General features: G+C 45.4%; 53 protein-coding genes, 1 tRNA gene and 1 riboswitch (2 of these 55 cut by a window edge). Of the genes, 23 read left to right on the forward strand and 31 right to left on the reverse strand.

All coding sequences use genetic code 11. The features are described 5' to 3' along the window. Both cbiB and pyrR read left to right on the forward strand, forming a co-directional pair. Positions 1-931: the 3' portion of an adenosylcobinamide-phosphate synthase CbiB gene (gene cbiB / locus QUA74_RS06890; protein ID WP_333326586.1), read on the forward strand. 149 nt of this gene lie to the left of the window's left edge; the window shows 931 of its 1,080 coding nt (coding positions 150-1,080); its start codon lies beyond the left edge, outside the window; the stop codon is at positions 929-931. A 267-nt stretch (positions 932-1,198) separates the two neighbouring features. Continuing rightward, positions 1,199-1,732 carry a bifunctional pyr operon transcriptional regulator/uracil phosphoribosyltransferase PyrR gene (gene pyrR / locus QUA74_RS06895; protein ID WP_242722682.1) on the forward strand — a complete coding sequence of 178 codons (534 nt, stop codon included), beginning with the start codon at positions 1,199-1,201 and terminating at the stop codon, positions 1,730-1,732. Between the two features lie 365 nt (positions 1,733-2,097). On the opposite strand, the gene QUA74_RS06900 is transcribed toward pyrR, so the two are convergent. After that, positions 2,098-2,170 (reverse strand) — tRNA-Ile (locus tag QUA74_RS06900). Positions 2,171-2,354: 184 nt separating this feature from the next. Between QUA74_RS06900 and QUA74_RS06905 the strand changes: the two genes are divergently transcribed. Next, complete coding sequence (locus tag QUA74_RS06905) at positions 2,355-3,044, forward strand: hypothetical protein (protein ID WP_333326394.1); 690 nt, start codon at positions 2,355-2,357, stop codon at positions 3,042-3,044. 68 nt (positions 3,045-3,112) lie between these two features. Beyond that, positions 3,113-4,591: a hemolysin family protein gene (locus QUA74_RS06910; RefSeq protein ID WP_333326396.1), complete on the forward strand. Its 1,479-nt coding sequence runs from the start codon at positions 3,113-3,115 to the stop codon at positions 4,589-4,591. 7 nt (positions 4,592-4,598) lie between these two features. Here the strand turns inward: QUA74_RS06910 and QUA74_RS06915 are convergent, their stop codons facing one another. The 4 genes from QUA74_RS06915 to QUA74_RS06930 form a co-directional block, all read right to left on the reverse strand. Then, the gene (locus QUA74_RS06915) at positions 4,599-4,766 is read right to left on the reverse strand and encodes a hypothetical protein (RefSeq protein WP_333326398.1); all 168 of its coding nucleotides are present in this window, start codon (positions 4,764-4,766) and stop codon (positions 4,599-4,601) included. Between the two features lie 51 nt (positions 4,767-4,817). Beyond that, positions 4,818-5,411: a GGDEF domain-containing protein gene (locus QUA74_RS06920; protein WP_333326400.1), complete on the reverse strand. Its 594-nt coding sequence runs from the start codon at positions 5,409-5,411 to the stop codon at positions 4,818-4,820. A gap of 164 nt (positions 5,412-5,575) precedes the next feature. Then, entirely contained in the window at positions 5,576-6,250 is a 675-nt protein-coding gene (gene queC, locus QUA74_RS06925) for a 7-cyano-7-deazaguanine synthase QueC (protein ID WP_333326402.1), read from the reverse strand. Positions 6,251-6,586: 336 nt separating this feature from the next. Continuing rightward, the gene (locus tag QUA74_RS06930; RefSeq protein ID WP_333326404.1) at positions 6,587-7,921 is read right to left on the reverse strand and encodes a cytosine deaminase; all 1,335 of its coding nucleotides are present in this window, start codon (positions 7,919-7,921) and stop codon (positions 6,587-6,589) included. 318 nt (positions 7,922-8,239) lie between these two features. On the opposite strand from QUA74_RS06930, the gene QUA74_RS06935 reads away from it, so the two are divergent. The 5 genes from QUA74_RS06935 (at position 8,240) to QUA74_RS06955 (ending at position 14,340) form a co-directional block, all read left to right on the forward strand. Beyond that, entirely contained in the window at positions 8,240-9,148 is a 909-nt protein-coding gene (locus QUA74_RS06935) for a class I SAM-dependent methyltransferase (RefSeq protein WP_333326406.1), read from the forward strand. Positions 9,149-9,404: 256 nt separating this feature from the next. After that, on the forward strand, positions 9,405-10,313 hold the full coding sequence (locus tag QUA74_RS06940; RefSeq protein WP_333326408.1) for a class I SAM-dependent methyltransferase: 909 nt from the start codon (positions 9,405-9,407) through the stop codon (positions 10,311-10,313). Between the two features lie 363 nt (positions 10,314-10,676). Next, on the forward strand, positions 10,677-11,924 hold the full coding sequence (locus QUA74_RS06945) for a GTP cyclohydrolase II (RefSeq protein ID WP_333326410.1): 1,248 nt from the start codon (positions 10,677-10,679) through the stop codon (positions 11,922-11,924). 89 nt (positions 11,925-12,013) lie between these two features. Then, positions 12,014-13,096, forward strand: coding sequence for an adenylate/guanylate cyclase domain-containing protein (locus QUA74_RS06950; protein WP_333326413.1), 1,083 nt, complete (start codon positions 12,014-12,016; stop codon positions 13,094-13,096). Then, on the forward strand, positions 13,093-14,340 hold the full coding sequence (locus QUA74_RS06955; RefSeq protein ID WP_333326415.1) for a URC4/urg3 family protein: 1,248 nt from the start codon (positions 13,093-13,095) through the stop codon (positions 14,338-14,340). The genes QUA74_RS06950 and QUA74_RS06955 overlap by 4 nt, the downstream gene beginning before the upstream one ends. Positions 14,341-14,599: 259 nt before the next feature. On the opposite strand, the gene QUA74_RS06960 is transcribed toward QUA74_RS06955, so the two are convergent. After that, on the reverse strand, positions 14,600-15,172 hold the full coding sequence (locus QUA74_RS06960) for a DUF4360 domain-containing protein (RefSeq protein ID WP_333326417.1): 573 nt from the start codon (positions 15,170-15,172) through the stop codon (positions 14,600-14,602). 1,332 nt (positions 15,173-16,504) lie between these two features. On the opposite strand from QUA74_RS06960, the gene QUA74_RS06965 reads away from it, so the two are divergent. Together QUA74_RS06965 and QUA74_RS06970 are read left to right on the forward strand one after the other, a co-directional pair. Continuing rightward, positions 16,505-16,873 (forward strand): hypothetical protein, encoded by a 369-nt coding sequence (locus QUA74_RS06965; RefSeq protein ID WP_333326419.1) that lies wholly within the window; start codon positions 16,505-16,507, stop codon positions 16,871-16,873. A gap of 134 nt (positions 16,874-17,007) precedes the next feature. After that, complete coding sequence (locus QUA74_RS06970) at positions 17,008-17,856, forward strand: DUF1350 family protein (RefSeq protein ID WP_333326421.1); 849 nt, start codon at positions 17,008-17,010, stop codon at positions 17,854-17,856. Positions 17,857-18,129: 273 nt separating this feature from the next. Here QUA74_RS06970 and QUA74_RS06975 read toward each other — a convergent pair whose 3' ends face one another. Both QUA74_RS06975 and QUA74_RS06980 read right to left on the reverse strand, forming a co-directional pair. After that, positions 18,130-19,482 (reverse strand): AAA-like domain-containing protein, encoded by a 1,353-nt coding sequence (locus tag QUA74_RS06975; RefSeq protein ID WP_333326423.1) that lies wholly within the window; start codon positions 19,480-19,482, stop codon positions 18,130-18,132. Between the two features lie 116 nt (positions 19,483-19,598). Beyond that, positions 19,599-19,832 carry a transposase gene (locus QUA74_RS06980; RefSeq protein WP_333326425.1) on the reverse strand — a complete coding sequence of 78 codons (234 nt, stop codon included), beginning with the start codon at positions 19,830-19,832 and terminating at the stop codon, positions 19,599-19,601. 776 nt (positions 19,833-20,608) lie between these two features. On the opposite strand from QUA74_RS06980, the gene upp reads away from it, so the two are divergent. Together upp and QUA74_RS06990 are read left to right on the forward strand one after the other, a co-directional pair. After that, positions 20,609-21,244: a uracil phosphoribosyltransferase gene (upp, locus tag QUA74_RS06985; protein ID WP_333326427.1), complete on the forward strand. Its 636-nt coding sequence runs from the start codon at positions 20,609-20,611 to the stop codon at positions 21,242-21,244. A gap of 322 nt (positions 21,245-21,566) precedes the next feature. Then, a complete protein-coding gene (locus tag QUA74_RS06990; protein WP_333326430.1) occupies positions 21,567-21,713 on the forward strand; it encodes a hypothetical protein in 147 nt (48 codons plus the stop codon). A gap of 304 nt (positions 21,714-22,017) precedes the next feature. Here QUA74_RS06990 and QUA74_RS06995 read toward each other — a convergent pair whose 3' ends face one another. Together QUA74_RS06995 and QUA74_RS07000 are read right to left on the reverse strand one after the other, a co-directional pair. After that, on the reverse strand, positions 22,018-23,940 hold the full coding sequence (locus tag QUA74_RS06995; protein WP_333326432.1) for a hypothetical protein: 1,923 nt from the start codon (positions 23,938-23,940) through the stop codon (positions 22,018-22,020). 34 nt (positions 23,941-23,974) lie between these two features. Then, on the reverse strand, positions 23,975-25,318 hold the full coding sequence (locus tag QUA74_RS07000) for a glycosyltransferase family 4 protein (protein WP_333326434.1): 1,344 nt from the start codon (positions 25,316-25,318) through the stop codon (positions 23,975-23,977). 76 nt (positions 25,319-25,394) lie between these two features. Between QUA74_RS07000 and QUA74_RS07005 the strand changes: the two genes are divergently transcribed. The 3 genes from QUA74_RS07005 to bicA all read left to right on the forward strand — a co-directional run bounded on the left by QUA74_RS07005 (position 25,395) and on the right by bicA (position 28,955). Then, the gene (locus QUA74_RS07005) at positions 25,395-25,865 is read left to right on the forward strand and encodes a tetratricopeptide repeat protein (protein ID WP_333158331.1); all 471 of its coding nucleotides are present in this window, start codon (positions 25,395-25,397) and stop codon (positions 25,863-25,865) included. Between the two features lie 91 nt (positions 25,866-25,956). Beyond that, on the forward strand, positions 25,957-26,904 hold the full coding sequence (locus QUA74_RS07010; RefSeq protein ID WP_333326436.1) for a glycosyltransferase: 948 nt from the start codon (positions 25,957-25,959) through the stop codon (positions 26,902-26,904). A 377-nt stretch (positions 26,905-27,281) separates the two neighbouring features. Continuing rightward, complete coding sequence (gene bicA / locus QUA74_RS07015) at positions 27,282-28,955, forward strand: bicarbonate transporter BicA (RefSeq protein WP_333326438.1); 1,674 nt, start codon at positions 27,282-27,284, stop codon at positions 28,953-28,955. Between the two features lie 315 nt (positions 28,956-29,270). Here bicA and QUA74_RS07020 read toward each other — a convergent pair whose 3' ends face one another. The 4 genes from QUA74_RS07020 to QUA74_RS07035 form a co-directional block, all read right to left on the reverse strand. Continuing rightward, positions 29,271-29,750, reverse strand: coding sequence for a DinB family protein (locus QUA74_RS07020; protein ID WP_333326440.1), 480 nt, complete (start codon positions 29,748-29,750; stop codon positions 29,271-29,273). A gap of 80 nt (positions 29,751-29,830) precedes the next feature. Beyond that, a complete protein-coding gene (locus QUA74_RS07025) occupies positions 29,831-30,112 on the reverse strand; it encodes an antibiotic biosynthesis monooxygenase (RefSeq protein WP_333326442.1) in 282 nt (93 codons plus the stop codon). A 44-nt stretch (positions 30,113-30,156) separates the two neighbouring features. Next, entirely contained in the window at positions 30,157-30,501 is a 345-nt protein-coding gene (locus tag QUA74_RS07030) for a type II toxin-antitoxin system PemK/MazF family toxin (RefSeq protein WP_333326444.1), read from the reverse strand. Continuing rightward, on the reverse strand, positions 30,494-30,685 hold the full coding sequence (locus QUA74_RS07035) for a hypothetical protein (protein ID WP_333144515.1): 192 nt from the start codon (positions 30,683-30,685) through the stop codon (positions 30,494-30,496). The genes QUA74_RS07030 and QUA74_RS07035 overlap by 8 nt, the downstream gene beginning before the upstream one ends. 171 nt (positions 30,686-30,856) lie before the next feature. Here QUA74_RS07035 and QUA74_RS07040 point away from each other — a divergent pair, with 171 nt between their 5' ends. Continuing rightward, positions 30,857-31,558, forward strand: a complete 702-nt coding sequence (locus QUA74_RS07040; RefSeq protein WP_445302127.1) for a diacylglycerol/polyprenol kinase family protein — start codon at positions 30,857-30,859, stop codon at positions 31,556-31,558. A 158-nt stretch (positions 31,559-31,716) separates the two neighbouring features. Here the strand turns inward: QUA74_RS07040 and QUA74_RS07045 are convergent, their stop codons facing one another. From QUA74_RS07045 to QUA74_RS07095, 11 genes are all read right to left on the reverse strand, one after another. Then, a complete protein-coding gene (locus QUA74_RS07045) occupies positions 31,717-32,565 on the reverse strand; it encodes an ABC transporter ATP-binding protein (protein ID WP_333326447.1) in 849 nt (282 codons plus the stop codon). A gap of 237 nt (positions 32,566-32,802) precedes the next feature. Continuing rightward, positions 32,803-33,669 carry a methyltransferase domain-containing protein gene (locus QUA74_RS07050; protein ID WP_333326449.1) on the reverse strand — a complete coding sequence of 289 codons (867 nt, stop codon included), beginning with the start codon at positions 33,667-33,669 and terminating at the stop codon, positions 32,803-32,805. Positions 33,670-33,688: 19 nt separating this feature from the next. Continuing rightward, positions 33,689-34,129: a hypothetical protein gene (locus QUA74_RS07055; RefSeq protein WP_333326451.1), complete on the reverse strand. Its 441-nt coding sequence runs from the start codon at positions 34,127-34,129 to the stop codon at positions 33,689-33,691. A gap of 156 nt (positions 34,130-34,285) precedes the next feature. Beyond that, positions 34,286-34,430: riboswitch (cobalamin riboswitch) on the reverse strand. 38 nt (positions 34,431-34,468) lie between these two features. Further along, positions 34,469-35,047 (reverse strand): Uma2 family endonuclease, encoded by a 579-nt coding sequence (locus tag QUA74_RS07060; RefSeq protein ID WP_333326453.1) that lies wholly within the window; start codon positions 35,045-35,047, stop codon positions 34,469-34,471. Positions 35,048-35,295: 248 nt separating this feature from the next. After that, a complete protein-coding gene (locus QUA74_RS07065; protein WP_333326455.1) occupies positions 35,296-36,741 on the reverse strand; it encodes an ABC transporter substrate-binding protein in 1,446 nt (481 codons plus the stop codon). 282 nt (positions 36,742-37,023) lie between these two features. Beyond that, positions 37,024-37,410: a DUF1523 family protein gene (locus QUA74_RS07070; protein WP_333326457.1), complete on the reverse strand. Its 387-nt coding sequence runs from the start codon at positions 37,408-37,410 to the stop codon at positions 37,024-37,026. Between the two features lie 105 nt (positions 37,411-37,515). Then, on the reverse strand, positions 37,516-38,361 hold the full coding sequence (locus tag QUA74_RS07075; RefSeq protein WP_333326459.1) for a M48 family metalloprotease: 846 nt from the start codon (positions 38,359-38,361) through the stop codon (positions 37,516-37,518). A gap of 430 nt (positions 38,362-38,791) precedes the next feature. Beyond that, a complete protein-coding gene (locus QUA74_RS07080) occupies positions 38,792-40,816 on the reverse strand; it encodes an SPFH domain-containing protein (RefSeq protein ID WP_333326461.1) in 2,025 nt (674 codons plus the stop codon). 261 nt (positions 40,817-41,077) lie between these two features. Further along, on the reverse strand, positions 41,078-41,473 hold the full coding sequence (locus tag QUA74_RS07085; RefSeq protein ID WP_333326463.1) for a XisI protein: 396 nt from the start codon (positions 41,471-41,473) through the stop codon (positions 41,078-41,080). A 169-nt stretch (positions 41,474-41,642) separates the two neighbouring features. Continuing rightward, on the reverse strand, positions 41,643-42,050 hold the full coding sequence (locus QUA74_RS07090) for a nucleotidyltransferase domain-containing protein (RefSeq protein ID WP_333326465.1): 408 nt from the start codon (positions 42,048-42,050) through the stop codon (positions 41,643-41,645). A 105-nt stretch (positions 42,051-42,155) separates the two neighbouring features. Further along, positions 42,156-45,092, reverse strand: a complete 2,937-nt coding sequence (locus tag QUA74_RS07095) for a HEAT repeat domain-containing protein (protein WP_333326467.1) — start codon at positions 45,090-45,092, stop codon at positions 42,156-42,158. A gap of 636 nt (positions 45,093-45,728) precedes the next feature. On the opposite strand from QUA74_RS07095, the gene trpC reads away from it, so the two are divergent. The 3 genes from trpC to QUA74_RS07110 all read left to right on the forward strand — a co-directional run bounded on the left by trpC (position 45,729) and on the right by QUA74_RS07110 (position 48,460). Further along, positions 45,729-46,628, forward strand: coding sequence for an indole-3-glycerol phosphate synthase TrpC (trpC, locus tag QUA74_RS07100; RefSeq protein WP_333326469.1), 900 nt, complete (start codon positions 45,729-45,731; stop codon positions 46,626-46,628). Positions 46,629-46,978: 350 nt separating this feature from the next. Next, positions 46,979-47,224 (forward strand): DUF5340 domain-containing protein, encoded by a 246-nt coding sequence (locus QUA74_RS07105; RefSeq protein ID WP_041623669.1) that lies wholly within the window; start codon positions 46,979-46,981, stop codon positions 47,222-47,224. A 78-nt stretch (positions 47,225-47,302) separates the two neighbouring features. Then, positions 47,303-48,460: an alanine--glyoxylate aminotransferase family protein gene (locus QUA74_RS07110; RefSeq protein ID WP_333055068.1), complete on the forward strand. Its 1,158-nt coding sequence runs from the start codon at positions 47,303-47,305 to the stop codon at positions 48,458-48,460. Positions 48,461-48,515: 55 nt separating this feature from the next. Here the strand turns inward: QUA74_RS07110 and QUA74_RS07115 are convergent, their stop codons facing one another. The 4 genes from QUA74_RS07115 to nblR all read right to left on the reverse strand — a co-directional run bounded on the left by QUA74_RS07115 (position 48,516) and on the right by nblR (position 50,892). Then, a complete protein-coding gene (locus tag QUA74_RS07115; protein ID WP_333326471.1) occupies positions 48,516-48,731 on the reverse strand; it encodes a DUF2949 domain-containing protein in 216 nt (71 codons plus the stop codon). A 115-nt stretch (positions 48,732-48,846) separates the two neighbouring features. Beyond that, entirely contained in the window at positions 48,847-49,059 is a 213-nt protein-coding gene (locus QUA74_RS07120) for a hypothetical protein (RefSeq protein ID WP_333048950.1), read from the reverse strand. 489 nt (positions 49,060-49,548) lie between these two features. Beyond that, entirely contained in the window at positions 49,549-50,079 is a 531-nt protein-coding gene (locus tag QUA74_RS07125; protein ID WP_333326473.1) for a DUF192 domain-containing protein, read from the reverse strand. A 117-nt stretch (positions 50,080-50,196) separates the two neighbouring features. Then, positions 50,197-50,892, reverse strand: a complete 696-nt coding sequence (gene nblR / locus QUA74_RS07130) for a response regulator transcription factor NblR (protein ID WP_333326475.1) — start codon at positions 50,890-50,892, stop codon at positions 50,197-50,199. 258 nt (positions 50,893-51,150) lie between these two features. Between nblR and rbsK the strand changes: the two genes are divergently transcribed. Beyond that, positions 51,151-52,071, forward strand: coding sequence for a ribokinase (gene rbsK / locus QUA74_RS07135; protein ID WP_333326477.1), 921 nt, complete (start codon positions 51,151-51,153; stop codon positions 52,069-52,071). A gap of 132 nt (positions 52,072-52,203) precedes the next feature. On the opposite strand, the gene QUA74_RS07140 is transcribed toward rbsK, so the two are convergent. Further along, entirely contained in the window at positions 52,204-52,518 is a 315-nt protein-coding gene (locus tag QUA74_RS07140) for a TRADD-N-associated membrane domain-containing protein (protein ID WP_333326479.1), read from the reverse strand. Between the two features lie 154 nt (positions 52,519-52,672). Here QUA74_RS07140 and QUA74_RS07145 point away from each other — a divergent pair, with 154 nt between their 5' ends. Continuing rightward, positions 52,673-53,782 (forward strand): ATP-binding protein, encoded by a 1,110-nt coding sequence (locus QUA74_RS07145; RefSeq protein WP_333326481.1) that lies wholly within the window; start codon positions 52,673-52,675, stop codon positions 53,780-53,782. Positions 53,783-53,905: 123 nt separating this feature from the next. Beyond that, positions 53,906-56,587, forward strand: coding sequence for an AAA family ATPase (locus tag QUA74_RS07150; protein ID WP_333326483.1), 2,682 nt, complete (start codon positions 53,906-53,908; stop codon positions 56,585-56,587). A gap of 78 nt (positions 56,588-56,665) precedes the next feature. Here the strand turns inward: QUA74_RS07150 and QUA74_RS07155 are convergent, their stop codons facing one another. Then, positions 56,666-57,671, reverse strand: partial view of a ribulose bisphosphate carboxylase small subunit gene (locus tag QUA74_RS07155; protein ID WP_333326485.1) — the 3' portion only. Its footprint extends 272 nt past the window's final position; only the last 1,006 of its 1,278 coding nucleotides appear in the window; its start codon lies beyond the right edge, outside the window — the gene reads right to left on this strand; its stop codon occupies positions 56,666-56,668.

Consider the following 57,671-nt stretch of genomic DNA (forward strand, 5'->3'; position numbering starts at 1 on the left):
CGCAGGCAAAATGCCTGAAGCAGCGGATCGTCCCGCTGGCGAGCAGCACAAACTGCTGCTACGATGTGCTGGTACAATACTAGCGATCGGGCTGATTCTAGGCACTTATACTGTCAGTTGGTCGATCGTCCAAGCTGCTAGTTGGGTGCATCCTCTTTTAGGTATTGCCCTACAGACCATTTTGCTGGCAAGTTGTTTTGCAGGTCGCAGTTTGAGGGCGGCTGCGGAGGATGTGCTAGCACCTTTAAATGTTGGAGATTTAGTCAAGGCGCGAGAACGGTTGAGCCTTTACGTCGGCCGGGATACCGAAAACTTATCCGAGCCAGAAATTCTGCGAGCATTGTTAGAAACTGTAACAGAGAATGCAGTCGATGGTGTGACAGCACCGCTATTTTATGCCTTACTTGGGTTCGGTCTGCCGCATCTATTATTAAGTGTTACCGATTCGCCGATCGATCCTAACTCGATGTGGGCGAGTGCTATAGTCCCCTTGGCGATCGCTTACAAAGCAGCCAGCACATTAGACTCTACGATCGGCTACAAAGAACCGCCATACACAGATTTAGGATGGTTTAGCGCCAAACTAGAAGACGTGCTGACGTGGATTCCTTGCCGGCTAACAGTGATTACTTTAGCCGTTATATCTGGCAAACCGATTTACATTTGGCAGATTTGTCAGAGAGATGCTGTTAAAGATGCCAGTCCCAATTCCGGTTGGAGCGAGTGCGTTTACGCCGCCATCTTGGGAGTGCAACTAGGAGGTACCAATTCCTATCGCGGAGTTCTCAAACACAAACCCCTGTTAGGCGAGCCGGTTTACCCTATCACAGCGCAGCTAATTTGCCAAGCATTGCAATTAACTCGGTATTGCTTTCTGATTTGGTTGGGACTATCATTGCTTTTTTATACCTTATTAGGTTTGAGCCACTAACTGATGACCTCAGCCGAACAGTCCAGGAGGCATAAATAACGTATTTCTGTCATTGTTCGCCCTCAGCCAAGCAATCGCAGCATCTGCTTTTCATCGGTTCGAGGTAAGTCCTGCAGCAGACAGAGATCGGCCACCGACAAAAGCAAAAAAAAGTTTTGACCTTTGTTCAAACCCCCAAATTCATCTGTAAAGTAAATCTAAAATCTAAAATCTAAAATCTAAAATTGTTCTATCCGCCAACAGCCAACAATTAGCTCGCAGCAAACAATGACTAAAATTATCCAAATTTTATCCCCTAATGAAGTGAGGCGCACTCTCACCCGCGTCGCTTCCCAGATTGTCGAAAAATCAGGGAACCCCTCGGAGTTAGTGCTGTTGGGCATTCATAGTAGAGGAGTGCCTTTAGCTCAAATTTTGGCCGATCAAATTGAAGTCCTCGAACAAGTCAAAGTACCCGTGGGCGCTTTGGATATTACCTTTTACCGAGATGACTTGGATCGAGTTGCAATGCGGACACCGGCTAAAACAGAAATTCCTTTCGATTTGACGGGCAAAACTGTGGTTTTGGTAGATGACGTTATATATAAAGGCAGAACGAGTCGAGCGGCTTTGAATGCGGTAAATGATTACGGCCGGCCGGAGAAAATTTGGTTGGCGGTATTAGTCGATCGTGGCCACCGAGAAGTACCGATTCAGCCAGATTTTACGGGTAAAAAGTTGCCGACTGCAAAGGAAGAACAAGTTAAGGTTTACGTTCAAGAACTCGACGGGCGCGACGGAGTGGAGTTAATTAAGGGTTGATATCCTTGACCTTGGCATCGGAATAATAATTTTTGGAGTGCAGTACGATCGTCCCCGCGTAGCGCCCCCCATCTCAGGAGCGAGCGGATATAATGTGGAATTGATTAAGCCTTGATATCGTTGACCTTGGCATCAGAATAATAATTTTCCGACTGCAGTGCGAGCTTAACAGATCGCGATCGACCATATTTCTAGTTTACGATCGCACTTGCGACCTCACAAACCAGGTTTATTCGGATATTTTTCATTACTTGGCGCAAATTTTTCGTAGAAACCGGGTTTCTAGCCCCCATCCGTCCAGGACTGGTATCTGGGAAGAAACCTGGTTTTTAGCCAGAGCGCGGAGCGTCATGATTAATTTTAAATCGGCAGTGCAGGAGTTGAACCTGCCTGGGGCGAATTATGAGTTCGCTGCCTAAACCGCTCGGCCAACTGCCGTTAAATCGATTTCTTCGACCTAACTCAAAATGAATTATAACATAATTTCTCAGTCCGTGCTAGAACTAGAGAACAAAAATCAAAATCTTTAGATCTGCTGAGTCCCGATCGCCTGTTAGCCAATGTGCTGGAGCCGATCGACCGGACAAAGCAGTTTCTACGACTCGGCATAAACTTATAGGCAATGGCAGTGAATTCGACAGTAGTGCTGACTCTAATTCTGCTCGCTCTAATGTTTGGAGCAGGCGTGACGAGTTCTGTTTGGGGATTTACTATAGGCCGCGAAGCCTTGCAAGGAACGACTCAACCCGATGTTCGTCCCAGCAACAATGCGGGCAGCGGCAAGCCGGGAACGACGGCTAGCAAAGACCAAGTGAGCATTTTGAAAGAAAAAGACATTCTCACAACCGTCAAAGCACGGGTAGAAGGTCGCGATCCAGAAAAAACGGCCGGGGCAAATACTAAAACAGACAAGGCAAGCTCTAAACCAGCCGCAGCAAAAAAACCGGCTGCCCAAAATGCCAGCGCCAAGTTTCCCCTGAACAGTCGCGACGGGGGAATAACCCTGGAGGTAAGCGCGGCCAGTCAGCGCAACAATTCCATGCTGCTAGACGTGAGCATGAAAAATGAAGGCTCCCAAGCTGTGAGGTTTCTCTACAGTTTCTTGAACGTCACTGACGATCGTGGCCGGGCCCTGAGCGCGACTGCCGAGGATTTGCCGGCGGAATTGCCCCCCAACGGGCAGGTGTATTACGGTACGGTAAGTATTCCCACAGCTTTGCTGGAAAATGCTAAGGAAGTTTCGTTGACGCTGACAGATTATCCAGGTCAAAAACTTCAGTTGCAAATATCTGGCATTCCAGTGGCGAAGTAAAATAAAAGAAGACCAAACCTGGAGACGGCTTCTCAGGTTTGATCGAGAAAGTTTTTTTAGGGAGCATTGTGTCACTTTTAGGGGCGAGAGTGCAGGAGATATCTGATTTACCCGCGATGAGTTTGACAGAGGTGCTGTCGCGGTTGCTGTCAGTGCTGTTGCTGATTGCGATTAATGCTTTTTTTGTGGCGGCTGAGTTTTCGATGGTGACGGTACGCCGATCGCGCATCAATCAGTTAGTGGATGCTGGCGACGTTGCAGCTTTAACTGTGCAATCTTTGCAGCAAAGTATTGAGCGATTGCTATCGACAATGCAGTTGGGAATCACTCTTTCTAGTTTAGCTCTCGGCTGGATTGGGGAAAGTACGATCGCCGTGCTAGTGAGAATGTCGATCGGCTATTTGCCGCTGCCAATTTACATCAAGTCGGCGATCGCCCATTCTTTTAGCATATCAATAGTAACTTTTTTGTTGCTAGCTTACCTGCAAATCGTACTGGGCGAACTCTTTCCCAAATCTGTAGCGTTGCTGTATTCCGAACAGCTAGCCAGAACTTTAGGGCCTCCGAGTTTATTGATTGCCCGTTTGTTCAATCCCTTTGTGTCGTTTCTCAATCAATCTACTCGATCGCTTTTGCGGTTTGCGGGCATCGAATACGATCTAAGGCACCGGCCGGTTACTCCGGAAGAACTGCAATTAATTATAGCTACTTCCAGCGAATCCAGTGGCTTGGAAGCAGAAAAGCGAGAATTGCTCAACAACGTGTTTGAATTTGGCGAAGTTTGGGTAGAAGAAGTAATGGTGCCGAGGCCTAGCATTGTCGCACTTCCCAAGACGGCAACCTTTCAAACTTTGCTCGACGAAATGGCGATTTCTAACCATTCCCTCTATCCCGTGACGGGAGATTCTTTAGACGACATTATCGGCATTATTGGCTTCAAACAACTTGCGAAACCCCTAGCTGAAGGTTTGCTATCTCCCGACACGCCAATTGTAACTTGGATGGGTTCCGTGAGGTTTGTGCCGGAGATGATGCTGCTGGGGGAACTGCTGCCTTTGATGCAGAGTTCGTCGGAAGAAATTGCGATCGTAGTTGATGAATTTGGCGGCATTTCCGGGTTAGTAACGCTGAGGGATTTGATTGCGGAAATTATCGGCCGCAGCTACGAGTCACCCGACAGCAAAGAAATTGCTTTGCAAGTATTGGACGATCGCACTTATTTAGTTCAAGCGCAGTTAAATTTAGATGATGTGAATCAAATATTGAATTTGGATTTGCCAGTAACTGACGAATATCAGACAATCGGAGGTTTTCTGAGCTATCAGTTGCAAAGAATGCCGGCTGTGGGGGAAGTTTGGTGCGGCGAAAATGTGGAACTTACTGTTGTTTCTGTGTCCGGGCCGCGGTTGGATCAACTTCAAATTCACTTGTTGGAAGGGGCTGCGGACGATCGAGCTTTGAGTGCAGTTGCAGCAGCGGATGAGGAAGTTGTGGGAAAAGGGCGAAAGAATAGCGGGTTGAGAAGTGTGGCGAAATTTTCGAGTTGAGAATATTTTAGCTAATGCCTACATAATCTACTCGCTCGAAGTCGCTGCGTACTAAATCATCTAACGTCGGGCCTTTGGGGCGCAAATTAACGCTATCGCCAACCTTCACATTTTCGTAATGTGCGTTGGTAATAGCGAAATTAGTATCCCCAAACGGCTGTATTTCCTCAAGCAAGAAGTCAAGGAAATATCTGCGAACTGTTTAAGTCGATTATTCTCGATTTTGTTAGATTTGGGAATCGTTAGTTTTGTTCTCCGTCGAAGGCAAAAAACAAGAACTGTATAAATTCATCGCTACACCCACAACACCACCATATAAGCGTTTGCCGCCTCTTATTGCTGCTACCTCTGCTGACCGATACAGAGTGGAATAATCTACACCATGTTCCGGATAGAAAGCTACCCCACAAGATACTGTCAAGGGAAAATAAACTTCTACATAACTGTTATCGCTCATACTAAAAAATCGTCGCAATGGAGGAAGATGAGAAAACTCCTGATTAACTGCTTTACAAATTCGCATTGCTAGTAAGACAACTCCTGCCATCTTCAAGTTAGTTAGAATAATAATAAATTCCTCTACCCCAGCTCTAAAGACATCAATACCATCCGGTAAATTTTGACAAATCAACTTAGCAATCTGTTTCAGTTTTTCATCACCTTCAGCATGACCGAACCGATCGTTGAAATATATAAGTCCATCTACATCTATCCAGATCATCCCAAATTCAGTTTGCTCGCCAACACATTGAGCAAAGCGAGCTTGCATCAATCTGGTATTACCCAATCCAGTAAAGCTATCAAAATCCGAATAATTCATATATAAATTCTCCTTTTTAAATCAAACAATTCATATACCAAGTCTCAATTAATTCTAGCTGGATGCGCTGCGATGCTTAGAAACCGGATTTTTTACGGTTGCGGCTGGCGAAGCGAAGAGACTCGAAAAAACCCGGTTTCTGGGCAGTGGTGCGTCAGTCATATTTAAGCATAAGACACCGGATCTTTTAATCCCAATTCCTCAAAAGCAGCCAACCGCAGCCGACAAGAATCGCAAACGCCGCAGGCATTTTCGCCGCCTGCGTAGCAAGACCAAGTTTGCTCCCAAGGTACTCCTAATTTGTTGCCTAATTGAATAATTTCTGTTTTTTTAAGTTCGATCAAAGGTGTTACAATCTTAAGAGAATTTCCTTCCCTTCCCTGCTTGGTTCCCAACCGAAATACTTCCTGCATTGCTTGGATGTAATCGAGGCGACAGTCGGGATATCCCGAATAATCTAAAGCGTTGACACCGATATAAATACGATCGGCTTCTAGAGTTTCTGCGTAGGCGAGGGCAAAACTGAGAAAGATTGTATTTCTAGCTGGAACGTAGGTAATTGGGATGTTTTGAGACATTTCTGCAAGATTGCGATCGATCGGCAATTCCATCTCATTATCAGTCAAAGCCGAACCGCCCCAAAGAGTCAAGTCAAAGTTTACTATCTGATGTGCCTTAACACCTGCCGCAAGTGCGATCGCCCGCGCTGATTCCAACTCCCGCCGATGTCTTTGCTTGTAGTCAAAGGAAATAGCGTAACACTCGCAGCCGTCGGCTTTGGCTTGATACAAAACCGTTGAGGAATCCAGCCCTCCCGACAATAAAATAACTGCTTTCACTTAAAATCACCTCCATTAAATTAGCCTTTACATTTATATCAAATCTTTGGTCAAGGGACAAGATAGGAATGCTAACTGCTTTTTGAAACCTACATATTACACGATTGTCAATAACGAATTCTCCGGCCGGTTCCACAAAACTCAATTAACTGGTTCCTAGGCAGAGCCTGGGAACCATATCTAGAGGCTCTGCCTCGCATTGCGATCGAGAAAATTGGAGGCAGAGCCTCCGAATCTACGTTACCAGGAAGAGCCTAGTAACGAGTAGAAAGAAAATTCATCTTTTCTGAAACAGGCCGGAGAGCCTGTTCTTGAGATCGGTGCAGGATGTCAGATTTAAATGGCTAATAAATCATCGAGTTCGCGGTAATCGGGCAAAGTTGTATCAATTTTAATGCCCTGTCGCAAAACTGTGCGATCGCCCTGCGCTCTCGATAACAATTCGCTGAAATTCCGCGCTTTAAACAAAATCAAATCTGCTGGTAAACCAACTCCTATTCGTCCCAAATTCGGCAATCCCATTAAATCTGCTGGAGTCTGTGTCACTGCGCGCGGCCAATCCTCCCAAGGCATATCTAAATGAGCGATGCGGACTGCCATATTAAAGACTTCCAAAACATCATGGTCGCCAAATCCGTAAAACGGATCGCGACAATTGTCGCTAGCAACTGCAACGGGAATTCCGGCTGCTTTGAGTTCGTGCAGCAGTGTCACTCCCCGCCAGCGCGGTGTACGCTGAGATTGTCGGTCTTGCAAGTAAAGGTTGCACATCGGCAAGCTGACAATGCCAATATTTGCGGTCTTGACTAAAGCAAGAGTTTCTGTTACTAAATCTGGCGGTTGTACGGCTAAACTACAGCAGTGCCCGCAGATAATTTGACCGGAAAATTCATGGCGGATGGCGGTTTTTGCGACTTCCCGCAGTGTTACTGAATCTGGATCGTCGTTTTCGTCGGTGTGGAAGTCGAGGTTTAAATTTCTTTCTTTGGCTAAGGCAAAAACTCGATCGAGTTGTTTGTCTAAGTCGGGGTTGATATAGGCGACTCCGCCGAGAATGCCGCCGGTTTGGGCTATGCGATCGGCTAATTTTTCGCCGGCGGGTGTGAGGAAATAGTCGAGGGAAACCAGGGAAACTGCTTGCAAGATTAGCCGATCGCCCCATTCGGCTTGCAGCGCTTCAAATACTCCCAAACTAACGGTTCCCTGTTCGCCCGCGCTGTCAATGTGAGTGCGGATAGCCTTGGTTCCGTGGGCGTAGCTGCACTTGAGGCCAAACTCCATTCGCTGGTAAACATCCTCTGCATTCCAGTTTTTTTTCGCATCAGCGCCCACTGCTTCGATCGCGCTGGCAAAAGTTCCATCGGGATTGGGCGATCGTTCCCAAATGTGTCCTTTGTCTAAATGGGTGTGCATATCCACAAAACAAGGCCAGATTAAGCCGCCCTGCAAATCTACAACTGAGATATCTCCAGAGGAGGATACAGGTTTTGTACCTGCTGGGATAATTTGGGCGATCGTACCCGCTGCAATTTCCATATCCACCGCACATAAATTGTTCTCACTCCCCGTTGTTGCGACAGTAGAAGCTGACGAGGCGATGGATTGCATCTCTAGAAGAGATGCGGGTACGCGACCATCTTTGAGCAAATAATTAAATGTACTTGGCAACATTAATTTTGTGAGTTAGTATTTTCCTAAGAATTTAGCGCTACCGCAAAAACGCTACCGAAAATCATTGTCGGTTGAGCGTCGATTCTCTTATCGGTAACAAATGCTACCTTCTCAGTCTAACCATTTAGACATAAAATTGTACAGCGCCGATTGATCGGGGGTCGAGCGCCAACAAACCGAGCATCTACAAATACTGATTTGCAAATAAACCTAGTTTTCGATCTGTTTGCAGTGGTGCACTCTACCAGCCCAGCTAATGGTAATAAATTGTGGTCGTTCCACTGCCATTAGCAACTGTACAAATCGTGAAACTGAACCATGCAAAAATTTACAAATTGCCCAGTTTGCAGCTCCCAAAAAATCAGCTTTTTGTACACAGCGGGGACAGCCCGCCAACCAAAAGAGGCTCCTAAATGGTCAGTTTACGGATGCGAAGATTGTGGCTTAGTATTCGTAAATCCACGCCCGACATGGGATGAACTGAGCGATTATTACCCAGAGGGCTGGCAGTGCTACAACACTTACGTACCAGACGAAGAAGATGTAGTAAAACAAGCCAAAAAACTTAATGAATTCCGACACATTCCTATCCCTGTAGGCAAGCGGCTGTTAGACGTGGGATGCGGCGGAGGTTCCATTATCCAAGTCTTCAAAAAACTCGGAGTTGAGGTAGCAGGAGTTGAACCTAGCTCCTCAGCAGCAGCAGCGGCCCGCGAATGCGGTGTCGATGTTTTCACCGGCACTGTAGAAGAATACGTTGCAGAAAAAGGTACTGACGAAAAGTTTGATGTCATACTCTGTTCCCACGTTTTGGGAGCAACGCCTTTGCCTGCAGAAACACTCGATTGCATGAGGCAATTGCTGGCTCCAAACGGTTACATTTGGGTGGCTGTACCGAACGCGGACAGCCCATACGCGCGGCAACTGGGCTGGCGCTGGCACAGCACCGATTATCCTTACAATCTGATCGGTTACACTCCAAAAACATTGGCTCTAGCCGGCAAAAAGGCAGGTTTGGCAATTCAGCGCAATTACACCTACTCTTTGCCGGATGCCCTTCGTTACTCTATCTGTTTGTGGCAGCGCTATCGGTGGTTTGTACCGCACAAAGTTAGCCGCTTGTTCCTTTCTGACGAACGTGTTGAGCGCATGGCGAAGGAATTGGACTCGCGCGGCGAAGGTGAGGGAATTTTAATGGAATTCTGTCACCCTCAAAGCCTGGATTAAGGGGTTTTGAGCAACAATATTCCATTTCAGAATATTCGATTTGAGATGAGATCAAACTTCAAAACTCCGGTTTTCTTGATATCAGTGCGTAATTTTTATCAGGAGGGAAACCTTGGCCACCAGGTTTTTGAGCAGAAAATTTAGTGACTTTTCACGCAATTTTTCGGAGAAACCGGGTTTCTGAGCGTAAGTCCTGCTTGTATGTGTCTGTCTGCATATACTTCATGAGAGTGCCCAACAACTAGAAAGAGTTACCATGCAAGAACTGACAAATTGCTCTGTTTGCAATTCACAAAATATCCATTTCCGCAACAAAGCTGGCACTTCCGATGCCCCTAAAGAACCACTGAAATGGTCGCTTTTCGGCTGTGACGATTGCGGCCTAGGATTTCTCAATCCCCAACCTACATGGGAGGAATTGATTCCATATTATCCCCCAGATTATCTGTGCTACAACACTCGCGTTGAGGATGAGGAACAAGTAGTTGAAGAAGCAAAGCGACGGGGCGAGTACCGGCACATTCCTATCCCTGTAGGCAAGCGGTTGTTGGACGTGGGATGCGGTGGCGGTTCTTTTCTTCAAGTCTTAAAAAAGCTGGGAGTTGAAGTTAAAGGCGTCGATCCTGGGGTATCGGCTACGGCGGCCGCCCGTGATAGCGGACTCGATGTTTTTACAGGCACTTTGGAAGAATATATCGCACAACATGGTACGGACGAAAAGTTTGATGTCATCACCTGTTCTCATGTTTTGATGGCAACACCTTCGCCCACGCAAACACTCAACTGCATGAGGCAGTTGCTGGCACCAAACGGTTATATTTGGGTGGCTGTACCGAATGCTGATTGCGAATCGGCGCGGGAGCTCGGCTGGCGCTGGCACAGCACTTATTTTCCTCGCAACATCATACAATTCAGTCCCAAAACTCTGAGTAAAGCTGGAGAAGTTGCTGGTTTGGAAATTCGGCGACAGTCCACTTATTCTTCCCCCGAAGCTGTGGGTGTTTCGCTTTGTATGCGGTGGCGCCATCGCTGGTTCATACCGCACAAAATTTCCAGGCGCTTGCTGTCAGAAAACTATCTCAAGCGGGCAGCGCAGGAATTGGACTCGCGCGACGAAGGCGAGGCAATTTTAATGGAATTCTGTCACCCTCAACGCCTGGATTAAGGCGTTTTGAGCAAAAATATTCGATTTGAGATTTGAGATTTGAGATTTGAGATTGACTGCACCTCGGCTGCTGAGAATCTCAAATCTTTTTTTTTCTCATCTGTTAAAACTTCAACATTGGCCTTTGACTGTTGTGCTGTCTTTGGTGTTGGCTATACTGGAAAAGATTGAACTTTGGACTTATATCAAATCCGAGTCAAACCTCCTGTTATCCTGAAACCCAAGCCTAGAAAGGGTTGTATGTGGGTAGCGCGATTGTTTCAACCAGGGAGGTTTGTACTGTTGGTATGATAAATCACTGTTTCAGATGGCGATTCGGCTTACAACCAACAGCAGCATCCATAGCAAGAGCCAAAAACAACTGTGTCAAAACCCAAGCATATAGTTTTAACATCCCATCCCGACAGATCTGGCACAAAACCTCATCCCATTTACTGGGGAGAAATCGATCCGCTGAAACGGGGGCCTGTGATTGGCAGCCTCATTAAATCGTCTCACCGGAATGCGATCGGCACTCATTCGGGTTCCTACTCTGTTTATCGCGCGCTAGCAGTTGCTTCCGGCGCACTCCAAGCAGATCACCGCCCCGATTTTACCAACACCTCTCCGGCCGCACACATCGGGCCTCACCCGAGTTGGGGCGATCGCAATTTGATTGTTTCTCTCGATCCCTTTGGGGGTTTGGTTAGCGAAGTTTATACTTCATTTCTCCAGCAAGGATATGATATTCGACCGACAATTGCTGTCACTAAAGCTCACATTAATATGCCGGAATTGCAAGATGCCATCGCTAAGGGGCGAGTGCAAATTGATGGCAAAATAGTCAAAGAAGGTGGCAATTTAGCAGTAACTAAAATTGCGATCGATCCGGTGTGGTATTTGCCTGGAATTGCTCGGCGAATCGGCGTCCAAGAAAGCGTTCTCCGCCGTGTCTTATTCGAGCAAACAGGCGGAATGTTCTCGGACTTAGTGACGCGGCCGGATTTGCACGTTTTCTTGCCACCAATTGGCGGAACAACGGTTTATATTATTGGCGATGTCGCGAATATTTCTGACCCGGATAAGCAGTTGGCGGTACGGGTACACGATGAATGCAACGGTTCTGATGTCTTCAGTTCCGATATCTGCACTTGTCGCCCTTATTTGGTACACGGGATGGAAATTTGCATCCAAACGGCACAATCAGGCGGTTCTGGGGTAATAGTTTACTTCCGCAAGGAGGGGAGAGCTTTGGGGGAAGTGACTAAGTTTTTGGTGTACAATGCCAGAAAACGGCAGGAAGGCGGCGATCGCGCTGATGCCTATTTTACGCGCACTGAATGTGTTGCGGGAGTTCAAGATATGCGGTTTCAAGAACTAATGCCAGACGTGCTGCACTGGTTGGGTATCTCTCGAATTGACAGTTTAGTTTCTATGAGCGATATGAAATACAATGCGATTATCAATTCTGGCATTCAGGTGGTCGATCGCATCCCCATTCCTGAAGATTGGATTCCCGCAGATGCACAAGTCGAAATTGTCGCCAAAAAAGCCGCGGGCTACTACACGCCAGACCCGATGCCAGATGCTACAATTCTTGCAGAAGCGATCGGACGCGATTTAGGAGATTGAGAGGGCAAAGACGCGAGCGATCGGACGCGAACAATCGCGTCTTTACTAAATAAAATTTATTGCTGGTTTTTGATCAGTCAGGGTTGGTTATGGCTAATTTGCGTTCTACTGTGATCGTAAAAACAGATATTTGCGGATATACCGTCAGAGTTAAAAAATTATCTCAGTCGGACTTAAGTAGTTTGTTAAATGAGCATAAAAATTTTATTTCAGATATTAGCACCAGAAATGAAGGCAGTGTGATTAAAGGGGAAGGTGATTCATTTTGGATAATTTTTCCCAGCGTCACAGCAGCGGCTGTAGCAGCCATAGAAATGCAGCAAGAATTGAGATCGCAACAATCTAGCAAGGCGAACGACGAACGATTGGCTATTCGCGTCTCGATTACTTTAGGAGATGTCTTGCATCAAGATAAAGATATCTTTGGCGATACGGTGAATTTAACAGCGCGCATAGAATCAGTAACTCCGCCGGATGAAATATATTTGTCCCAAGCAGCATGGCTGGCGCTCAACAAAGCAGAAGTGCAAACGTCTTTTGTCAACGAGTTTTCTTTGAAAGGGATGAGCGAACCTGAAAAAGTCTACAAAGTTGACCAAAGTTACAAAACGCGAATCATAAAAAATCAAGCAATAATTAAAGCAGATTTGAGAGGTTTTATTCCTTATCAAGAATCTAATTCTATCAAAGATGTTGAATATTTGCTCACCAACTTTGATACTTTTGAAAAAACAATTTGCGAAGAATATGGCGGCACAATTCGGAGTATTGTTGGCGATTCGCATTTGTTGACTTTCCCAGAATCTCACTCAGCCTTAGCTGCAATGGAAAGTCTGTGCGAGAATTGGAAACTTTTTATTGACGCTAATCAAATACCTTGTGGCTTGTCGGTGGGAGTTGCTAAGGGAAATTTATATATATTTCGGTCTTGCACTTACGGAAAAGATATTCACATAGCCGACAGGCTGGAAGATTTAAGTAAAATAATATCTCCGGGTAGAGAAAGGAATTCGGTCATAGTTTCCGATCAAATAAAACGCGAAGTCAGCGGGTCGAAGTGGGAATATAAGCTGATAAAAATCGATAAAAATGCGATTTTAGATAATCTTTTAGATTACAGTCAGTTTGACTTTTTTCAAGAAAACGATGTTTACCGGTGTTTGGTTGCATGAAGTTGCCCAATATTGAATTTGAGACTGTAGAATATCTGAGAACGCCGGCTGCTATTCGCCAAAAGTGCGATCGGCTTTTTGATTTAGCCCGCCGGGACAAACTCCGCTACTTCCGCGTCGATTTATCCCAACTCGACAAAGCAGCAAATTATGTAATTGACACAACGCGGGAACAGTATCCCGATTTTAACATTCCCTTTCACAGTCGCTGGCGACATTTTGAAGCCGGCAACCTGCCGCGACTCGCCCAATTGGATGCAGCTTTAGCAGAATTTGCACTCATAGAGCAAGCTAAGATCAAATTTGATTTAGCAATTGTCAGCGTTTTGCTTGATGCCGGTGCTGGTGCAGATTGGCAGTATTGCGAACCTGAAACTAGACAGGTTTACCGCCGTTCTGAAGGGTTAGCAATAGCCAGCTTGCGGATGTTTTGTCAAGGTGTTTTTTCCAGCAATCCCGATTTTCCTTGGCAAGCTGATTCTCGCGGACTTTCTCAATTAAAACTAGAAACCTTAGCGGCAGGATTTCAGGTAAGTCAAGACAATCCGCTAGTTGGTTTAAGAGGCCGATTAGAATTATTGCAGCGTGTGGGAAATGGGATTTGCCAGCATCCATTATTATTTGGCAGCGAAAACCCGCGTCCCGGCAATTTAGCAAAATACTTGCTAGACAATCGGGTTTGTGGAGTCAACACTGTGAATGCTACTGAAGTATTGAAAGCTGTTTTGACAGGTTTTGGGGAAATTTGGCCGGGAAGATATGCAATTGGTGGCGTTAATTTAGGCGATGTTTGGCGGCATCCGGCTTTAACAGGAGAAAATCTGGGAGATGAATTTGTGCCGTTTCACAAACTCTCGCAGTGGTTGACTTATTCGCTGTTGGAACCGCTGCAAAAACTTGGTTTAGAAGTCGCCGGATTGGATGAGTTAACGGGATTGCCGGAGTACCGCAACGGTGGTTTGTGTTTGGATATGGGGCTGCTGCGGGCAAAAGATTCGGCTATTTTTGAGCGGAGTTACTTGCCGGGTTCGGAAGTTATAGTAGAATGGCGATCGCTCACTGTCAATCTTTTAGATAAAATTGCCGCAGCTATTCGAGAAAAGCTGCATTTGAGTGCGGATCAATTGCCGCTGGTGAAGATTTTGCAAGGAGGAACTTGGGCGGCGGGGCGGAAAATTGCGGGCGAATTGAGGCCTGGTGGAGTGCCGCCAATTCTGATTGAAAGTGACGGGACGGTGTTTTAGAGGGAAGAAGGAAAAAGGAAGTTCGGCAACGGATTCTCTAACGGATGTAACGGATGTCAGAAAGAAGGAAGGAGGAAGAGGGAAGTTCGGCAACGGATTCTATAACGGATGTAACGGATGTCAGGAAGAAGGAAGAAGCAAGAGGGAATAAGCAAAAGGGAATAAGCAAGAAGGAAGAGGGAAAATTCTTCCCTCTTCCAACTTAAAATTCAAAATTCACACCTGAAAACTATTCCTCACACTACACTCCCCAAGCTGCTTAGCGACAAGTGCGATATTTGACGTGATAAATTAAACCGCGATGAGCCAAATCGAAGGAGTCAACGGTGGCCATGCCGGCACCGCGGGCTGTCATTGAAGCATTTACTCGCATATTTACACTGTCGCCGCAGCGAGACCAAACATTAGCTACAGTGGCTAAGCTATCTCGAACATTGTAGTTAGTTTCGCCGCTGAGATTCCGATTATAAACAGGGCCGCGAGCTCCAGCGAAAAAGTATTCTGCTCGCAGGTTGCCTGTGGTTTTGGGAGCAACGTAGCCGCGATAATCAGCATCGTAGATAGAAATTTGGTAGCCTTGGGGTACTTTGATGGGAATGCTCAGATTGCAGCTTTTCCGGCTTTCTGTTGAGACATTTCCCAAGGCTGCAAACTTGTCAAATAGGATGGTGAGTTCTTGACCGTCGGGGCTGACGCTGACGCTGGCAGACCGATCTGGGCAACCGCTACCGCCGTAGCTTGCACCTAAAATTTGAACGGTAGGATTAGCCAAGGCGGGGCTGATAGAAGCAGTCATTAATGCCGTAGCTAGCAATAGTTTTACAAACTTCATGGATGTTCTCCTTAATAAGTTTAGTTGTGTGTTAGGAGCACCCTAAAAAAATGGAACTGAATTTAGGTAATGTGTTTTAAACTTCGATATTGCCGCCTTCATGTGGAAAGATGAAAAGCCAGTCAAGCCAAGCTTATGACCTCATGTGCAGCTCCTCTTCAGGTTTTTTCGATTAGTGAGTTAACCGAAAGAATAGGTTTTCTGCTGATACTTTCTAAGATTCGTGTCTTTTGGTGAAAGTTCTGGAAGATTTCGGTGCGAAACTCCGAATCTGTGTTAATTGGCTTGGACTGAGCGCGAGACAGCGAACCCGACCAGTCGGGAGGCTTTTGGGCCCGGATCTGCGTTCCCCGGAAGAGCGCGGGAAGAAGAAGAAACGAGAGAATGACATATTTGTGTATTTTCAAACCTCGCATACTTAGTGTCGCCCAGCGCGGAAGAAAGGCAAGTGTAGAAGCAATTTTATTGGCGCGGTATTGGTGTTTTCAATATGGGTTTGATATAAGTAGTTTTGGATGCAGGGGTGGCTATAAATTAATACGGTTCAGTTAAGGAAAATTGTAGCGAAAATGTTGGGCGGAGTGAAACGGAGGGTTCGTTCCTCAACCCAACCTACGCACGATCGGTTTTTTTAGCACTAACTGAACCGTATTGGGCTATAAATCGGTCTTTTTTTGTGTAAAGAGTGCATCAGCGACTGATAAGTTAGAATAAACTGAGATGTGGCACCCTTGTCAATAAGCCTTTTATGAACAGGCAAGATGCCTGTTCCGCAAGTAGATGCACTATGTCTTCGACAGTATACCAATTGCCGCAGTTTTGCTGAAATTTAGCCTGAGATTTGGCTGTCTGTAACTTCTGAAATCCCTGTGGTGTCAGGTTTACACTGCGCCTGTGCTTAGGTCGATGAAGAGGTATCATCGTCTGATTGCGATCGCAATCACAGCGCTCGCTCTGATTGCGATCGATGGAATTAACCCAGATTGATTACACTCAAGAACCGTCGCCTTCCTTAAAAAGATAAGGAAAAATTTCCCAAGTTAGGCGAGGGCTGCTTTGACGAATGGGAAAACTTTACAATGACTCAAACCCAAGATATTACTGAGCTTGGTCAATTGAAGAGGTGAAATTCTTAAGTTGAGATCTTAAAAAGCAAAACTTGAGTGGTTTAGTCAGATTGGATGATATATAAAATGTAAGATGCTCCCAAATCATTGGTTAAAAGCAGCAGAAGCGAAATTGCAAAATGTCTCTGACAATAAGTACAATCAGATCTGCAAATCTCGACTTCCCTAAGCCCTAAGAACCAGAAACTAAACAAGGAGAATTACCGTGACTGATGCGCCTCTTGATTTATTATCTCAAATACCAGAATGTGTTGCAATTGATGAAGATGGAGACTTTTTTATTCGGGCAGAAGGATATGTTGGTTCAGCTACAATTGCCAAGGCTTTGGTAAGTTTCGATCCCCATTCAGAAACAGAAAGAGGAGTAATAGCTGATATCACAATAACTCGTTTAGATGATGGAACAATTGAATTCCAGTGTGGACCTGTTGAAGTCAGGGAGGGCGATGACATAGTTAAAAAATGTAGGAGTGGTGAGCCAATTGATTTAATGTCTGGTGAAACAAGGTATGAAGCAAAAGGAAGCGGTTTTACACCTGGTACGCAATTGTGTATTGCATTAGTAACAGAATAGCTTCCCAGCTACTCTGCCTCTGCCATCGCCCCTTCTAGCACTCGGCTGGCTAGGGGCGTTAAGCTTCGTACTGCCTCAGATGGGCGGCGGTTATCCTTGCTTAACTTAGCTGCTTCCCGGAGATCGCATCATCAATGAACAACATTAAAACCCATCCAAAATGGATTCCGCTTCAACATAGTTTTGTTAAAATTAATCCCAATGCAAAGGGAACTGTTCTTTTCATAGGAGGCTATCTTTACGGAACATTCCCAACTTGGTCGTACAATAAGATGCTAAATTATCTGTGCGAAAAAAACTTTACAGTTATCTCGTACCCCTATTCTCCGGTTCAACTAAGCCACTGGAAGCTTGCCAACGATTTACTAGAGGAAATCGAACACATTAAAAGAGATATCATTCACGAATCCGAACGGGCAGGTTATCGAACAGATGTTTACTCCGCTCCTGATAAATACTGTTTCGTAGGTCATAGCCTAGGATGTGAATGTATCTCGTTAATCCAATTCTTGAGCTTCACAAAAGATAAGCAACATCAACTCTTGCACGAAGCCCGCAATAAATTGGGACCTAAGAAAGTTACCGATTCTGACTTCTCAGATGTTGATAGCCTTCCCGCAGAGAAACCCGTTCCGTACAAAGCCAGCCTCCTTATGGCTCCTTGTTTCAAAGCTCCATTGCCCGGTATACGACCAAAACAGGAACTAATGCGGTATGCGATCGAGAATGGCCCTTTGCTACCGTTAACTGCATTGATTTCCTTTAAGGGTGATGACATTGCTGGTGAAGATGTAAATTGGCTTCACCAAAATTTGAGTCCTGAAAGTCTAGTTGGAAAAAAGGAGCTTAACTTTCAGTCTAATTTGCCGTGCTGGGCATGGCAATCTCTAAAACAGCACCTAATTCCTTGCTACAACCCCATTGAATCTGGTCTTTTGGATTGCGCGGTTGAATATATAGATCGGTTAATCGCCCGCGAGTAGCAATGGAACCAAAACCTACGCTAAGCCCAGAAGTCAGACAGACAGTGATTTTAGCGACTGGTTAACTCTGCCTACTTTATCCTCAATTAGGCAGAGTTGGTCTACTCTGTGGGGAAAACTAAGCGCCAACCGTTCCACCAGCAATGCCTTCTCTTGATGCAGATGTTGTACTTCTGCCTTGAGTCGCTCTATTTCCTCCTTTAACAATGTATCAAAGCCCTCATCTTCAGCTCAAAAGATTCTGTTTATAAATTAGCTCGCTATGCGATCGCTCTACGACCACGCTCCGCGATCGCGAAAATACTGAGCGTACAACTGGCAACTGACTGTCGCCCGATCGCCTACGAGATGCACCAACTCCATACTTTGCAACTTAAACCCCTCCACCAAATCCAACTCCACAGGTGCCTTGCTCCTCACCACCTCACCAAACGCTGCTGCCAACGAGGGCTGTTGTTGCAGGTTGCATAATTGTCGTTGTAAGTGATTGCTATAAATTCCCCCTGTTGTAGAGGATGTTTGCCACACCTGCTGGAGATTGACATCCCCACGTCCAATGTGATACAATCCCACCCGAACTAAATAGGGACTCCCACCCACGAAATCCGTCAATTGCTGTGCCTCCTCATCTGACCAATCCAGTCCATGCCGTCTGGCCAAATCTTGCACCTGTTCGCTTGTGAATGGTGGCAGCTCAATCGGTAGCCCCACATTGAACGGTGACTTATTGGCACTCAGCGAGATATAAATTTCGGTAGGGTCTACCACAACTAACCGGAGTTTTCGCCAAATTTCCCGATTCTTTGCCTCCTCATGCCAGGTTCGCAAAAGTCCAAAAAAGTCACTCGCCAAGTCAGGATAGGAGCACAAGCGATCAATATCGTCTAAACCTAGCACTAAAGGCTGGGCGATTGACGCTAGCAGATACTGCTCAAAGTACATCTTGCAGCTAACAATACTCCCAAAACACTCATCCCAATAGTCTGCTAGCTGATTAGGGAGTTGCAAACCTAGACTCACGTTAGCGCAGAACCATCGTAAGAATTGCTCCAAATCTTGGAAAATCTCTGTATCCGCTAACTGAAAGCTTAAAGACACTGTTCGATAGCCTTGCTTTGTGGCTTTATGGAGAATCCTCGTCATTAGCGAAGTTTTCCCCGTCCCCCTGGGAGCTTGGAGCCGGATGAGCGCCCCCGGTTGTAAAATTGTCTTGTAACACTCCGACTCAATCGGGGGACGCTCCACATAAAAGGGCGAATCCAGGGGAACTTGACCACCCGGCAATTCCAGCTCTATGTCTTTCTCTAGTTGTGTATTCTCTGATACCTCAACCTTCTCTATCTGAGGATAGACACACAAATAATCAGTTGGCTCTAAAGTCAAATAAAAAGCACTGAAGCAGCTTTTTAGGGTTTTCTTATCAACCGCAGCTTCGTGATCGTATACCTTCATCAGGGTATTCACTGCTAAGCCAGTGCGATCGCTCATGTCTTCGAGAGTATACCGATTGCCGCAGTTTTCCTTCAATTCTGCCTGGGATTTAGCTGTCTGTAACTTTTGAAATCCTTGAGGTGTCAAAATTACACCACGCCTGCGCTTATCTTTGTGTCTCGGTTGAGGTATCATCGTCTGATTACGATCGCTAGGATTTGGGGCTATTCAGTATATAATATGCTAAAGTTTTAGCTAAAATGCCAATTCACTAAACATCGGGATTGAAAGTTTTCAAAATTTCTGAATCCCTAACCCGAACGTTTAATCAGTTTCAGCTTATTATTAATTCCCTCGACTACCCCACTGGTTGTTCTACGATCGAAGTACGCAATAATTTCATCCAGCCATTTAATGATTTTTTTCTGACTGTTCGGAAAATACTTTTGACCTTCTGATAACCAGATATCCAATTTCAATAGTCCGACTAACCAATCATTTTCCTCCTCAAAAAGTTGGCGGATTTTTTCTTTTAATTCGTGCATAATTTTCTATTTAGGAGAAACCTCTTTTACTTGAGCTAGTTTCTGAGTTTGTTCTTCCTTAAAATCTTTTTTATTCTTTAAAAGGGCATATTTACTCTTCTTTAATCCCTCTAAAACATGAGCATAACTTTCTTTTTTCGTCTGCGACTTAGCCTTTTTTCGTGAATTCTATACTTGGCGTTTTTATTGTTTTTTTTTGCGAATCAGGCTCTTGACTTACTTGTACCATTACATGAAATCTATCCGCTACGACTTGAGCCTTTAACTTTAATTATCCAACTAAGCTTTTGTATCCCCTCCACATATCTATACTCACTTCTTCTATCTGCTCCAAGACCTCTGTTCCTCATAAAAGCAATTTTTTTTCTATTTTTGACTGCGTTCTTCTCTCAAGTATTCCAATTAACTCAGACTTTTATAAATCTATTAATACGGCACAATAATTTCCTTTTCCTTTAACTAACGCTATTTCATAAATTCCCATCTTTCTTAAAGCGGTAGGGTTTCGTTCCTCAACCCAACTTACGCACGAGCGGTTTTTTTTAGCACTAACTGAACCGTATAGGGCTATAAATCGGTCTTTTTTTGTGTAAAGAGTGCATCAGCGACTGATAAGTTAGAATAAACAGAGATGTTGCACCATTCTCAATAAGCCTTTTATGAACAGGCAAGATGCCTGTTCCACAAAGAGTGAATTTGCTTGTGGAACAGGCATCTTGCCTGTTCTTGAGAATGGTGCAAGATGTGAGAATAAACCCAATTAATTGTTAAAAAAAATGAGTGCTAAAGTTACTGTCATCGACCATCCTTTGATACAGCACAAGTTAACTCTCATGCGGCAAACTCAAACGAGCACGGCGAAATTTCGCCAACTGCTGAAAGAGATTGGGATGCTGCTAGCCTATGAAGTGACGCGAGATTTGCCGCTAAAATACCAAGAAATAGAAACGCCGATCGCAAAAATGAATGCACCGGTGCTGGCTGCAGAAAAGAAAATTGTTATTATTTCAATTATGCGCGCAGGTCAGGGACTGTTAGATAGTATTTTAGAGCTGATTCCGTCTGCGAGGGTAGGACATATTGGTTTGTACCGCGATCCGACAACTCGGATGGTGATCGAATATTATTTCAAAGTTCCCCAGGATATCGAACAGCGAGATGTTTTAATTGTCGATCCGATGCTGGCTACTGGTAATTCAGCAGTGGCGGCAGTGGATAGGCTTAAAGAAGTTAATCCGAAGTCTATTAAATTTTTGTGCTTGCTGGCGGCACCGGAGGGAGTGGGGCACTTTCACGAACAACACCCTGACGTGCAGATTTATACGGCGGCAGTTGACGAGTGTTTGGACGAGCACGGCTATATTGTACCTGGACTGGGAGATGCGGGCGATCGACTTTACGGCACTATGTGAATTCAATCCAATTATTTTCTGCTGTATATGCCAATACATTCATTTAAAAATAAGTTTACTAACATAACTATTGGTTTGATAGTGCCATACAATCTAAATTGTAAAATTTTAATGTCAGGAAAAGCCTATATATAACAAGGATTGTAGGGTTTTCTTACATTAAATTCGTAAATTGCATGAGCGAGATGTATTTACTGCATTTGATCGTTAACTTCTCTGCCTTTAGTGTAATTTATTCCAAGAATTAGTTATTAAAATAGATGTATGATGCTAACCGTTTGCGATCAACTACTAACATTTTTTTTGACGAGGTAAAAAAACAATGGAGACTACAGCACAGAAGGAAGCCCCAACTCAGCCTGTTGAGGAATTGAAAATTAACAATATCAACAGTTTGGAGTTTGAGCTTTGGGCTAAAGCGGTGAAACGGCAGATGATTGCAGCACTCTCTAAAAAGGGCGCGCTTTGACATCTCTGAGTTTGTTGTGTGCAAGTGGCGTTAATTAAATTAACCAAATTTTTGTCTGCATTGTTGTCCAAGAGCGATAAGTGGGGAGGGAAAGAGTTTTGAGATTGCGCCTCTTTCGGAGTTGCGGGAGGGGGAGAAGAAAGCATTTTCCTTATTCCTAGTTTTGGACGCACGGGTGGAAGGAAACCGGGTTTTTTTACGAAAATACTTCTGTTGCAATCGGCAGAAATGGTAAAAAAACCCGGTTTCTTTGTGTCAAGAGTGCCTCCGGGACTGTTCTATCTGCCGAATGCTTTCTGCCAGATTACGATCGCTTGTCAACAGCCGCCAGCAAGCGCAGACTTCCGTCTTGAATCTGCACTGCTTTCACCGTTCCCACAGCAACTCTTTGTTGACCGTTAGCCATCGCTACCTCAATCTTAATCTTGGGGTCAGACTGTAATCCCAGCCGCCCCCAGAGCCACTTAACTTGAGTAGCAGGAAAAGAGCGCACTTCTACATCTGAAAAGGGCGAATTAACCCAGCGGCTACCATCGTAAAAACTCGCTACCTGCACCTGATACCAAACTTGTTCTCCTGCCAATTTTAACTCATTAGTCGGTTCTGGTTCCAGCCACTCAGCGGGATTGACACTGTTAATTAAAGTAGCAGAACCCATAATTTGACTTTTGTGGGCTTCTAAACTTTCAGCCTGAGAAACTGCTTCCTCAAGTTTGTTGACCAAATTCCGAATTCGACTTCTTGTTTCGCTGTCAGTATCTGATTGCTGGTCGAGCCAATTCATCGCCTCGCGAGTTCCGTCTTGAGAAGCTACAATCAGGGCGCCCCAAGCCTTGACATCGGCGTCAGCGGCATTCACTCTCAAGGCGGCGTCTATGCGGTTCCAGATCCGCCCGCCGTCATTTTTGAGGGTTGTGGCTATTTCGTGACTGTTGCTCGGATCGGCTTCAAATACTTGCAAAGCTTCGCTCCAGCGGCCGTCGATCAATTCTGCGAGAACTTGTTGACCGGGACTGGCCCAAGATGCGATCGCCTGCGCCCGAGTAATTTTAGCGTGAAATTCGATCGTTTCTAGCTGAGCTTGCGCGACAGCAGGCCAATTTTTGCCGGCTTTCCCCTTCGCCACACGCATAACATTTAATGCTGGAGACCACAGCCCGCTTTTCGCCAGTCGCAGTCCATTTTTGTAAGTCTCGTCATTGAAGGCAAATTCTTCTAAAGAAATCGCCGTTAACTGAACTGGGTTGGGCAAAAATTTGCGCGGGCCAATTTGATAAAGGGTAAATTGTGGCTCTAAACCAACTGTTTGGTCGATCGCCAACTGGGGGTTTTCGCCCTTAACAATTTGCTGCCAATTCGGCGGTTGTCCGGCCGCACTCGCCCACTCCAACAGCGGCATTAAATGATTTTGGCTGGGATTGTAGCGAACGACTTGTCCGTAGGGAATTTTCTTGTCGCCCTGCTTTAGTTGACCGCTGACATTAAACCAAATGCCCGATGCGGGGGGCTTTCCGTCAAATCGCCGCAGTTCTGTTAGGGGTAGGGACTGATTGGAGGCTTGATTGTTAGATGTAGAGTCAGCTAAAGAAGCAATGACAAAAGATTCCGCAGGGCCTTCTAGATTCACAGAACTTGCTAGCTGAAAATACTGCTCTTTATCGGAACTGCGATCGGGAAGCTGCACCCGCTTGTACACCCGAAGTTCGACAATTTGACGACAAGGATTTTTGCAAACAGTAGAAGCCTTAACAGTTCTTTCTACCATCACCGGCAATAGCAAATCGGAAATAGAATTATCGCGGGATTGATCGACGGGAAGCGGCAGGGGTTCTCCGGTTACGAATCCCAATTTGCGGATGCTGGCTTTGATTTGATCGAGAGTTTGGATTGAATCTCTGCTACCTGTAGGCAGGCGCGACCATTCCGGTACAAACTGAGAGATCAACTTGTTGCCATTGGGATCGACGATGAGCTGATAACTCAGCCAAGCGCCGCCTCCCATCAAAGCTGCACAGCCACACAAAACGCTGAGGGCTGTCAAATTAGCTACCAGTCTTTTCCAGGGATATCTGGCGCGAGTTCGGGGAGTAGGTATTGGAAGCTGGGACTCTTGAAGATTTTTGGGGCGTCGGGTTTGGCGACGGCGTCTTGTCGGAGGAGGAGCAACTTGGCGATTTTCTGGGGGTTTGGCTCGATTTTTTGAGGGGTTAATTTTGTGTTCCATCATGCCATTTTAGAATTTAGATTTTAGAATTTAGAGTTTAAAATTGCAATAGCCGATCGTACTGCCGACCTATGATATCCCAAGTGTATTGGCTTTCAACGAGCGATCGAGCGCTGACAGAGAGCTCCTGTCTTAGCTGCTGATTTTCAAACAAAATGGCGATCGCCTCAACATACTCCTGAACTTTGTTCGCCCGCAAGGCCCTTATCAGTTGTGGGCCGCCATTGACGGCTAAACCCTCCAAACCTCGATCGCTAGCAACCACGGGAGTTCCCGCAGCCATCGCCTCCAAAGTTTTATTTTTAATCCCAAAACCAATCCGCATCGGCACCACACAAACAGCAGCTTGATGCAAATATTCTGCCACCCTTTGCACCCGACCTACTACTTGAATTCCGGGAAGTTCCCCCAAGGCGAGCACTTCCGGGACTGGCGAAGCCCCTACTAAGGTGAGGGTAGCATCGGGATAGCGCTGCTGCAAAGGCGGCAGTATTTGCAAACTGAGAAACCGCGCCGCGTCAATATTGGGCAAATTGTTCATTGCGCCTGCAAAAATTAAGGTGTGTCCTCCCGGATCGATCAATCGATACGGAAATTGAGTTAAATCCACGCCGTTAGGAATTACATCTATGGGAGGTACAAAAAAATCTTGTTTTCCTCGCACTCGAACCGGAGGCAACAGTAATTCTAGGAGTTGCTCTCTGTCGGTGGATGTTGTCGCAACAATGCGGGAGAATTTGGAACAGTAGCGTTTTTCGTAGCGGGCGAGTAGCGGTAAATTTAGTCGATCGCGCAGGGGTTTTTCCGAGGTGCCGGTGGCTAACATTTCCCTGCAAGTTCCCCAAACGGAACTGTGAATGTTTGCCACTGTCAGCAGTTTTTGCCGCCATTCTGGACGCACATAAATCTCGTTAACGCTGTGTTCGCAGGTGACAGCATCGCATTTGCCTGCTGTTACCAATTCGTCTGCCCAATTCTGCATTGCTTGGGAGTAGCTTGACACTACGTTGGGAGGTGTTCCCGATTGCAAAAATCGACCAAATCTGTGGAATTTTCCTATTATTTCAGAGAACCCCCCCTCAGTCCCCCCCTTATTAAGGGGGGGAAGCAAGAAGCCCTCCTCAAGCCCCTGGTGCAGAGTTAGCCCCCCCTTGACAAGGGGTGGTTGGGGGGGTAATCGCGGGTTGGGAAAAACTGCTAATTCTGTGACTTGCTGGCGCAAGGTGTCGATTTGTGCATCCGTGACATCGGGCGATCGTACAGTGCCGAGAATTACATCATGCCGCCGGCTCAAGTATTGTAATAAATTAAACGTCCTTACCTGAGTTCCTCCGCGGCTTGGCGGATAGGGAAAAGTCGAGGAAAGCATCAAAATCTTCATGGGATGTGGAATAAATAAAGTTGCCGCTTGCGCGATAAAATTGATTGATAAAATCTTTTTAACAATCTTCGCACCTATGGACGAATTATCTGTTAAGGCGCTGCTGGAAGACTTGAAAAAGTCCGACGAAATCGTGCGGGATCGGGCAACTACTGAACTCTGGCGCACTTGGTTTAACCAGAAAGGTGACTATGGGATGCAAATTCTCAGGCGATCGCAAGTTTCGTTAGATGCAGGCGATGTTCACCACGCTTTGGATTTGCTGACGAAACTGATTGCGGAAGCGCCGGATTTTGCTGAAGCTTGGAACCGCCGCGCCGTACTTCACTATACCCAAGGAAATTATAAAAAGTCGATCCACGACTGCGAAATCGTCCTCAAACTGAACCCGGTGCATTTTGGGGCGTTGCACGGTCTGGGTTTGTGCTACGCTGCCTTGGGAGAATACATAAATGCTATTCAAGCTTTTCGTCGCGCTTTGGAAATTCAACCGTTTGCTTTGGTGAATCAAAAGTTAATTCTTGAATGTACGGCTCGTTTGAGTTAAAATACATAGGGCATAGGGCATTGGTGATTCTTTTCTCTGGATTGAATTGCAAAATTTTTCGACGATTTCAAATCTAAAATAGTATAAATTTGTGCCGAAAATTAGCATTTGCATTCCTACTTACAATCGAGTGCATCTGCTGGCTTGTGCGATCGCCAGCGTGCTAGATCAAACTTATACAGATTTTGAATTAATTATCTGTGATGACGGTTCTACTGACAGCACTCCTCTGTTGATGTCGGAATTTGTCGATCGCGGGATTCGCTACATTCGCCACCGGCAGAATATCGGCAAGAGTAATAATATGCGATCGGGCTTTGCGGCAGCAAGGGGAAAATATTTTATCAAGTTTGACGATGACGATCGCCTGAGCGCGCAATTTCTAGAGCGGACATCTGCTATTTTAGATAAAGACCCCAGCATCGATTTTGTCAGTACAGATCACTGGGTGATCGACATTAACAATTATATTGACGAAAACCAGACGAAACTCAATTCGCAGCGGTGGGGCCGCACCGAGTTGTCGGCTGGAATTATTGAAGATTTGCTCTCGGCAGTTTTTCTCAGACAAAGTTTGCAAATAGGGGCGAGTTTGTTTCGGCGCCGCGCGCTGGAAGAAGTCGGATTTCTGCGGCCGAATTTGCAAAATTGCGAAGATAACGATTTGTTTGTGAGACTTGCGATTGCGGGCAAAAAGTGCTATTACTTGCCGGAGCTATTGATGGAGTATCGAGTTCATGCAGGACAGCAAGGAGTCGATCGGGCAATTCCGTATTTAAGTGATAAATTGCGCTATTTGACCGGCTACGAGTTTGAGTCGGAGAAGTTGGAAACAGTCAGGCTCAAAAGGATTGCCGAAACTCAATTAGCGTTAGGCTTGCGGCTGATTGAGGTGGGTGAAACTGCAAAAGGGCGCCTGATGGTGCGGGCGGGAAAGTCTGTTTCTGCAGCGAAAATGTGGGCGGGTTTGGGATTGTCGTTGCTGCCCGTCGAGTTGCGTCCCAGGGCGTTTGAGTTTGTGCGGGAGTTGGTGAAATAACCATCAATAATAGTTATTACTAATTATCACAATTAAAAAATAATATATATTAATTTTACTTATAGCAAGGAGTGTGGTCTGGCATTGAGATTTGCTCAGATTTTGCTAGATGGAGAACTTGCCGGGCTCGTTGAGAGAGTTGGCAAAAAATAAAAATTCGATATGACACGTTTTACATTAAATTAAGAAATTAAGAAATACTGAAAATTAAGTATTTACGACTTTGACATCGATCGGGGACAAGTACAGATCTTTCTTTGGGTCTGCCCTGCTTTTGTTATCGATCATGCCATTCGGGAAAACTTTGGCCCTGAGACTTGGTGAAGGGCTCAAAGTCAGCATTGTTAAATTCTGTCTAGTTTATTAATGCACCACTCATGTCAATCACTAATCGGATTAGTTTTAATAATCTCCAGGGCGACATCTTCGGCGGTGTCACGGCTGCCATCGTCTCGCTGCCCCTTGCCCTCGCCTTCGGGGTCGCTTCGGGAATCGGGCCGATCGGGGGACTGTACGGTGCCATTTGCGTTGGCTTCTTTGCGGCGCTGTTTGGTGGCACCCCAACACTGATTTCTGAACCCACAGGGCCGATGACTGTGGTGATGACTGCGATCGTCGCATCCCTCACCGCCAGCAATCCCGAACAAGGGCTAGCAATGGCGTTTACCGTTGTGATGCTGGCGGGGTTGTTTCAAATCATTTTTGGTATTTTCAAGCTAGGGAAATACGTCACCCTGATGCCCTACAGCGTGATTTCCGGCTTTATGTCGGGAATTGGCGTGATTTTGATCATTCTGCAAATTGCACCGTTTCTGGGTCAAGCCCCTCCCAAGGGCGGTGTTTTGGGCACTTTTATGGCAATTCCGCAGTTGCTGGCAAACGTAAATCCGCCGGAAGCAATTCTCGGTGCCTTGACGGTGGCAATTATTTTCCTGATGCCCAAAAAGCTGAAGAAAATCGTGCCCCCGCAATTGATAGCGCTGATTGTCGGGACGGTAATTTCCCTGACTGTGTTTCAGGGCACCGATATTCGCCGAATTGGCGAAATTCCGGTGGGACTGCCCCCCTTGCAATTGCCGACTTTTTCCGCCGGTCAACTCACGGTGATGTTTGTGGATGGGGTGATGCTGGGGATGCTGGGCTGTATCGATACCTTGCTGACGGCGGTGGTGGCGGACAGTCTGACGCGGACGGAGCACAAGTCCGATAAGGAGTTGATCGGTCAAGGAATTGGCAATATCGTGTCGGGGATCTGCGGTGGCTTACCGGGCGCCGGGGCAACGATGGGAACTGTGGTCAATATCCAAACAGGCGCGACTTCGGCGTTGTCGGGTTTAACTCGGGCGTTGGTGTTGCTGGTGGTGGTTTTGGGGGCGGCGAGGTTAACTGAACCGATTCCGATGGCGGTGTTGGCGGGGATTGCGCTGAAGGTGGGGATTGATATCCTTGACTGGAGTTTCCTGAAACGATCGCACAAAGTATCTGTTAAGGGTTCCCTGATCATGTACGGGGTGCTGTTTTTGACTGTGTTTGTGGATCTGATTGTGGCGGTGGGTGTGGGCGTCTTTATTGCCAATATCCTGACTATCGAACGGTTGAGTAGTTTGCAGTCTGCGGGAGTGAAGCTGATTTCCGATACGGATGATGAGGTGCTCATCAGTCAGGAGGAGAAGCAACTCTTGGATCAGGGTAAGGGGCGCGTGTTGCTGTTCTGCTTGAGCGGCCCGATGATTTTTGGGTTGTCGAAGGCGATCTCCCGCGAACACAATGCTATGAAGGATGCGGATGCTTTGGTGATGGATTTGAGTGCTGTGCCCATGCTGGGGGTGACGGCTTCGCTGGCGATCGAAAATGCGATCCGCGATGCCTGCGATAAGGGTTTGCAGGTTTACATCGTCGGTGCGAGCACGAAAATTCAGCAGCGCTTGCAGAAGTTGGGATTGTTGGATCTGATCGCGCCAGAGCATGTCATGAGCGATCGTACCGCAGCCTTGCGACAAGCCGTCGCTGTGGTTGGCAACAAAGGCATCCCCTTGGGAGTGCCGGTGTAACAAGGCGCGAATTCGCCAAAATAGTAGTTGTTTAGCAGGAGGGACTGGCACTCCTGCTATTTCTATGGCTCGATCGATCGTTTCATCTCGTTTCCGGTTGCATCAGTATTGTTCAAGTGTCCAAACAGTCAGTTGTCCCGAAAGCATAATTTTAGTCAACAGCCAACAGTCAACAGTCAACCATCATCTCGCTCGTGCAACCGGAATTGATATGAATTCTTGATTTTCTTCAGTCTCCCTCTGCTGGGACGAGAGGCAAGTGTAGACGAGGTTTTAACCGCCGAGTCTTCTGGCGTGTAGCTATACAACCAGAAATTATCCGATTGATATAGCGGGTAGCCACGGAATATCTGTAACGCCTGGGTCGTAGCCAAGTTGTTTGAGCAGTGTGGTAATTTGCCCTCTATGGTGAGTTTGATGATTGAACATATGTGTCACCAGAACCCAAGTCGGTAGTACGCGGCATTTACCATCTACATTGCTTGTGTACTCAAACGGTTGACTCAACCAGTCAGAATTAAGGTTTCTAGACCATTCTATAATTTGCCGATCCATTGTCTCCCGTTCAGCTCTCAAAACCTCAAATTCAGCATACAGTTCTTGACCGATAACGGTACCCGAAAATGGGTGAAGAGTGAAACGCCCCATCCATGCTTTGTCACCATACAGTAAGTGATTCAAAGTGCCATGAATCGACTTAAAAAAGGCACCCATATCCTGTTTGCGCTGTTCATCAGGAATTGCCGAGCAGACCGAATATATCTTTTGGTTCATCCAGCAATTGTACTCTGCCATTAGCTGGTAGTAGCTACCGTCGTACATACTCAAAACTTAACTACATAGGTTAAACAACTTACATTATACAAATAGGTCTTTCACAATACTCCTGACTCTAATTGGTCTAGATAAATAAACTCAGGAGCTTTAACTCCCGCTTCCTCTCTAATTTTAACCAGTGCAGGCGACTCAAAGAAGGCTCTTGCATCTGTTGTTGATGTCCACGCGGAGAAATGAACGATTTTCTTGGGTTCATTGTCATACTTCAAGACCTGATAGGAGCGCTCGCCAGCTTCTTTTCGGATGCTTTCAGCACGATCAAACACCTGTTTCCAAGCTTCATAGTTTTCTACTTCATGAATAATTAATACATACTGCATAGTAATCCGCTTCTCTGATAATTTCAAAACTTCAATGGTTTGGTTTACTCCTCTTCTTCCTCAGCATTTTTCTCTTTAAATCCCAACCACAAAAGTATTACCTCTTCTACTTCGAGCATTTTCTCGGATGTCAGACTTCCCAATTTGCGTAGAAGCTTTGCATGAGGAATTGTAATCATATTTTGTACGTCAAATACTCCTTCTCGGAGGAACTTATTTTTGACTTTCACCTCAAATCTTGAACCGCGTAGACTTGTTGTATGTGGCACTAGAGTCGCTAATGCCCGGTCTTGATTTAGAGCAGGAATACTCACGACCAAACATGGTCTGACTTTCGCTGTATAACCTAGATCGACTAACCAGATTTCACCACGATCGGGACTATTCATATACGGATTCTTCCTCATCTAGCTCTAGAAAAAGTCCCTCAGCATTTAGAACTAAATCGTCATCCGATAGGGGCGGAAAGTCTAAATAAACAGTCCGTTTCAAAATTTCCAATACCAAATCTAACCGCTCTGAGTCTGTTAATCGCTCAAAGGTATTCAAAAGTTCTTCTACTAAAATAGTCATAGCTTTTTCCCTAGACTGGCTTATAGCATAGCACAGGTTTTAAGTAGACCAACCTAAAAAGACATAACATCGAGCTCCCCGCAGCACTTTAAGCCTGCGGGGTTATAACCTCGATCGCGCTTTACGTTTAAAGTAGTAAATAGTGCCCGATCTAAACTTTTCCTAAATATCGTGTCTATATTTTCTGAAATTCCGACTGTGTGGTTGCAAATTTCCCTCGTGGGAGTGTGGCTGGGCTTGATTTTACTGGTAGCTGAGGGCTTAAATCGCTTTACTTCTGTCGATCCTGAAGTATCGCGGAAGGTTGTTCACATCGGTACTGGGAATGTGATTTTGCTGGCTTGGTGGCTGGAAATACCCGGTTGGGTGGGGATTTCGGCGGGGGTTTTAGCAGGTGCGATCGCCCTAATTTCTTACCAAGTTCCGATTTTGCCCAGTCTTAACAGTATCAACCGGAAGAGTTTGGGGACTTTTTTCTATGCTGTTAGTATCAGCGTTCTCGTAGCTTGGTTTTGGCCGCTACAGCATCAGGAGTACGCTGCTTTGGGCATTTTAGTCATGACTTGGGGCGACGGATTGGCTGCTGTCATCGGCCAGAAATACGGCAAACATATTTATCGAGTTGGGGGAATTCAGAAGAGTTGGGAAGGTTCTGCAACGATGTATTTGGTGAGTTTTGCTGTTAGCAGTTTGATTTTGCTGACGGTTCAAGGCAATATTTGGCAAACTTGGGCTGTGTCTGCTGTTGTAGCTTTGGCTGCTGCTACTTTGGAGTCGGTTTCCAAGCTGGGAATTGACAATCTGACTGTGCCCATCGGCAGTGGGGCGATCGCCTTTTTCCTAAATCAATTTTTGATAATTGGTAATGTGTAATCTGAACTTCCCCCCACGGGCCGCGTTGCTGGATAGAGGTATGAATTCAAAATTTCGCAATTGCTATAAACCAAGTCGGGTGAGTTTTGTAACTTCAAGCGTAAAAGGTAATTCATACCGTGAATCAGCAACGCCAATTATCAATTGTCTAAGTCTCGTTAAAGCAGCCGACGTGCTTGTAAAATTTGTTGTTGCCATTGCTCGAAAGCGGGGATATTTGAGCGATCGTCTGTTGGAAACATCGCCCTTATTTGCTCCATAAGCTCGATCGCCAGTGGTACGCCAAGCTGCAATTGTTCCAAGACATCCCGCTGAGCAAAAACGGTTTCCGGTGTTCCTTCTAAAATCAGTTGTCCTCGATCCATTACAAACACCCAATCAGCCCAGCGGTAGATGAAATCGAGGTCATGACTTGCTAAAAGGATGGTGGTTCCGGCGCTGTGAATTTGTTGAAGTAAACCGATCAGTTGTCGGGTGTGACGCGGATCGAGATAGGCGGTAGGTTCATCTAACAGCAGTAGTTTGGGCTCCAGAACCATGATATCGGCGATGGAAACCCGCTTTTTCTGGCCCAAACTGAGATTGTGAATTGGTTCGCGGGCGAGTTCGCTTAGATCGAATTGCTCGATCGCCTGCTGCACCTGTTGAGCAATTTCGGATTCTCTTAAGCCTAAATTGTACAATCCATAGGAAATATCTTCTTCTACCGTCGAAGCTACTAATTGATGTTCTGGATTTTGAAAGACGAGTCCGATTTGTTGGCGCAGTTGCATCAAAGATTTGCGATCGTAGCGAAAAGGTTTACCTTGCCAGCTAATGATTCCCTGTTGCGGTTGATATAAGCCATTTGCTAACAGAAAAAATGTTGTTTTCCCACAGCCATTTTGACCGATCAGCCCGCACCGTTTCCCAGCGGGAACTTTGAGATTTAAACCCTGAATTGCCACTCGCGAACCGCAGGGATAGGAGTAGGAAGTGCCAGCGAATTCAAGAATCCATTCAGACATATTCGTTATTTTTTATTTTGTATAGCTTTGTTCCCAGGCTCTGCCTGGGAATAAATACCCGGAGGCTATGCCTCCAATTACCGATTACCGATGAATGATTACCAATTACCGATTACCGATTTCCATTCTATAGCAATCCTTGCAGGAGTCGTAAACTTTTTACCCCACCCCAACCCTCCCCTTATCAAGGGGAGGGAGTAAGAAATTCACAAATGATTTAGAATTGCTATATTTGTGTCAGCCTCGATCAGATTTTGACAACTGCCAAAGTTGCATTTCATAACAGAGATGTTGCTCAAAAAGTTGACTTGCCTCCAATCCTTCAACCACGAGCTTTTTGAACCAGCGACGAAATATCCAGCGCAGGAATTTGTGGACGGGGGGAACAGTGATTGCAATCAAATCTGCAACATAGATCATTGTATTTAGTCCATATCGGCGGAAAGTATCCACATACAAATCGATTGTTGGCAAAATATGGGCGGAAATATCCTCAGTTTTTACTAAAGTGAATCCAGCCTGGTTTAATGCTGCATGAAGTTCCGTAACAACATGACAATTAGAGAACATTCCCTCTTTATAATTAGCATCAGATCGCAGCATATCAGCCAGCAAAACGTAACCGCCCTGATTGAGGATTTTGGCGGCACCGTTAGCAATATCAACAGCCGACATATACTGGCTACTTTCGCTAAAGAGAATAAGATCGTAGCAATGGGTTGCTTTGAAGTCTTCAAACCTCGTGAGGTGGAAGATTGCCCGATCGCCCGTACACTTAAGAAAGCGCTGTTGTTGGAACGGATCGGGTGCGAGCCCTTCGACTGCAAAACCTCGATCGAGCAAATAAGCCGCATTTCCGCCAATCCCGCAGCCCACATCGAGTATCGTATGAGTGCCTTTGGGGATCGCATCCAACAGTTTTACAGTATAAGCTTGCTGAGCGAGGCGCAATCGTGCGATCGTTAGTTCGTCAGCGGGCACAGGTAGGGTTTCCCAATAGCCGTAGTGAAGGTAGGGCGAATCTGTCAGGCCCAAATAGTAATTAAGCGCTGCATTTTGGTAGCGAGTTACCTTGGAAATTTCGATGGATTTTGGCTGCGGCATTCGGAAAATTTAGTAAGTTTTAGGATTTAGGGCAGAGTTGAAATTCTTCCCAGCGCTTGCATACCTGTTCATAGCACTCAACAGGAGAAATTGCCAACCTTTGCAACAAATTGATATCAATGTGACCGTTGGCGATCGACAAAAATATAATGGCTGCCTTGGGTTCGTAGCTATCAATGATTTGCAGCAGATTTGAAACAGTATTTTCCTCTATTTCTAGTTGCTGCAAATAAACGGTTGCCTCCAAGTCGGAAATAAATTGCAGATCGTACTTGATAGTATCTACGCTCCAATTCACAGAACCGTTAATGGGAGTATTGATTTTGCAAGCAACCAAGCCTCGTCCTTGATGCAAAAAACCATTCCAAGCAGTATGTCCGATCGGCAAAATATTCTGGTGAATAAACAAGTTTTGCCAGTAGCCAAAACTACCCTGCCAAACACTATCTTCAATTCGCATTTCTTTTCCATTAAAATATTATACGCTTCAGAACACAGATCCAATTACATCAGCGTTCATCTGTGTTCATCTGCTTATATCTGCGGTTAAAAAACCCCAATCCAATAATAAAAAAAATAATAAACTCACCATCATCCATACCTCGCAGATGAAAAACAACAGGTAAACAAATCGGCGGGCATCCTGACTCAGAGATGCAATGATCTCATTACAGTTGCGGGACAGCGCCGGATTCGCACCGAACTTTCCCCCTTACGTCTGATGGCTGTTCTCCATCAGAGCCGATCGATATACGGGGATATTACCACTATTTGGAACATTTGACAAAAAACCGTCCGCCTATTCACCAAAGTCAATATTTTCATACAAATCGGCCAGCGAAATTTCCACAGCAACAGAGGTTAAACTCAGCCGATCGCCCATACAGCTATATTCCGAAAAAATCCACTTATTCGCATCAGTTTTAGAATATTGCTCGACCTGTAGCCGATATTGGTCGATTAATAAATACTCCTGAAAACTAGGAATACTGCGATAGGCAGCAAACTTTTCATCGCGGTCATAAGCTTTAGTACCTTTAGACAGCACCTCAGCAATTAGCAGCGGATTGGTAATTGTATCCGTCCGTCCAGATTGCAGCTCGATCGGGCGCGCTACCACCATCACATCCGGGTAAGTATAATTATTAAGCTGCGGAACCCAAAGCCGCTGATCCGATGCAAAAATACTGTAAGGTTTACCCTTAAGACTCACCCTCAAAATAGCATTTAAGATGCTCGTAATTTCATTGTGATCCGGTGTGCCGCCAGCCATCAGAACAATCTCCCCATTGATAAATTCATGCCGATCCTGAGAATTGATTTCCAATTCTAGATATTCCTCAGCGGTGTAGGTTTTGGTTTCAACTTGCGCGATCATACACAACGCTCTCCTTTAATCTACTCATTTCATTTTATCTTAAAAATTTGGCTGATTCAACAGAAAAGTAGATTTTAATCATGCTAAGAAACAGGCAAGATGCCTGTTCCACAAAGAGGGAATTTTCTGGTGGGGCGTGAGTTTGGCATCAAGAAGAGGCAAGATGCCTGTTCCACAAAGATTGAATTTTCTTGTGGGGAGTAGGGGTTGGGCCGAAGAGCCCGCCCGCGCGATCGCACTTAACAAACTTACCGCAGCGGGACAAAGTTATAGCCAGTGCTTCCTCCTTGTTTAACTTGCACTAAAATCGGCTTACCAGCCCGATCGCCCGTGGGCAAAAACCTTACTTCTTCACTTGCTCCCGGTGTCGCAAAACTCGCATTTCTGAGTGCTTGTTGCAACCCTTCCCGCGTATTGCTTTGCCGCAAGCCTGCGATGACAGCTTGAGTCGCATCAAAACTTGTTGCGGTTCGCCAATTTACTACTCCTCCCCAACGGCGGCTGGCATTTTCTGGAAAAGTGCTACCGGGATTAGTTTCAGGATGCCAGGGAACAGGCAAAACAAGCCCGTCAACGTCCTTTTGCCCATCTTTTAAACTTTGAAAGGTGTACATTGTTGTGCTGCCGTAGAGTGGCAATTTGCCTTGATTGATGCGTGCCAGAGAAATAGCACGGTCAATGCGATCGATGTGGGGTGCTAGCATCAATGCTTCTGCTCCTTTGCTGACAGCAGCGGCGATCGCAATGTTGGGATTAAAAGAGGGTATTGAAAAGTCGCAAACAGTGGGAACTAATTTGCCTCCAGCAGCAGTAAGAGATGCCACAAATTCATCTTTAAATGATATATTATCCGGTGCTTGGGAGTCGTAACAAATAGCAATATTAGTTTTGCCTGCTGTTTTGACTGCATATTCTGCGAGGGGAGCAGCCATGACGCTAATATTGGGGACTGTCCGAAAGATGTAACTGCCAAATCCTGATAGATTATTGGCAAAGCTCGTCGGTGTCACCATTACCAGTTTTTCTTGCTGATAGATCGGAGCAGCTTCGAGAGATGCGTTGCTAGCATTGTGTCCAATTACTCCTAGTATACTCGGATCTTTTGTCAATGTCCTTGCAACTTCTCTGACAACCTCTTGACTGTTGTCATCGTTGACAATTTCTACTTGCAGTTGTGCGCCATTGATGCCACCGCTAGTATTTATTTCATCCTGAGCTTGGGCAACACCTCGAAGGATTTCTTGGGCAACATTGGGGTTGCTACCAATGGGGACGCTGACAGCAATTTTCAAGGAAGAACCATTGCGGGAACGGGCATTATTCAAATAGATAATGGTTTCCGGGTCGTTGCGATTTTGTAGCAGCGATTTCTGAAAATATTGGGCGGCAGCTTGGTAATTTCCCTCAGCAAAAGCTTTAACTCCTGCTTGTTTGTCAGGTGTTGCGTAGGAGGTCAGCAATATCTGATTTCCTAAACTGATACGATTGGCGATCGCTCCCGATGCGCTCGTTCCCGATGGACTCGCACCCGATGGACTCGCACCCGATGTAAATGTAGAAGTAGAAGTAGATATATCTGAACTTTTGGATGCGAATAAACCGGGAAGGAACTTGTACGCGCCAAATGCAATTAAGCCGAGAGCAACAATAAAAAAGATGGGCGGCGGACTTTTTATGTTGTTATCTTGGGACATGATTTTTTATCCTTATAAAATTTCTACAAATTCTACACAAAGGCTGTTAACTACAATCAGTATTCAAGAAAATTCTGTTAAAGTCAACTCATTAAATTCACTAATTAAGTTCATAAAAGTCATAATTGTATTTTTAGGCGGTCAGGATGCCCACCCCACAATAGTTTCATCGCGTGTTAGCTGTAAAATTTAGAGGCGGGACAATCTGAACCTCAATTTCTGAAACAGTCAGTAGTTAGTATGTCGGGTTGAAAATGAGTTTTACGCGACAATCCAAACAGTTCAATGAATTTCCAATATATTCGGATAGTGGGAAAACAAAGGGATGCGGGTACCAACAGTTTTGATCCGCACTTTTTTACCAGATTGTTTTGCTTGAATGAGCTTGCTTTGAACGTCGGAACTGTTGAATTTGAACCACCAAAACGTGTCTGAATTCTTAAACACGCCGGAGTTGGTGTGAATTAACCGGAGTTCGCTGGACTCGCCGGATCGCCGACTTTCCAAATCAATCAATTGAACCTCTTGTTCTTGCACGTTGGTGTAGTTTAACACTGCCACAGGAAGGTTGCAGACAACAACCCACATTAACAATGAGTTGTGAAAAAACAAATTAGACAGAAAATTGGCTCTAGTGTTACTGCGTTGAAAAGAATTGTTTCGGTTCATAAAATGCCCTCATAAATTCAAAATGGGATTTGATTGCATGACAAGCTTTAATTTGTGATGTCAGTCGATGATATTCTCCCGACCGTCCCCTTCAAAATTTGGCAATTATTGTTCTAACTTCAACAAATTTTTAATTCGCGCCTGTGTGGAAGGGTGAGTAGAAAATAGACTTCTATACCAATCTCTACCCGAAAAATTGACAATTAACAGCGGTGCAAAAGCGGGATTGGTTTGAATGGGTATTTGTCGTGCGCTGGTTTCTAAGCGTTGCAAAGCATTAGCTAAAGCGCGCGGGTTTCCAGTTAATTTTGCTGCACTTGTATCGGCAGAAAATTCCCGCGTGCGCGAAATTGCTAACTGAATTGCTGTAGCAGCAATAGGAGCCAAGATGACAGTTAAAATCAACCCGAAAGGATTGCGATCGCTGCGATCGCCTCCTCCCACTCCAAACCACATAGCATTGCTAGCCATCTGCGCTAACAGCGAAATCGCACCTGCAACCGTAGCTGCTACTGCTTGCGTCAGGGTGTCGCGGTTCTGGATGTGGCTGAGTTCGTGCGCGATCACCCCTTCGAGTTCGTCGTCTGACAGCAGATTCAGAATGCCATCAGTAAAAGCGATCGCTGCGTGTTCCGGGTCGCGACCAGTCGCAAAAGCATTGGCAGCCGGAGTCGCGATCGCGTACACTGCTGGCACGGGCAAACCCGCGCGTTGGCAGAGTCTTTCCACCATGCTGTAAATTTTCGGCGATCGGCTAGCAGTTACAGGTCGAGCACCGTAAGTTGCTAGCGCAATTTTATCTGAGTAATACCAAACACTGAAATTCATCGCAGCGGTCAAGACAATACCTATAATCGCACCACCTGTACCGCCGATTACTCCATAGCTAATGGTAGTTAACAGAGCGCTCAGCAGACCTAACAAAGCAACTGTTTTAATTTGATTCCACATCTCCGAAACTCCTAAATTTTCTACTTTTTTAACTCCGAAAATACCGGATTTGTCGCAGAAATAGCTTGTTTAATGTCTGTTTCATGATTTGATATTTACTCACGTTTAAGTGAATAGTGTTAACCTAATCAAACAAGCGGTAAAAGTCAATTCATATAATTCATTAATTTATTTCATAAAACTCATGAACTTCGAGTTCATAAAAGTCATATTTTGAAAATTGTTTGCAATATCGAGAAAAGCAAATATAGGACTTACGCAGTCAAAGGACAAAGAGTCCTTATTGACTAAGAGCTTTCAGAGAGGACAATCGTCCTCTCTAAAAAATCCACAAATCTACTTAAATATCGTCAGAAAATTCACCAAATTTCCAGTCAATATCAGTTTCTGCAACAGCCACAGACTGAGCAACTGGTGAATGATTAGGAGACTAATGATTAGGAGACTCCGGCGACTTCACCGAATTCACTTTTGCTACTGGTGATTTAGCCAGAGGTTCCGCAACAGCAACATCCGATTTTTTGACATTAATTACAGGTGATGCTGCTCCATTTTCTCCATTTTTGCTAGTTTGATTCCACATCATCATGCCCATCAAACCGTCAAGCAAACCCCCACTACCGCCGTTACCATTCACTGCGACATCGGGAACAACGCGAACGCTGCCATCTGAGATCGCCTGCATCAGTTGCAGCAGCGTGTAACTCTGGGTGCCGAGAGCGTTGACACCAACTTGATAAGCATCCGCTTTTGCTTGTCCCATCAGCCGAATCCCTTCTGCTTCACCGCTTGCGTGTTCGATCGCAGCAGTTGCACTCAGTTGGGCAATTTTCACCCCTTGTTCTGCCGCCACCACCTGATTTTGAATGTCCGCGATCGCAGTTGCGCGCACCAATTCTTGACGCTGCGACTGTGAGATGCGCTGCACATCGTAAGTTTTCTCCTGTTCCTGAGCAATTTTGCGATCGGTCAATGTTTGCATCAACTCAGGTGGTGGCGAAATCAAACCAATCAGCGTGTCCACAGCTTGCACGTCGTAGGCCCGCAGGGCTTGACGCACGTGTTCTGCCGCCTCTGCTTGGCGCTGGCTGCGGGCGATCAGGAAATCGAGTATTGTATATTCTTGAGAGGAATTGCGAAAATAATTGCCCACAATTGGACGCAGCACTTGGTCAATGAGATTCTGCATCGAACCTTGCCGCGAAATCACTCTCGGTGCATCCAAAGTACCGACATGAATGATCTGAAAAACTTCTAACTCAAACGTAAATCCGTCAAAAGAAAGCAATTTCAGAGCGCTTAACTTAGAGTCGTAGCCGTGTTCTCCACTGAACCGTGATGTGAAGTTTAAAACTACATCCGTAGTGGGGACAAGTTCGACTTTCATCACTTTTGTATTGATCGGATGTTTGCCGGGATAAAGCGGTTCGACCCACACACCTTTATCGCCTTTATTGACGAGATTGCCGTGGGTAAAAGCTACACCGCTTACATCTTGGTGCGATCGCCCCACATAGGAAATTACGACGCCTACATAGCCGATCGGCACTTCGGTCATTTTTACTTGTTCAACTTGCACAAACCAGGGATTTAGGTTCCAAGAACCCGATAGAATCACCTGTTCTTGCAGCCCTCTGCGCCCGCCACCCTTGATGAAAGATTGCGCTTTTTGGAAATTGTCGTGACCGGGAATTATGGGGCCAGCAATTTCACCTTCATCAATCGGAGTTCCGTCTAGCACGTTCGCAATTCCCACGCGATCTGGAGCAAGTTTGTATACTTTCAAGTCCGACGGCTGCATACCGTTTTTAGTGGCATTCGCAGAAGTAATGACCTCAAATAAAGCCGTATTGATCCGATAAGTACCTGTTGTGATAATGGCTAGCTGCCGCCCTTTTTCTCCACTGCTGGTGAGAAACTTCCGGGCATTTTGAAAATTGTCGCAATCGACGACTTTACCTAAAATCCGATCGGCAGGAATGCTGGCTCCGTCATTAGCAACAATTAAACCGATTTCATCTTGAGGAACGACAACAACAGGCTCTTTGCGAATGCTATATTGCCAGGGAAAATAACCAAAATGCCAGCCGGGAGGAAGGGTATCTGCTTGCAAACCTGCTTCGCCATCGAGAGCAATCAATCTACTGGATGGCAAATTTTTGCGAGAAAATTTCTTGGTAACAATTCCCACTTCTCGTTCGCCGATCGCGATCAGTCCCAAAATCCAGCCAATCTTAGGTAGGAAAATGAAAATTAGTACAATTCCTCCTACGGGATAGATCCACATCGGGATGCTAATTCCTGCTTCTTGGGCTGGTTGAACTTCTTGGGATTGGGGTGGCGGCGGATTGGTTTGAGCAGAAGTTGGTGGCGCGATCGCAGCAGCAGGAGTGAGCGCGGTTGCTAAAGATACTGTCAATGGTAAAAGCTTGCGAAGCCAACGTGATTTAGTCATAGTTTTTTACCTGTTTTTAAGCTAAAATGTACTGAAAAGTTGTTAGCTACAATTATTCAACAGGTTTCTTTTAAGGTCAATTCATTAAATTCATTACTTTAGTTCATAAAAGTCATACCTTTAGTCCGGCAGGGGCTGAAACCCGTACCCCCAAATAGTAACGGAGAAAGCGGCAGTGCCGTTTCTCTACCCCAAAATAATCCCCCTATCATGCTTCAAATCCGCCGGCGTCCGCCCAGCACATCCGTCTCCGTACTCTACTTAGGCTGACGGCATAACAGCAGCAGATTCAGCAACATTTCCTTGATCTTTGCCACTCAAACCAGTTCCAAATTCAGTATATTGCCGCACATTAGGATGGCGAAAACCGAGTACAATATCTTCTTTAGAAATGCCTGCTGCCAGTAAATCACTTGCTACTCCTTCTTCGGTGTCCTCATATTGAATCCAGATTTTATCGCCGATTAAATTGATGTGGATTGGTGTGGCGTGAAGGTATTTGGCCTCATTCCAACCAATATCCAACACTAAGTAGCTTCCTCGTTGATCATCAAAGAGAACTTGGGAAGTATATCCGTCAGGTATGGCAGCGCGGTAGCTGGCGTGTTCTTGCAGTATGGTTTTGATAATTTCTTGGTATCTTAATCGGGTATCCATTAAACTCTCGCCTCACTTTTATCATCAAAAATAATCACTTTTACAATCTGATTTTTTAATAACACTTGTACTAATTATATGGTAAATACGCTATTAAAAATCGGTCGAGAAATTGCCAAATAGAGACTTCTATTATAGAATAATTTGAAATTGAAATTTTGCAGCATTCTCAAGAACAGGCTTTCCGACCTCTTCCACAAAGAGTAAGTTTTTTTGTGGGGTGGGCATCCTGCCCGCCCGTCAAAGGCTTATTGAGGAACATTCCCTCTTTGCGAATGTTCCTCAGTAAAGACCCGTTGTAATGTATAAATCGCTGTTCGTCCATAAACAGACAGGTAATCACTTCATCATTTTGGAGCGACAAATCTGCTACAACCTGAAGAGTTCTATCAATTTCTTCGCCAGCTTGAACTGGCGCTTTCAGAACTACTAAAACATCTATATCTGAGTCGGGATGTGCATCACCTCGCGCTTGGGAACCGTAGAGCACCATTTGGGTGAGGCGATCGCCGTAGAGTTGCTCGAAGTGCGATCGTAATTGCGTCAGTATGTTCTTAAGCTTATAGTTAACGATCATATTTGTGGTAAATGATTGGAGGGCGATCGGACATTTACTATGTTAATATAATTTCACTAAATTGAGACATTACATCAATGCAGTCAACAATAATTAATTAGTTGCTTAACTGTGCCAAGCCTCATAATACTCTGGGAAAGGCATAGTTTGAGTGCATTGCGAAAGAATATCGTAGCACTTGCAATAAAGAGTAAAACTTTCCTGAGTAGGTATATAATTTTTTAGAGATTTTTTTAAAGGTGACACTGCTGATGAAAGCGGATATCTATTAATTATTTTACCCAGATTGTAAGCTGCATAAATGCGGCTATTTGGAGTGTTATAAAGTAGGTCTATTAATGTATAGATGACTTGTTCTTGCATTACATTAGCGTTTCCCAGGTATTGAATTGCAAAATTACTAATTACAAAATTGCTGTGGCGACTCAACTCAATCAGTAGCGCAACTGCTTGCTTATCATTAGTACCAAATTCGCCTAAAAGCCTGACCGCATCCCGAAAAATACCCTCATTAGGACTATTGTGAATTATATCAATAAGTGGCTGAATTGCTTTAGGAGATTTAGAGCAAATGTGCTCGAATGTTTCTTCGGCCCATCTACGTTTTAATTCGTCTTTACTCGATTCTTGTTCGTCAAGCAGCCAGCGGGGTAATTGCCAAACACCATCAAAAATGCTACGTTCAATAGTTCTGCCAGCTTTAGGAGGGGCGGGTGCAATTTTTGCTAAGCTAAAATGCGCTTCACTAGGAATAAATTCATCAGCACTTTTTTCTATCAGAGCGACTAACCTCGCGATCGCCTGCTCATTACCGGGAACGATTTTCCCCAAACACTCAGCAGCTTTTACACAAGTGTACTCATGCTGACTGTTTTGCATCATATTATTCAGCTCATATATCAATTGCTGATTGTTCTGACCAATGAATTCTAAGCTATTAAATGCTTTATCAATGATATAGCTCCCTTGATCAAGAGGAAAGATATCGAAAGTTGTACGAATTAAGTTAATAAGTGCATCGATTGCTTGTTGGTTGCCCGTTCCAATTTTTCCCAAACTGAGAGCCATATCTGCCAACGTAGCATTAGTAGCATTATTGCTACTGTTAAGCATCAGGTTAATTAAAGCAGGGATGGTTCGGCTGCGATCGCTCTCTTGGAATGCAGCTATAGCTGCTTTTGAACTTGGACAACTTTCCGTAACCCACATCTGCATCTCTAAATTGAAATAACCAAATGCCCATCTCATCAATTGCGAAAGGATTGCATCAGCACAGCTACATTCCTTAAACTCAGCAATACCTATCGCTGCTAAACAATACGCTCGGTATTCATAAAAACCTTTGCCCTCTAAAATACACTCCCGACATCCATCTTGAAATTCAACCAAAGCCTTAATAAACGCTTCCTTATTCTCTGTTAGTACATCCTCGCGGCCCAGCCACAATAAAATAACCTCTTTCCACTGGCGCTCAAAAATCCGGTAACTTGCTTTTGAGTCTTTGGGGTTGTCAGGAATGTGATTCAGGAAAAAGTTCCAATGATCAATGGTACCCGCCGCGAAATATTCCTGAAACGTGGGATGCCAGAAAGCATAAACGGGTTCTTCAGGTTCATCTGCATCCATTCCCACTTGATTCAGCCAACCCAAATCCAGGGCCAATTGCAGCAGAGAATCTTTATCCTTTGGCTTGCCCAAAAGCTGACAGACAAATTTATGTCGCAAGCGAAACCGAGTAGGTTCTTTATCGATCGCTTCTCTGGCCAACTCTCTCAGCTTAGCATTCAGCCGCTCTTGATTATTAGAGTCCCGGCGGAAATACTCTGCTTTCCAGTCAAAGATTTTATAGACAAATTTTTGATATAATTTCGCTTTTGTATCAGGCAAATCGCCATCTCGCCCTTGCCAAATTGCACACAACAGCGTCAACCTTAAAGGATTTCTGGCTAAATCCTTAATCCGTTCCTTTCCTGGTTGATGAATTGCTTGCCACAAGCGATCGCCCAATGCGCTATCTTTACTAAACCACTTCTCGATAAACTGCTGTACCTGGGGATAGGTGAACGGTTGAGTAATATAAAATTCAAAGCCATCCAAAATGCGGGGGTTAGCCTGCCAAACATTCAGCCGACAACTTGTTACTATCCGCACATGAGTCAGCAAACCCCTTGCAGATAAGGTTTCCTGCATCTCTGCTGCCATTTCATCTAGCCCATCTAACAGCAACCACACCTGCCGCTGTTCCAACTGACTTTTCCAAGCTGTCTGCAAGTTTTCAGTGACAGTTCCCTCTGCATCTCGCAGCCAATCATTAAATATGTAATCAATTATATTGGTCGCCAAACGTCCTAGAGAAACCCAAATCACCAAATCCTCTGTATTATCTAACAGCCAGAAAGCGATTTTCTGTAAAAGCGTGGTTTTCCCTCCTCCTGGTTCACCAATGATGGCAATTCGATCGTTTGTCTCAGTGCTGAGGAGTGTTGTGAGAAATTGGTTGTATTCAAATCTTTCGGTTTTGCTGTACCCCGTTGACTCATACAACAGCGAACCCTGTTCAGGTGATGAGTCGCCTCCAACCTTTTGGATTTGCTCCTGCTGCACTAAGGTCAAATCTACATAGATATTTTCATCAATCAGATCGCGTTTCATCTGACGAGGCATTAGCTTATTGCTGCTTAGCCGCTTCTGTTCTAGCAGCATCCGGCGACAAACCTCCTGCCACTTGTCGGGAGTGTCCTCAACAGCGAAATCTTGAGCGACAACAGTGCGATCGACAATCTCTTCCCAAGATACCCCTAAAACTCTACAGAAAGCCTTGAAAACTTCAGTGTTAACGCCTGCTTTTCCGTACAGAAAACGTTTCCAATTTCCTTCGGAGCAACCGTCAGCATAAGGGCCTCCTTCTTGCCAAATTTTCTTTGGTTCCAAAACTTTACTAGCTTCCACAAGCCATCTGGGGTCATCTACTGTCCACCCCTTTTCATTCCTTGCCTGCTTAATTTTTGCTATTCCCTGCTGAGAAGCCTTGAGCTTGGCCACGACTACACCTGAATTAAGCAATTGTCAAGATCGATTTTAGATCGAAATATGCACGATCGGAAGCCGATCTAGTGAAACCATGACAAATCAATCATTGTAGAAATGTAGGAAGCGAGGTTGGCCAACTAAATTTTCCTCAATCCAAACCACTACTTGACACAGAAAAAAGATGGCTAATTCCAAAGGATGCAAAGTCTCTGAATATCAACCCGTCGCGGTGCAACTTAGTCTTCCTTGGGGCGAGGAAAAAATTTACTATGATTCTCCCCCATCGCGAACTAAGGTCCGGAGTCAACGCAGAAGGGAAGTTAAAAAACAAGACTCGCAGAAAGTTGTCATTGTTCTGAACAAAAAGTCTCACTAATCATCGCATCTTGTAGAGAAGCGATCGCGTCTCTACAAATGCAATTTGGGAATTTTCACATAACAATCGGTGTGACAGGTTGAAACCTGTCGCTACACAATTAAAGTCCGCGCAACGCCAGACTTGTGCAATTTAACCCGCCTGCGCGGGTTTTGGCTTTGTAGGGGCGATTTCAATCGCTGCATCTGCGCTCGCTGCGACTTCAATCCTTACTCGCCAATTGCAAAAAGCCCGATCGCCCCTACAATAATCCTTAGTATCAACCAGTAACAATGCTCCCAATCCGCCGTCGTCCCCCCAGCACATCAGTCTCCGTACTCTACCTCAGCTACCAAATCGCCGTACCCGACGCCGAACCCCGGCACATCCTCGAAGAAATCGTCTGGGAAAAAGAAGCTGAAGTCGCCCAAAAACGCGATCGCACCCCGTTATCCGATCTTCACAAAAAACTCCCCTTTGCACCGCCTACTCGCGACTTTCTTGCCGCCCTTAAAAACGGCAAAACCACACCCGCTATCATCGCCGAAGTTAAAAAAGCTTCCCCCAGCAAAGGCGTAATTCGCGAAGATTTCGATCCAGTGGCGATCGCCCTAGCTTACCAACAAAACGGCGCCAGTTGCATCTCCGTACTCACCGATGAAAAGTTCTTTCAAGGCAGCTTCGACAACCTCGCTAAAATCCGTGCCGCCGTCGATTTACCCTTACTTTGCAAAGAGTTTATTATCTATCCCTACCAAATCTATCTCGCCCGGATTCACGGCGCCGATGCTGTATTGTTAATCGCAGCTATTCTATCTGACAAAGACTTACAATACTTTGTGAAAATTGTCAAGACTTTGGGCATGACAGCTTTAATAGAAGTTCACACTCTCGAAGAACTCGATCGAGTATTAACCATACAAGGCGTCAACCTAATCGGCATCAACAACCGCAACCTAGCAGACTTTTCCGTCAGCCTAGAAACTACCGGTCAACTATTAGCCTCGCGCCAAACCGAAATCCAAGAAAAAGGCATCCTCATCGTCAGCGAGTCAGGAATCCACACTCCCGACGACTTAACTCAAGTTGCCAGTGCTGGCGCCGGGGCCGTCCTCATAGGCGAATCTCTAGTCAAACAGCCCGATCCGGGTGCTGCTTTAGCCTCCCTTGCCGATCGCCCTCCCAGCCTGTGAAAGGCGAGACCGCTTGACAAACCACCCTTAATTCTGATAAAAAATGATTAAGTAGGTAAATAATGAGAATTTCTAGCCTGCATCGACTCAAGCGCTACTGTAAAAAAGAAATAGCACTCAAAGCTATATTGCATAGAAATATTTTGCCAGAAAGCAATTAAATCTATTCTGTAAGCCTGTCGATCGCAAGATTTAGCGTGTCCAACGCACCCAGCCCCGAATATTCGATCGGCAAAGCAGGGGTTATTGTACGGTTAGAAAACAAATAAAAAATCGGGCATCTAATGTTCACCTGTGATGCCTCATGCAATTGCAATGGGGTGTCGGTTCGCTGAGGTATATTAGCTTTCATGGAGCCAATCCCCCTTCCTTCGTACATTCATTATGAATTGCTACTTCAATTGTTAGAACGCAAAACGATGTTTGCTGTCAGTCCACAATCGCCGCAGCAGCAACAAGTTCACCAACTTATTATTACACTGCGTAAAGCCCTTGCCATTCAAAAGCAATTAGAACAAAGCTGCGAGCGATCGAACTTAGCGGTAGAACATCGCTGGTCTCTAAATGAAATTAACCATAAGGGAGTTAAAAGTTAAAAAAGTTAGAGTAGCGACGTGACGTATCGTATTTGATTTATTCTATATAACTCCCACAGAAAAACTTAGGACAATATCATGGACAACAAATTAATGCTGATGATTCCCGGCCCGACGCCGGTACCTGAAGCGGCCTTGTTAGCGATGGCAAAACACCCGATGGGCCACCGCAGCAAGGAATTTGACGCGATTTTTGCAGAATGTACCGAAAATTTGAAATGGTTGCACCAAACTAAAAGTGACGTGCTGAGTTTAACCGTTTCCGGTACCGGGGCGATGGAAGCTGGGATAATTAATTTCCTAAGTGCGGGCGATCGAGTTTTAGTCGGATGCAACGGCAAATTTGGCGAACGTTGGGCCGAAGTCGCCGAAGCTTACGGTTTAAACGCCGAAATTATTAAAGCCGAGTGGGGTCAACCTTTAGACCCCGAAAATTTCCGCGAAAAACTCGAAGCAGATACAGAGAAGCAAATCAAAGCTGTCATCATCACGCACTCGGAAACCTCCACCGGCGTCCTCAACGACCTCGAAACCATCAACCGCCACGTTAAAGCCCACGGTGAAGCTTTAATTATGGTCGATGCTGTGACTAGCTTAGGCGCTGTCAATATTCCGATGGACGCTTGGGGCATCGATGTCATTGCTTCGGGTTCTCAGAAAGCTTACATGATTCCTCCAGGTTTGGGTTTTGTGGCCGTCAGTCCCAAAGCTTGGGAAGCTTACAAAACTGCGAAACTGCCCCGCTATTATTTGGATTTGGGTAAATATAGCAAAGACGCTGCCAAAAATACCACTCCTTTTACTCCACCGGTCAATATGTTTTTTGCCCTGCAAGCATCGCTGCAGATGATGAAAACAGAAGGGTTGGAAAATGTTTTCGCGCGGCACAAACGCTTAATGACAACTACTCGCGCTGCTGTAAAAGCTTTAGGTTTGCCGTTGTTTGCTGCTGACGATGCCGCGAGTCCTGCGATTACTTCGGTTATGCCACCAGAATCCGTAGATGCTCAAAAAGTGCGGACTTTGATGAGAAAGAGATTTGACATTGCTCTCGCCGACGGACAAGACCATTTGAAAGGTAAAATCTTCCGAATCGGCCATTTGGGCTTTGTGTGCGATCGCGATATTCTAGCAGCAATTTCCTCTTTAGAAGTTGTGCTGAGCGAATTGGGTCATGAAGGCTACACTCCTGGTGCCGGCGTTGCCGCTGCTGCCAAATTCTTGGCTGAATCCTAATCTCAGTTGTTAAAGGATTTTAGATTTTAGAGAGTATCAAAAATCTAAAATCCTTTTAATATGCTTCGGATAACCAATCAAAGATTTTATCCAACTGTTCGAGAGTGACTAAACCATATTGCCACAGAACCATCGGCAAGGAATTCGGGTCCTTATCACGCTGCCGCTGTTTGTCACCGCCACGACGTTCGGCGACAGCAATTGACGCGGGGGAAATTGCCAAATCTTCTTGTAAAAATCGAATTAATCTAGTGTATGTAGCGGGTGCCATGTGATTTCACCTCTAAGTATAGGACACCATTTTCTGATGTGAACCTGATGTTTGTGATGAGTAATAAGCCAGTTTTAAATTTGTCTTGTTACCGTCGATAGCTTTTAAAACGCTATTAGCGGTTGAACTGCCAAACGTAATGCTGAGTGCGAGCGCACAAGCTAACCTTTCCCAAAAAGTGAAAGGTTTTGCAATTTTGCTGATGTCTGCCCGATCGACTTGCGATCGCGATCGAACCTAAACTGAATACCTCGGCATCTTTGCAGCGCGAATCAGAATAAATTCTGCTACCTAAAACTACTAAACCAGGTTCAGAGTTTAACTTCATCTGCCGAAATGCAGAATCCGCAAATCTACTTCGGCAAAATTAGTTAGATATTTCGATCAAACCCGAAACTGCTACCAGAAGTTAAGTTTGCCAATTCCCGCCAATTAACTTGGCTCGTAGCATATTACTTTAGATAGATGTAGTAGATTTTGCTCGATCGCCAGAACTTCCAGAGAATTTCTTTTCGTGTTGCTACACCTTGAGGCTGAGTATCGTCTCTCAGGATTGGTAACGAGTCACTGACTCGTCTCCTACCTGCGACCAACAATCTACAGCTTCCCGAAACAAGCTCAAGTCCTGACTGACTGAGATCGACATCGTAGCAAATCTTTCGGTGTTTATACTGAATGTTACATTAATATTCTAATAGATTTTATCAATTTTTGTAAAGTTTCTAAATTTTCGCCGGTATTCCGAAGGCAGGGGCAGTTCGGCAACGGATTCCGTAACGGATGGTAAAAAGAAGGAAGAAGGAAACCGGGGGATTGTTTATGGATGGAGGTTTTCGTTAAAAAACTCGATTTCAATACGATCGCCCTCTTTGACACCGAGTTCAGCAGCTCGCCCGCCCCGGAGTTCAATAACTCGATCGACAACAGTATCGGGCCCGTAGGTAGGACAAGGATCTTCAGTACAAGGAGGTGCAGAAACTTCGATCGCCTCAACCACCCCATCCCGCAGAAAAATCATATCCAGAGAAATCTTGCAATTTTTCATCCAAAAATTGACCCGCCGCGCCGATTTAAACTCAAACAGCATTCCTCTGTCATCCGGCAAAGAAGTTCTGTACATTAAACCCATAGCCTGCTGTTCCACGGTTTTCGCCACTTCGAGTTCGATTGGGCGATCGCCTATCCGAGCTCTAGCAGAAACAGGCAGCACTTGCCCCGATGTTGTCCCCGTCGGAGACTGCGAGGCCAAAATACCAGTAGCACCAGCATTCGCGACAGGTAAAGTCGGCGAACATCCCAGCAAAAATATAATTACTCCAATACCGAGCAAATTAGTTAAATAACTCATAATGATTTTAGATTGTTGACTGTTGACTGTTGACTGTTGACTGTTGACTGCGTTGAGTGATGACAACTGACAACTGTCAACTGACCACTGACTAATGACTGATGACTAATGACTTCTTCAAGCTTCCCGCATCACATAGCCAACACCGCGCACGGTCTGAATTAAGCGCTTTTCGCCCTCATCTTCAATTTTGAGGCGCAGATAGCGGATGTAAACCTCAATCACATTCGACTCGCCCAGAAAGTCGTAACCCCAAACATTTTCCAAAATTTGTTCCCGAGTCAAAACCTCGCGGGGATGTTCCATCAAATACTTTAGCAGCTCAAATTCTTTCATCGTCAGGTCGATCGCCCGTCCATTGCGTAGGGCCCGCCTAGAGGCCAAATCCAAAACTAAATCGCCAAACCTCAATTGTTCGTTGCTGCTGTTATCCGGCTGCAAATACAAGCGCACCAACTGCAAAAACTCCTCAGTGCGGTAAGGTTTGAGAAAATAATCATCCGCCCCAGCTTCCAGACAAGCTACGCGATCGTCAACTGTATCACGACCGACCAATAGCAGCACCGGCACCCGATTGCCAATACTTCTGAGGTAAGAACACAGTGACAGCCCCGACTCAGGGCCAAGTATGCGATCGATTACAATCAAAGCTGGCTGCAATTCATGAGCTAAATGTTGGCCTGTGGCGGTATTAGAAGCCACTACCGCTTCGTAGCCGGAGGATTTTAAGTCGAGACTCAAGTGTCCGGCGAGAACTTCGTCTGTTTCAACTAGCAGGACACAGGGATTGCGATCGAGAGTAATTGCAGCCATTAAATTGACCGATGAAGACCATAACTGTTCTAGCACGTCTTAAGGAAGAGAGGGAGAGTGGGAGAGAGGGAGAGGGGGAGAGGGAGAGAATGGGAGAGTGGGAGAATTACAAATTACCAATTACCAATTAAACTATTTGGCATTTAAATTGAAGCTCGATCGCCACGGGCTCTCCTGCCCGCGCCACAAGAGTTTAAGTAAAAAGTAGTTTACAAATTAAATGCACTACAGCTTACCAATTACCAAATTGAATAATTTATGACCATCATCGTATTCGGCAGTATCAACATCGACTTAGCAGCAAAAACTCCCCGGTTGCCGCAGCCAGGGGAAACTATCATCGGTAGCAATTTTTTCACAGCCGGCGGTGGCAAAGGAGCAAATCAAGCCGTCGCCGCCGCCCGTCTCGGCACTTCTACCCACATCATCGGCCGCGTCGGCAACGATAAATTTGCTGAAGAATTATTGACCAATTTACAATCTTATGGTTTAAGTACAGACAATGTATTAATAGACCCAAACACTCATTCAGGAGTGGCAATTATCGCCGTAGACGAGACAGGTCAAAATAATATTATTGTGATTCCGGGCGCGAATAACAATGTCGGTGAAGCAGATATAGAACGTCTCAAAAAACTTTTAACAGCAGCTACATCCTTGCTGTTACAGTTAGAAATTCCGCTGGAAGTTGTCCAAAAAGCTGCGAAAGCTGCTCGTCAAGCGGGGGTGCGAGTTATTCTCGATCCAGCACCGGCTAGGGCGGATTTGCCACTGGAACTTTATCCGCTAATTGACATTATCACGCCGAATGAAGTGGAAGCCAGCCAGTTAGTCGGTTTTCGGGTGAAGGACACCGAAACAGCGATTGTAGCTGCCAAACACTTGCAGGAGCGTGGTGTCAAGAATGTTATTGTCAAATTGGGCGATCGCGGGGCTGTTGCTGTTACGGCGGATGAAACCTTTTTTGTACCGGCTTTTGCTGTGGAGGCGATCGACACTGTGGCTGCTGGCGATGCTTTTAACGGCGGGTTGGCCTCTGCATTAGATGCCGGTCTTTCCTTGTCAGAGGCGGTGCGGTGGGGCGCAGCAGCGGGCGCTCTGTGCACAACTAAAGTGGGTGCTCAAGGTGCTATGCCCGATCGCGCAACTTTTGATAAATTTTTGCATAATTTAACTTGAATTTGTCAGGTGCGTATTAGTTGAATTTGTCAGGTGCGGAAGGCGCACCCTACTTTGACTTTTAAAGCGCGCATTAGTTGAATTGGTAATTTGTAAGGTGCGGAAGGCGCACCCTACTTTAACTATTTTTATTTAATCGTCGTCTTTGAATTCTTTGGCTAAGCGATCGAGTCTGTCGTTCGTTTCTTTAGTAAACTTGAGTAACTGAACGCTGACAATCTCTGATGCTAACCCGCCAGCCGTGGTAACTCTTCCTTCTGGGATTTTTCCCGAAAACAACATTCCGATACCTAAAATACTCAGACAAGCACTTAACATTGTTAACCCAAGAGTCGCATTAAAACTGGATTTAGCTTGACGTAAACGTTCTCCAATGACATCACGCTCGATTTTGTCGGAATTATCAGAGGGCGATGGTTGGTTGTTTTTTAATTTCTTGTTAGGCATTTGTTTTGTTTGAACTCTATAATCCTATTGAAATGCAAGGAAAGTTGAGTTCAAGGTTAAGATCAGTTGAGAAAGAAGGTTGAGGGAGTTGACTTTTGGTTGACTTGTAGTTGAGATTGGATTTATAATCACATTAATTTTCTCTGGAGGCATCATGGGGCGATCGCTAAAAGTTTCTCCAGGGTACATAGAAAAAGTCAAATCGGCTGTAGGGCGCAACGGCTTCCCCAGTCAGAAGCTTTTGGCTGAGGAATTGGGATTATCCCTATCGACTCTCAAGACCTTTCTGAGGGGAGCTCCTGTTGATTATATAAATTTTGTTGAAATTAGCCAGAAATTGGGGTTTGAGTGGAAAACCATTGCGGATCAAGAAGTAACAGACTCCCAGTCACCTCAGCCGAGATCACAACAAACCTGTGAGGACATTTCCCCCTTCATCACGGGCAATCCCATCACCAATCCGCGCTGCTTCTTTGGACGCCAGAAGGAACTCAAACGCCTATTCGACTTACTGAAACGCCGTCCCCTGCAAAATGCTGCCATTATCGGCAAGGGGGGCAGTGGCAAGACTTCTTTGCTGCACTACTTGAAAAATATTACCACCACCCCAACAGAACAGTTGCGTCCGGGTCAAAAATCTGACTGGTTGCCCCATCCAGAAAACTATCGTTGGATTTTCGTAGATTTTCAAGATGCGCGACGGCAGAGTCGGGAAGGGCTGCTGCGCTACATTTTAGAATCCCTAAAAATGTCAGTTCCCAGCCCTTGCGACTTAGAGAGATTTATGGATGCGGTTAGCAGTAATTTACGTCAGCCTACAGTCATCCTATTAGATGAAATTGGTGTAGGTTTACAGCGCTGTCCCGAATTAGATGATGGGTTTTGGGAGAGTTTGCGCTCTTTGGCGACTAACCAAACCAATGGGAATTTAGGCTTTGTCTTGGCAACTCCAGAATCGCCGATGGAATTAGCGCGCAGTACGGGACATAGTTCGCCTTTTTTCAATATCTTTGGATATACCACAACTCTGGGAGCTATGACTGAAGATGAAGCGCGCGAGTTGATAGCCAGTTCGCCCATTCCTTTTCCGGCTGAGGATGTCGAGTGGATTTTGAATCAAAGTAAATGCTGGCCTCTGCCGCTGCACATTCTTTGTCGAGAACGATTATTTAGTCTGGAAGATGGGGAAATGGGGGATAAGTGGCGTGAAGAAGGGTTACAACAGATGCAGCCCTTCACTCATTTATTTGAGAAACTTGTCTAGCGATCGTTATATTTATGAAACTACTCAAAATTAAGTACGTAAAGCAATTTGATCGCAAGCCCTGGCATTTATCTGTGGGCTCAATTTAAAATCTAAAATCTAAAATCTAAAATCTAAAATCGGATGACCTCACCAAACGTGCCGCGCAACGCCTACACAGATTCACCAGAAAAGCATCCCAACCTAATTCTGGGTAGCCTGCAACTGCTGTTCTGGATTTTCTTTCGTCCCTCGGCATTGCTTAATCATGCAGAGCGGATTGACCGGGATTTAAACTCTAACTCAGCTAGACGGAGGCATTTACAGTGGGAGAGTCCAAAATTGTGGCGGTTCATGCTCCCGTCATACTTGGTTCTGCCTTTATTAATTAGTTTGTTGCTAGGTTTGGTGCTGTGCATATGGGGTCAGTTTATTGAAAACACTATATTTCGCGTGGCGCTCGGCTTCGCATTTGGCTTGGCGTTATTCATATCAGTTCAGTTAGGTAATAACAAAACACTTTATGTTGCCTTTAATGTATTGGGGAGCTATGGGATTACCATCGCGCTAGTAGCAACTTTCGGCTGGAAAGTTATTATGTTCGGAGTCGGGGTGCCGCTAGCCCTAACCCTAATGAATTGTATTTTGTTTATGGTTTGGGGAGGCTTTGTCTACCTAACAGGTGGAGATAAGGGCCCAGAGCAGGGCAAAAAAATAATAATTAACTCCGTTATCGCCTTCTCTCTCCTATTCTATACCGCCATCATCTCTCTCCTATTATACGCACAAATAATGTACCCAGTGACACCCAGAACAGAGGTTGCGGTACATTACATGAAAGTTCTGTTCGGAGCCGGGGTGGTGCTAGCCCTAATGTGTTTGATTTATGGATGCTTTCTGTACATAACCGATCAAGGAAAAGAGGAGAATGCCAAGCAGGCCAGACAATTAATAATCAACTCCATTATCGCTATCTTTCTCCTATTCTGTGTCCCCATCATCTCTCTCGTATTATACCGAATAATGTACGCACTCACACCCATAATAACAGAGGTTGCGGTACATTACATGGCTGAAATGGCTGGGTTTAGCGTAGCATTTATCTTGAATTTGTGGCTACCTGTGGTAATCTATCCCTTTCTGATAATATGGAATACCCTGCTTTATGAACTGGACAAACGACGCAAACCCACTAAACCTAGTTTCTTACGTTGGCATTCCGCTTTTTGGGATGAGCGGCAGCGCCTTCCCCTACAAGGCTTAGACCAGCACGTTCTTTTAGTAATGAGGCGGAATCCAGAAGAGGGCAAAGCTGCACTCAACTATTTAAACACAAGCCGCCAGCGTTGGGCGGCACAAGAGGTACAAATTGAACTTGATGTACGGGAATTAGAACGTTGTACGGATGTAGCTGCTATCGGTAACGCCTACCGCAATCTAGCCCTTGGAGGACTGAATAGTCCAGTTAGTTTCCTCCTAACTAGCTTTAGTCGCATCAGCGAGGATGTAGCAGCAGCCCTCAACCAAAATAGTGCTTACAACCAGCGTTTAGCCCTCAGTGCTGTAGCAGAAAGATTAAATGGTTTAATTGGAGAATTGACCCGCAGTGGTGACAAATATGCAGTACGTTTTCGCCCTATTGCATATAGTTGGTATGAAATTGTCACCGACTATGTGCGGGAACTAGCAGAAGTTGTCGAACTGCGACAAGAAATCGACAACCCTTATATAATCGGCGTACCCCTGACAGAACAACAGGAAATCTTTGTCAAACCCGTTGACTTAAGTGGAACTTACATCAGTACGCGCATCGAGCAATTACTGCTAGACCGCCGCCGCCCTCCTTTGTTACTCTACGGTCAGCGGCGCATGGGCAAAACTTCCCTACTCAACAACTTGGGGCGCTTGCTACCCAGCAATATCATTCCCATGTTTGTAGACTTGCAAGGCCCAGTTTCATCAGCAAGTGATTCTGCTGGGTTTCTCTACAATATCGCTAGGAGTATGGCAGACTCAGCCAAGCGCCAAAGTGCGTTAACTCTTCCATCTCTTAAGCGCGAAACACTGCAAGATGACCCTTTCACCCGCTTTGATGAATGGCTGCGCGAAGTAGAAAAAGCGCTACAACAAAATATTGCTCTGCTTGCCTTGGATGAATTCGAGGCGCTAGATAATGCCATCACAAAAGGACGCTTTGATCAGGAGGATGTTCTGGGAATGTTGCGTCACCTGATTCAACATCGTCCCCGCTTCAAAGTGCTGCTAGCTGGTTCCCATACAATAGAAGAATTTCAGCGTTGGGCTAGCTATTTAATCAATGTCCAAGTCGTTCATATCAGCTACCTGAAACAACCAGAAGCGCGTCAATTAATTGAGCGACCCGTTCATGATTTTACCCTGCGTTACGAACCGGATGCGGTTGAGCGAGTCTTGCAACTCACCCGCTGTCACCCTTTCCTAATACAACTCCTCTGCGCTGAAATTATCGCACTAAAAAACGAGCAAGATCCATCTATCCGCCGACTAGCAACCTTAGCCGATGTAGAAGCAGCAATACCAGAGGCTTTAAGTGTTGGCAGTTTCTTTTTTGCCGATATTCAAAGCAATCAAGCAGATGCAGCAGGATTAGCTATTTTGCAGTTTTTGGCAGCACAAGGAGAAGGGGCAATAGTCAGCCGATTAACTATTTTGCAACACTTTCCCGATAAATCCGATGCTCTCAATTTACTTCTGCAACGCGAATTGATTGAGGAAGTTAGTGAGGGCTACCGTTTCCAAGTTGAATTAATTCGCCGCTGGTTTGCATCACCTCTGTCTGTCCAGTAGTCTACGGCGAGATAAAGTAGATATTGCCTGTAGGGACACAACACTGTTGTGTCCTTCATAACTCTAACTACTTTAGCTTTAACCCTGCGGCCGCTGAATAATTGTTTCAACTACCCGCCGCTTGACTTTTGGATCGATACCAATCAGCCGCACATATTCGCCGCCGTGTTCCGCCAAACAAGTTTCTAAAGATGCAACCACATCTTTTTCTTGTTCAGTTTTAATCGTCGCGCAACTTTGCCAAGAACCAGTTTTAAATCGGCGATTATCTGCATATTCCATGCCAATTTTGCAGCCTCTTGCTAATAACTGCTTTACTTGTTCCAATACCTCGGAACTCAGCCGCGCCACATGACCGTTACCACCTTCAGAACTTGGCTCCTCGTAAGCCTTATAATATTTGGATGACGGGTCGTTTAATTGACTTTGCGTTGGCGCAGCAGCAGGAGCATTGGTGGTTCCTTGAACGTTGAACAGCCGCGATTGGTTGTATTCATCTACTAAGCGCATTTCCTTAATCCGCTTTTGTTGACCCACCATCAAACTGCCCATTTCTAATAAATGAGCGAGACTGAAATTCGGATTATGGAAATCTGGCGCTGCTTCCAAACTGTTTACCAAACGCTTGGAAACTCGCTCGATTCCTATTTTGTGAATGAATTCGCGGATTTGCTCGTCATAAATGCGCGATCGCAAAGCACTAAAAAAGTCGATCGCCTGATCGGCAAAATTATCGACTAACGCCACAATATCGGTTTTTGACAATTTGTCAGACTCAAAAATTCCCCCAACAATGCCAATTTTATCATCCCGGCTCGGTTCCCAATAAAACTTCTCCATCCGCCCGTCGCGAATCAGCGGCGCGTACAGCGTAGAAAAATCATTTCCCGTTACAATAATCGGCACTCGATCCAGTGGCGTACTGTCATAACTTCCCGGTAACTGCACATTAGTTGGATTATCAGCAATATTCATCAGAGTCGCATTGACCATCTGAGTATTGACAGTATATTGAGTAGTCGAATCGAACCTGCCAGCACCAGCATCCAAATCGTTAATAAAGATGGCGCACATCTCGCCGCGC

This window comes from Microcoleus sp. LAD1_D3, assembly GCF_036702135.1.
Classification (GTDB): domain Bacteria; phylum Cyanobacteriota; class Cyanobacteriia; order Cyanobacteriales; family Microcoleaceae; genus Microcoleus.

What these genes read in the sequence shown, in the direction of transcription:
- QUA74_RS07045 (WP_333326447.1), bottom strand. Translation starts at nt 32,565, where the DNA reads ATGTCTGAATGGATTCTTGAATTCGCTGGCACTTCCTACTCCTATCCC.
- QUA74_RS07125 (WP_333326473.1), bottom strand. Translation starts at nt 50,079, where the DNA reads ATGAGTTATTTAACTAATTTGCTCGGTATTGGAGTAATTATATTTTTG.
- trpC (WP_333326469.1), top strand. Translation starts at nt 45,729, where the DNA reads ATGCTCCCAATCCGCCGTCGTCCCCCCAGCACATCAGTCTCCGTACTC.
- QUA74_RS07065 (WP_333326455.1), bottom strand. Translation starts at nt 36,741, where the DNA reads ATGTCCCAAGATAACAACATAAAAAGTCCGCCGCCCATCTTTTTTATT.
- QUA74_RS06960 (WP_333326417.1), bottom strand. Translation starts at nt 15,172, where the DNA reads ATGAAGTTTGTAAAACTATTGCTAGCTACGGCATTAATGACTGCTTCT.
- nblR (WP_333326475.1), bottom strand. Translation starts at nt 50,892, where the DNA reads ATGGCTGCAATTACTCTCGATCGCAATCCCTGTGTCCTGCTAGTTGAA.
- QUA74_RS06955 (WP_333326415.1), top strand. Translation starts at nt 13,093, where the DNA reads ATGAAGTTGCCCAATATTGAATTTGAGACTGTAGAATATCTGAGAACG.
- QUA74_RS06975 (WP_333326423.1), bottom strand. Translation starts at nt 19,482, where the DNA reads ATGATACCTCAACCGAGACACAAAGATAAGCGCAGGCGTGGTGTAATT.
- QUA74_RS06905 (WP_333326394.1), top strand. Translation starts at nt 2,355, where the DNA reads ATGGCAGTGAATTCGACAGTAGTGCTGACTCTAATTCTGCTCGCTCTA.
- QUA74_RS06920 (WP_333326400.1), bottom strand. Translation starts at nt 5,411, where the DNA reads ATGAATTATTCGGATTTTGATAGCTTTACTGGATTGGGTAATACCAGA.
- QUA74_RS07035 (WP_333144515.1), bottom strand. Translation starts at nt 30,685, where the DNA reads ATGACTATTTTAGTAGAAGAACTTTTGAATACCTTTGAGCGATTAACA.
- QUA74_RS07115 (WP_333326471.1), bottom strand. Translation starts at nt 48,731, where the DNA reads ATGGCACCCGCTACATACACTAGATTAATTCGATTTTTACAAGAAGAT.
- QUA74_RS07020 (WP_333326440.1), bottom strand. Translation starts at nt 29,750, where the DNA reads ATGGCAGAGTACAATTGCTGGATGAACCAAAAGATATATTCGGTCTGC.
- QUA74_RS07030 (WP_333326444.1), bottom strand. Translation starts at nt 30,501, where the DNA reads ATGAATAGTCCCGATCGTGGTGAAATCTGGTTAGTCGATCTAGGTTAT.
- QUA74_RS06970 (WP_333326421.1), top strand. Translation starts at nt 17,008, where the DNA reads ATGAACAACATTAAAACCCATCCAAAATGGATTCCGCTTCAACATAGT.
- QUA74_RS07055 (WP_333326451.1), bottom strand. Translation starts at nt 34,129, where the DNA reads ATGCGAATTGAAGATAGTGTTTGGCAGGGTAGTTTTGGCTACTGGCAA.
- QUA74_RS06990 (WP_333326430.1), top strand. Translation starts at nt 21,567, where the DNA reads ATGGAGACTACAGCACAGAAGGAAGCCCCAACTCAGCCTGTTGAGGAA.
- QUA74_RS07005 (WP_333158331.1), top strand. Translation starts at nt 25,395, where the DNA reads ATGGACGAATTATCTGTTAAGGCGCTGCTGGAAGACTTGAAAAAGTCC.
- QUA74_RS06995 (WP_333326432.1), bottom strand. Translation starts at nt 23,940, where the DNA reads ATGATGGAACACAAAATTAACCCCTCAAAAAATCGAGCCAAACCCCCA.
- pyrR (WP_242722682.1), top strand. Translation starts at nt 1,199, where the DNA reads ATGACTAAAATTATCCAAATTTTATCCCCTAATGAAGTGAGGCGCACT.
- QUA74_RS06930 (WP_333326404.1), bottom strand. Translation starts at nt 7,921, where the DNA reads ATGTTGCCAAGTACATTTAATTATTTGCTCAAAGATGGTCGCGTACCC.
- QUA74_RS07145 (WP_333326481.1), top strand. Translation starts at nt 52,673, where the DNA reads ATGGGGCGATCGCTAAAAGTTTCTCCAGGGTACATAGAAAAAGTCAAA.
- QUA74_RS07070 (WP_333326457.1), bottom strand. Translation starts at nt 37,410, where the DNA reads ATGAACCGAAACAATTCTTTTCAACGCAGTAACACTAGAGCCAATTTT.
- QUA74_RS06935 (WP_333326406.1), top strand. Translation starts at nt 8,240, where the DNA reads ATGCAAAAATTTACAAATTGCCCAGTTTGCAGCTCCCAAAAAATCAGC.
- QUA74_RS07025 (WP_333326442.1), bottom strand. Translation starts at nt 30,112, where the DNA reads ATGCAGTATGTATTAATTATTCATGAAGTAGAAAACTATGAAGCTTGG.
- QUA74_RS07080 (WP_333326461.1), bottom strand. Translation starts at nt 40,816, where the DNA reads ATGACTAAATCACGTTGGCTTCGCAAGCTTTTACCATTGACAGTATCT.
- bicA (WP_333326438.1), top strand. Translation starts at nt 27,282, where the DNA reads ATGTCAATCACTAATCGGATTAGTTTTAATAATCTCCAGGGCGACATC.
- upp (WP_333326427.1), top strand. Translation starts at nt 20,609, where the DNA reads ATGAGTGCTAAAGTTACTGTCATCGACCATCCTTTGATACAGCACAAG.
- QUA74_RS06940 (WP_333326408.1), top strand. Translation starts at nt 9,405, where the DNA reads ATGCAAGAACTGACAAATTGCTCTGTTTGCAATTCACAAAATATCCAT.
- QUA74_RS07050 (WP_333326449.1), bottom strand. Translation starts at nt 33,669, where the DNA reads ATGCCGCAGCCAAAATCCATCGAAATTTCCAAGGTAACTCGCTACCAA.
- QUA74_RS07140 (WP_333326479.1), bottom strand. Translation starts at nt 52,518, where the DNA reads ATGCCTAACAAGAAATTAAAAAACAACCAACCATCGCCCTCTGATAAT.
- QUA74_RS06980 (WP_333326425.1), bottom strand. Translation starts at nt 19,832, where the DNA reads ATGCACGAATTAAAAGAAAAAATCCGCCAACTTTTTGAGGAGGAAAAT.
- QUA74_RS07075 (WP_333326459.1), bottom strand. Translation starts at nt 38,361, where the DNA reads ATGTGGAATCAAATTAAAACAGTTGCTTTGTTAGGTCTGCTGAGCGCT.
- QUA74_RS07110 (WP_333055068.1), top strand. Translation starts at nt 47,303, where the DNA reads ATGGACAACAAATTAATGCTGATGATTCCCGGCCCGACGCCGGTACCT.
- QUA74_RS07060 (WP_333326453.1), bottom strand. Translation starts at nt 35,047, where the DNA reads ATGATCGCGCAAGTTGAAACCAAAACCTACACCGCTGAGGAATATCTA.
- QUA74_RS07120 (WP_333048950.1), bottom strand. Translation starts at nt 49,059, where the DNA reads ATGAAGTTAAACTCTGAACCTGGTTTAGTAGTTTTAGGTAGCAGAATT.
- QUA74_RS07090 (WP_333326465.1), bottom strand. Translation starts at nt 42,050, where the DNA reads ATGATCGTTAACTATAAGCTTAAGAACATACTGACGCAATTACGATCG.
- rbsK (WP_333326477.1), top strand. Translation starts at nt 51,151, where the DNA reads ATGACCATCATCGTATTCGGCAGTATCAACATCGACTTAGCAGCAAAA.
- QUA74_RS06950 (WP_333326413.1), top strand. Translation starts at nt 12,014, where the DNA reads ATGGCTAATTTGCGTTCTACTGTGATCGTAAAAACAGATATTTGCGGA.
- QUA74_RS07085 (WP_333326463.1), bottom strand. Translation starts at nt 41,473, where the DNA reads ATGGATACCCGATTAAGATACCAAGAAATTATCAAAACCATACTGCAA.
- QUA74_RS07105 (WP_041623669.1), top strand. Translation starts at nt 46,979, where the DNA reads ATGGAGCCAATCCCCCTTCCTTCGTACATTCATTATGAATTGCTACTT.
- QUA74_RS07150 (WP_333326483.1), top strand. Translation starts at nt 53,906, where the DNA reads ATGACCTCACCAAACGTGCCGCGCAACGCCTACACAGATTCACCAGAA.
- QUA74_RS07000 (WP_333326434.1), bottom strand. Translation starts at nt 25,318, where the DNA reads ATGAAGATTTTGATGCTTTCCTCGACTTTTCCCTATCCGCCAAGCCGC.